The sequence below is a fragment of the Acidovorax radicis genome (assembly GCF_020510705.1).
In the GTDB taxonomy this organism is placed as follows: domain Bacteria; phylum Pseudomonadota; class Gammaproteobacteria; order Burkholderiales; family Burkholderiaceae_C; genus Acidovorax; species Acidovorax radicis_A.
In genome coordinates this window covers 516,135-571,363 of record NZ_CP075184.1, presented here as the reverse complement: position 1 = coordinate 571,363, position 55,229 = coordinate 516,135, and the positions used below count along the sequence as shown (strand labels likewise).

At 66.3% G+C, this 55,229-nt stretch carries 53 protein-coding genes and 1 pseudogene (2 of these 54 cut by a window edge); 23 read left to right on the top strand and 31 right to left on the bottom strand.

Going from position 1 to position 55,229, the window contains the following annotated elements:
- A protein-coding gene (gene phnH, locus KI609_RS02595; RefSeq protein ID WP_226446793.1) for a phosphonate C-P lyase system protein PhnH crosses the window boundary here: on the bottom strand, window positions 1-352 show its 5' portion. 299 nt of this gene lie to the left of the window's left edge; 352 of the gene's 651 nt are visible here — the first part of the coding sequence; its start codon is at window positions 350-352; the stop codon falls past the left edge of the window.
- Window positions 349-861 (bottom strand): phosphonate C-P lyase system protein PhnG, encoded by a 513-nt coding sequence (gene phnG / locus KI609_RS02590; protein WP_226446791.1) that lies wholly within the window; start codon window positions 859-861, stop codon window positions 349-351. Before phnG ends, phnH begins: the two co-directional genes overlap by 4 nt.
- A 75-nt stretch (window positions 862-936) precedes the next feature.
- Between phnG and phnF the strand changes: the two genes are divergently transcribed.
- From phnF to KI609_RS02565, 5 genes are read left to right on the top strand one after another with little or no spacing between them, the layout of a single operon-like run.
- Window positions 937-1,713 carry a phosphonate metabolism transcriptional regulator PhnF gene (gene phnF, locus KI609_RS02585; protein ID WP_226446789.1) on the top strand — a complete coding sequence of 259 codons (777 nt, stop codon included), beginning with the start codon at window positions 937-939 and terminating at the stop codon, window positions 1,711-1,713.
- Window positions 1,700-2,428 (top strand): DUF1045 domain-containing protein, encoded by a 729-nt coding sequence (locus KI609_RS02580; RefSeq protein ID WP_226446787.1) that lies wholly within the window; start codon window positions 1,700-1,702, stop codon window positions 2,426-2,428. Before phnF ends, KI609_RS02580 begins: the two co-directional genes overlap by 14 nt.
- The gene (gene phnN, locus KI609_RS02575; RefSeq protein ID WP_226446784.1) at window positions 2,425-3,030 is read left to right on the top strand and encodes a phosphonate metabolism protein/1,5-bisphosphokinase (PRPP-forming) PhnN; all 606 of its coding nucleotides are present in this window, start codon (window positions 2,425-2,427) and stop codon (window positions 3,028-3,030) included. The genes KI609_RS02580 and phnN overlap by 4 nt, the downstream gene beginning before the upstream one ends.
- Before the next feature lie 7 nt (window positions 3,031-3,037).
- The gene (gene arsC / locus KI609_RS02570) at window positions 3,038-3,460 is read left to right on the top strand and encodes an arsenate reductase (glutaredoxin) (protein WP_226446782.1); all 423 of its coding nucleotides are present in this window, start codon (window positions 3,038-3,040) and stop codon (window positions 3,458-3,460) included.
- A 39-nt stretch (window positions 3,461-3,499) separates the two neighbouring features.
- Window positions 3,500-4,699 (top strand): MFS transporter, encoded by a 1,200-nt coding sequence (locus tag KI609_RS02565; protein ID WP_226446780.1) that lies wholly within the window; start codon window positions 3,500-3,502, stop codon window positions 4,697-4,699.
- Here KI609_RS02565 and KI609_RS02560 read toward each other — a convergent pair whose 3' ends face one another.
- Window positions 4,700-5,383: a DNA-3-methyladenine glycosylase I gene (locus KI609_RS02560; protein ID WP_226446778.1), complete on the bottom strand. Its 684-nt coding sequence runs from the start codon at window positions 5,381-5,383 to the stop codon at window positions 4,700-4,702.
- A 73-nt stretch (window positions 5,384-5,456) separates the two neighbouring features.
- Here KI609_RS02560 and KI609_RS02555 point away from each other — a divergent pair, with 73 nt between their 5' ends.
- From KI609_RS02555 to KI609_RS02545, 3 genes are read left to right on the top strand one after another with little or no spacing between them, the layout of a single operon-like run.
- The gene (locus tag KI609_RS02555) at window positions 5,457-6,620 is read left to right on the top strand and encodes an aminopeptidase (RefSeq protein ID WP_226446776.1); all 1,164 of its coding nucleotides are present in this window, start codon (window positions 5,457-5,459) and stop codon (window positions 6,618-6,620) included.
- Window positions 6,613-7,026 carry a polyhydroxyalkanoic acid system family protein gene (locus KI609_RS02550; RefSeq protein ID WP_226446774.1) on the top strand — a complete coding sequence of 138 codons (414 nt, stop codon included), beginning with the start codon at window positions 6,613-6,615 and terminating at the stop codon, window positions 7,024-7,026. The genes KI609_RS02555 and KI609_RS02550 overlap by 8 nt, the downstream gene beginning before the upstream one ends.
- An 8-nt stretch (window positions 7,027-7,034) precedes the next feature.
- Complete coding sequence (locus KI609_RS02545) at window positions 7,035-7,754, top strand: nitroreductase (RefSeq protein ID WP_226446772.1); 720 nt, start codon at window positions 7,035-7,037, stop codon at window positions 7,752-7,754.
- Window positions 7,755-7,803: 49 nt separating this feature from the next.
- Here the strand turns inward: KI609_RS02545 and KI609_RS02540 are convergent, their stop codons facing one another.
- Window positions 7,804-8,865, bottom strand: a complete 1,062-nt coding sequence (locus tag KI609_RS02540) for an ornithine cyclodeaminase (protein WP_226446770.1) — start codon at window positions 8,863-8,865, stop codon at window positions 7,804-7,806.
- A gap of 288 nt (window positions 8,866-9,153) precedes the next feature.
- Here KI609_RS02540 and KI609_RS02535 point away from each other — a divergent pair, with 288 nt between their 5' ends.
- Window positions 9,154-10,086 carry a hydroxymethylglutaryl-CoA lyase gene (locus tag KI609_RS02535; protein WP_226446768.1) on the top strand — a complete coding sequence of 311 codons (933 nt, stop codon included), beginning with the start codon at window positions 9,154-9,156 and terminating at the stop codon, window positions 10,084-10,086.
- 115 nt (window positions 10,087-10,201) lie between these two features.
- Here KI609_RS02535 and KI609_RS02530 read toward each other — a convergent pair whose 3' ends face one another.
- The gene (locus KI609_RS02530; RefSeq protein WP_226446766.1) at window positions 10,202-10,456 is read right to left on the bottom strand and encodes an acyl-CoA-binding protein; all 255 of its coding nucleotides are present in this window, start codon (window positions 10,454-10,456) and stop codon (window positions 10,202-10,204) included.
- 160 nt (window positions 10,457-10,616) lie between these two features.
- On the opposite strand from KI609_RS02530, the gene KI609_RS02525 reads away from it, so the two are divergent.
- Together KI609_RS02525 and KI609_RS02520 are read left to right on the top strand one after the other, a co-directional pair.
- Window positions 10,617-12,233, top strand: coding sequence for a wax ester/triacylglycerol synthase family O-acyltransferase (locus KI609_RS02525; RefSeq protein ID WP_413463367.1), 1,617 nt, complete (start codon window positions 10,617-10,619; stop codon window positions 12,231-12,233).
- Window positions 12,221-12,823, top strand: a complete 603-nt coding sequence (locus KI609_RS02520; RefSeq protein WP_226446762.1) for a DUF922 domain-containing Zn-dependent protease — start codon at window positions 12,221-12,223, stop codon at window positions 12,821-12,823. Before KI609_RS02525 ends, KI609_RS02520 begins: the two co-directional genes overlap by 13 nt.
- Before the next feature lie 177 nt (window positions 12,824-13,000).
- Here KI609_RS02520 and KI609_RS02515 read toward each other — a convergent pair whose 3' ends face one another.
- On the bottom strand, window positions 13,001-13,963 hold the full coding sequence (locus KI609_RS02515) for a LysR family transcriptional regulator (RefSeq protein WP_226446750.1): 963 nt from the start codon (window positions 13,961-13,963) through the stop codon (window positions 13,001-13,003).
- Between the two features lie 123 nt (window positions 13,964-14,086).
- Here KI609_RS02515 and KI609_RS02510 point away from each other — a divergent pair, with 123 nt between their 5' ends.
- The 4 genes from KI609_RS02510 (at window position 14,087) to KI609_RS02495 (ending at window position 17,982) form a co-directional block, all read left to right on the top strand.
- A complete protein-coding gene (locus KI609_RS02510) occupies window positions 14,087-15,025 on the top strand; it encodes a dihydrodipicolinate synthase family protein (protein ID WP_226446748.1) in 939 nt (312 codons plus the stop codon).
- Between the two features lie 77 nt (window positions 15,026-15,102).
- Window positions 15,103-16,077 carry a Bug family tripartite tricarboxylate transporter substrate binding protein gene (locus KI609_RS02505; protein ID WP_226446746.1) on the top strand — a complete coding sequence of 325 codons (975 nt, stop codon included), beginning with the start codon at window positions 15,103-15,105 and terminating at the stop codon, window positions 16,075-16,077.
- The gene (locus tag KI609_RS02500; RefSeq protein ID WP_226446744.1) at window positions 16,067-16,765 is read left to right on the top strand and encodes an SDR family NAD(P)-dependent oxidoreductase; all 699 of its coding nucleotides are present in this window, start codon (window positions 16,067-16,069) and stop codon (window positions 16,763-16,765) included. Before KI609_RS02505 ends, KI609_RS02500 begins: the two co-directional genes overlap by 11 nt.
- Before the next feature lie 50 nt (window positions 16,766-16,815).
- Window positions 16,816-17,982, top strand: coding sequence for a mandelate racemase/muconate lactonizing enzyme family protein (locus tag KI609_RS02495; RefSeq protein WP_226446742.1), 1,167 nt, complete (start codon window positions 16,816-16,818; stop codon window positions 17,980-17,982).
- A 64-nt stretch (window positions 17,983-18,046) separates the two neighbouring features.
- Here the strand turns inward: KI609_RS02495 and KI609_RS02490 are convergent, their stop codons facing one another.
- From KI609_RS02490 to KI609_RS02475, 4 genes are all read right to left on the bottom strand, one after another.
- Window positions 18,047-19,717 carry a tannase/feruloyl esterase family alpha/beta hydrolase gene (locus KI609_RS02490; protein ID WP_226446740.1) on the bottom strand — a complete coding sequence of 557 codons (1,671 nt, stop codon included), beginning with the start codon at window positions 19,715-19,717 and terminating at the stop codon, window positions 18,047-18,049.
- Window positions 19,718-19,905: 188 nt separating this feature from the next.
- The gene (locus tag KI609_RS02485; protein WP_226446738.1) at window positions 19,906-20,949 is read right to left on the bottom strand and encodes a helix-turn-helix transcriptional regulator; all 1,044 of its coding nucleotides are present in this window, start codon (window positions 20,947-20,949) and stop codon (window positions 19,906-19,908) included.
- 303 nt (window positions 20,950-21,252) lie between these two features.
- Window positions 21,253-22,350, bottom strand: coding sequence for a M14 family metallopeptidase (locus tag KI609_RS02480; RefSeq protein ID WP_226446736.1), 1,098 nt, complete (start codon window positions 22,348-22,350; stop codon window positions 21,253-21,255).
- 125 nt (window positions 22,351-22,475) lie between these two features.
- Entirely contained in the window at window positions 22,476-23,687 is a 1,212-nt protein-coding gene (locus tag KI609_RS02475; RefSeq protein ID WP_226446734.1) for a M20 aminoacylase family protein, read from the bottom strand.
- A 77-nt stretch (window positions 23,688-23,764) separates the two neighbouring features.
- Between KI609_RS02475 and argE the strand changes: the two genes are divergently transcribed.
- Window positions 23,765-24,922, top strand: coding sequence for an acetylornithine deacetylase (argE, locus tag KI609_RS02470; RefSeq protein WP_226446732.1), 1,158 nt, complete (start codon window positions 23,765-23,767; stop codon window positions 24,920-24,922).
- A 153-nt stretch (window positions 24,923-25,075) separates the two neighbouring features.
- Here argE and KI609_RS02465 read toward each other — a convergent pair whose 3' ends face one another.
- Window positions 25,076-26,224, bottom strand: a complete 1,149-nt coding sequence (locus KI609_RS02465; protein ID WP_226446730.1) for an ABC transporter substrate-binding protein — start codon at window positions 26,222-26,224, stop codon at window positions 25,076-25,078.
- Window positions 26,225-26,385: 161 nt separating this feature from the next.
- Here KI609_RS02465 and KI609_RS02460 point away from each other — a divergent pair, with 161 nt between their 5' ends.
- Window positions 26,386-28,482 carry a molybdopterin-dependent oxidoreductase gene (locus tag KI609_RS02460; protein ID WP_226446727.1) on the top strand — a complete coding sequence of 699 codons (2,097 nt, stop codon included), beginning with the start codon at window positions 26,386-26,388 and terminating at the stop codon, window positions 28,480-28,482.
- 94 nt (window positions 28,483-28,576) lie between these two features.
- Here KI609_RS02460 and KI609_RS02455 read toward each other — a convergent pair whose 3' ends face one another.
- The 6 genes from KI609_RS02455 to KI609_RS02430 all read right to left on the bottom strand — a co-directional run bounded on the left by KI609_RS02455 (window position 28,577) and on the right by KI609_RS02430 (window position 34,983).
- Window positions 28,577-30,238, bottom strand: coding sequence for an MFS transporter (locus KI609_RS02455; protein WP_226446725.1), 1,662 nt, complete (start codon window positions 30,236-30,238; stop codon window positions 28,577-28,579).
- Window positions 30,231-30,635, bottom strand: a complete 405-nt coding sequence (locus tag KI609_RS02450; RefSeq protein ID WP_413463411.1) for a DoxX family protein — start codon at window positions 30,633-30,635, stop codon at window positions 30,231-30,233. The genes KI609_RS02455 and KI609_RS02450 overlap by 8 nt, the downstream gene beginning before the upstream one ends.
- A gap of 5 nt (window positions 30,636-30,640) precedes the next feature.
- Window positions 30,641-32,542: an amidohydrolase gene (locus tag KI609_RS02445; protein ID WP_226446723.1), complete on the bottom strand. Its 1,902-nt coding sequence runs from the start codon at window positions 32,540-32,542 to the stop codon at window positions 30,641-30,643.
- A gap of 4 nt (window positions 32,543-32,546) precedes the next feature.
- Window positions 32,547-33,383 (bottom strand): alpha/beta fold hydrolase, encoded by an 837-nt coding sequence (locus KI609_RS02440; RefSeq protein WP_226446721.1) that lies wholly within the window; start codon window positions 33,381-33,383, stop codon window positions 32,547-32,549.
- 71 nt (window positions 33,384-33,454) lie between these two features.
- Window positions 33,455-34,132 carry a hydrolase gene (locus KI609_RS02435; RefSeq protein WP_226446719.1) on the bottom strand — a complete coding sequence of 226 codons (678 nt, stop codon included), beginning with the start codon at window positions 34,130-34,132 and terminating at the stop codon, window positions 33,455-33,457.
- A 122-nt stretch (window positions 34,133-34,254) separates the two neighbouring features.
- Complete coding sequence (locus KI609_RS02430) at window positions 34,255-34,983, bottom strand: pirin family protein (RefSeq protein WP_226446717.1); 729 nt, start codon at window positions 34,981-34,983, stop codon at window positions 34,255-34,257.
- A gap of 180 nt (window positions 34,984-35,163) precedes the next feature.
- Here KI609_RS02430 and KI609_RS02425 point away from each other — a divergent pair, with 180 nt between their 5' ends.
- Window positions 35,164-36,066, top strand: coding sequence for a LysR family transcriptional regulator (locus KI609_RS02425; protein ID WP_121422074.1), 903 nt, complete (start codon window positions 35,164-35,166; stop codon window positions 36,064-36,066).
- Between the two features lie 178 nt (window positions 36,067-36,244).
- On the opposite strand, the gene KI609_RS02420 is transcribed toward KI609_RS02425, so the two are convergent.
- From KI609_RS02420 to KI609_RS02410, 3 genes are all read right to left on the bottom strand, one after another.
- Entirely contained in the window at window positions 36,245-36,925 is a 681-nt protein-coding gene (locus KI609_RS02420; protein WP_226450147.1) for a type 1 glutamine amidotransferase domain-containing protein, read from the bottom strand.
- Window positions 36,926-37,021: 96 nt separating this feature from the next.
- Window positions 37,022-38,185 (bottom strand): iron-containing alcohol dehydrogenase, encoded by a 1,164-nt coding sequence (locus KI609_RS02415; RefSeq protein WP_226446715.1) that lies wholly within the window; start codon window positions 38,183-38,185, stop codon window positions 37,022-37,024.
- 146 nt (window positions 38,186-38,331) lie between these two features.
- Complete coding sequence (locus KI609_RS02410) at window positions 38,332-38,985, bottom strand: TetR/AcrR family transcriptional regulator (protein WP_226446713.1); 654 nt, start codon at window positions 38,983-38,985, stop codon at window positions 38,332-38,334.
- A 141-nt stretch (window positions 38,986-39,126) separates the two neighbouring features.
- On the opposite strand from KI609_RS02410, the pseudogene KI609_RS02405 reads away from it, so the two are divergent.
- Window positions 39,127-39,813 (top strand): annotated as a pseudogene (locus KI609_RS02405) (zinc-binding alcohol dehydrogenase family protein); the annotation flags it as partial.
- A gap of 127 nt (window positions 39,814-39,940) precedes the next feature.
- Window positions 39,941-40,354 carry a VOC family protein gene (locus tag KI609_RS02400; protein WP_226446711.1) on the top strand — a complete coding sequence of 138 codons (414 nt, stop codon included), beginning with the start codon at window positions 39,941-39,943 and terminating at the stop codon, window positions 40,352-40,354.
- 84 nt (window positions 40,355-40,438) lie between these two features.
- Here the strand turns inward: KI609_RS02400 and KI609_RS02395 are convergent, their stop codons facing one another.
- The 3 genes from KI609_RS02395 to KI609_RS02385 all read right to left on the bottom strand — a co-directional run bounded on the left by KI609_RS02395 (window position 40,439) and on the right by KI609_RS02385 (window position 43,861).
- Entirely contained in the window at window positions 40,439-41,416 is a 978-nt protein-coding gene (locus KI609_RS02395; RefSeq protein ID WP_226446709.1) for a Bug family tripartite tricarboxylate transporter substrate binding protein, read from the bottom strand.
- Window positions 41,417-41,637: 221 nt separating this feature from the next.
- On the bottom strand, window positions 41,638-42,600 hold the full coding sequence (locus KI609_RS02390; protein WP_226450145.1) for an IS5 family transposase: 963 nt from the start codon (window positions 42,598-42,600) through the stop codon (window positions 41,638-41,640).
- Window positions 42,601-42,847: 247 nt separating this feature from the next.
- Window positions 42,848-43,861, bottom strand: coding sequence for a fumarylacetoacetate hydrolase family protein (locus KI609_RS02385; RefSeq protein WP_226446707.1), 1,014 nt, complete (start codon window positions 43,859-43,861; stop codon window positions 42,848-42,850).
- A gap of 115 nt (window positions 43,862-43,976) precedes the next feature.
- Between KI609_RS02385 and KI609_RS02380 the strand changes: the two genes are divergently transcribed.
- From KI609_RS02380 to KI609_RS02370, 3 genes are all read left to right on the top strand, one after another.
- Window positions 43,977-44,759, top strand: coding sequence for an IclR family transcriptional regulator (locus KI609_RS02380; protein ID WP_226446706.1), 783 nt, complete (start codon window positions 43,977-43,979; stop codon window positions 44,757-44,759).
- A gap of 22 nt (window positions 44,760-44,781) precedes the next feature.
- Window positions 44,782-46,002, top strand: a complete 1,221-nt coding sequence (locus KI609_RS02375) for a DUF3108 domain-containing protein (RefSeq protein ID WP_226446705.1) — start codon at window positions 44,782-44,784, stop codon at window positions 46,000-46,002.
- A 321-nt stretch (window positions 46,003-46,323) separates the two neighbouring features.
- The gene (locus tag KI609_RS02370; RefSeq protein ID WP_226446704.1) at window positions 46,324-46,623 is read left to right on the top strand and encodes a DUF3567 domain-containing protein; all 300 of its coding nucleotides are present in this window, start codon (window positions 46,324-46,326) and stop codon (window positions 46,621-46,623) included.
- A gap of 128 nt (window positions 46,624-46,751) precedes the next feature.
- On the opposite strand, the gene KI609_RS02365 is transcribed toward KI609_RS02370, so the two are convergent.
- From KI609_RS02365 to KI609_RS02330, 8 genes are all read right to left on the bottom strand, one after another.
- Window positions 46,752-47,816, bottom strand: coding sequence for an AbrB family transcriptional regulator (locus KI609_RS02365; protein WP_226446703.1), 1,065 nt, complete (start codon window positions 47,814-47,816; stop codon window positions 46,752-46,754).
- Between the two features lie 417 nt (window positions 47,817-48,233).
- Complete coding sequence (locus tag KI609_RS02360; RefSeq protein ID WP_413463410.1) at window positions 48,234-48,812, bottom strand: hemerythrin domain-containing protein; 579 nt, start codon at window positions 48,810-48,812, stop codon at window positions 48,234-48,236.
- A gap of 14 nt (window positions 48,813-48,826) precedes the next feature.
- On the bottom strand, window positions 48,827-49,240 hold the full coding sequence (locus KI609_RS02355) for a ribonucleotide reductase subunit alpha (RefSeq protein ID WP_226446702.1): 414 nt from the start codon (window positions 49,238-49,240) through the stop codon (window positions 48,827-48,829).
- Between the two features lie 26 nt (window positions 49,241-49,266).
- Window positions 49,267-49,962 (bottom strand): nitroreductase, encoded by a 696-nt coding sequence (locus tag KI609_RS02350; RefSeq protein WP_413463366.1) that lies wholly within the window; start codon window positions 49,960-49,962, stop codon window positions 49,267-49,269.
- A 24-nt stretch (window positions 49,963-49,986) separates the two neighbouring features.
- Entirely contained in the window at window positions 49,987-51,321 is a 1,335-nt protein-coding gene (locus KI609_RS02345) for an NnrS family protein (RefSeq protein ID WP_226446701.1), read from the bottom strand.
- Window positions 51,318-53,774 (bottom strand): adenosylcobalamin-dependent ribonucleoside-diphosphate reductase, encoded by a 2,457-nt coding sequence (locus KI609_RS02340; RefSeq protein WP_226446700.1) that lies wholly within the window; start codon window positions 53,772-53,774, stop codon window positions 51,318-51,320. Before KI609_RS02340 ends, KI609_RS02345 begins: the two co-directional genes overlap by 4 nt.
- 107 nt (window positions 53,775-53,881) lie before the next feature.
- On the bottom strand, window positions 53,882-54,562 hold the full coding sequence (locus KI609_RS02335) for a carbonic anhydrase (RefSeq protein ID WP_226446698.1): 681 nt from the start codon (window positions 54,560-54,562) through the stop codon (window positions 53,882-53,884).
- Window positions 54,563-54,611: 49 nt separating this feature from the next.
- Window positions 54,612-55,229: the 3' portion of a peptidylprolyl isomerase gene (locus KI609_RS02330; RefSeq protein WP_226446696.1), read on the bottom strand. It continues 336 nt past the right edge of the window; the window shows 618 of its 954 coding nt (coding positions 337-954); its start codon lies off the right edge, out of view; its stop codon occupies window positions 54,612-54,614.

Below are 55,229 nucleotides of genomic sequence, written 5' to 3'. Positions count from 1 at the left end.
CCTGCGCCAGGCTGTGCAGCGCAGGCAGCGCATCGCCCTGGGCCACCCACACAAACCGGGCCTTCGCAGAATCGCTCACCAGCGTGCAGCCGGTGTGAAACCGCAGCCAAGCACCCGCTTCGCTGGCCGCCAGGCGGGGCGACAGCCACAGCGTGCAGTCGCTGTCGAGCAGCGCCAGCAGCACGGCGGCCGATGCGGCGTGGCCCACCGTCGGGGTTTGTGCGTCATGCTCGACCGCCACGCAGCGGCCAGGGTGCGACAGTGCCTGCAGCACGGCGCGGAACACGGCCTGGCTGCCAAAGGCGTCGTTCACGAATCCGGCACCCAGGGATGCCAAAGTGGGTGCGCTCATTCCGTCTCCTCCTCGTTGTCAGAGCCGCTCTCGCGCGCCACGGTGAAGAAGTCCACCTTCGTGTTGGCAGCACGCGCCTGCCGCTCGGCCTGGGTGCTGCGCAGGTGGCGGCGAATCGGCTCCAGCAGGTGCGCGTTCAGCAAAGGTTGCTGGACCGGGTCCTGCAGCAAGGCATCGGCCAGGGCGGCCAGCCGCACTTGGCGGTGCGAGCGGCCCAGCACATAGGCGACGCCCACAGTGGCTTCGGTTGCATCAGAATCGGCCGCCACGCGCAATGCGCAACGGGTCACGGTGACTTCGCCCAGGTTGAAGCGCTCACCCGTGCCGCCTGCACGGCCCTGCACCATCATCAACCCGGTCTCTGGGGCACGCAGCCATCGCGCAGGGCGCTGGGCCTGCTCGTGCAGGGCAGATTCCAGCAGCCCCAGCGGCGCCCGCGCCAGCAGCGCCATCCAGTGCGCACGGCCCAGGGGCCGGCCAGGGCCGGGGTTGTCAAAGGCTTGAAACATGAAAGTGGTACTCTGAAAGTTGTATAGACAAATTGAACAACTGGCGCCAGCTTAGAGCGCGCGCATGTAGGTTTCATGACAACCAGCACCCTTTTCCCCAGTCCCGCGCAATCACCCGTTCCGCCACCGCGCCCGGCGCGCGACAGCTTCTGGACGCGCATCGCCACCGAGCTGGCAGGCGCCATCGGCAGCGGTGTCTATGCGCCAGGCGATCGCCTGCCCTCAGAGCACGCCCTGGCCGAGCAATTCGGCGTGAACCGCCACACCATCCGCCGGTCTCTGGCCAGCCTGTGCAGCCAGGGCCTGGTGCGCATCACGCAGGGCAGCGGCACCTATGTCGAAGACTTCGCCGTGGACCTGGCGCTGGGCAAACGCACCCGACACCAACAGGGGCTGGCGCAGGCCGGCCTGCGCGGCAGCCTGGTGGTGCTGGGTGAACAGACCGTGCGCTCCACCGCCGCCTTGGCCAAGGCACTGCAGGTGCCCGCCCGCAGCCCACTGCTGGCGCTGCGCGTGATGGGCGAGGCCGAAGGCCAGCCCCTGCACCTGAGCGAGCGTTACTTTCCCCTGCCCCGCTTTGAAAGCCTGGCGGCCGTGGTGCGCGAGACCGGCTCCATCACCGCCGGGTTTGCCGCCCATGGCGTGGCCGACTACACCCGGCGCGAAAGCCGCATCACCGCCGAGCTGCCCAGCGCCGAGGTGGCCGCGCAGCTGCGCCAGCCCGCCACACGCCCCGTGCTGCTGGTGGAAAGCCTGAACGTGGACCTCGCAGGCACGCCCATTGAATGGGCCCGCGCCTGGTTTGCGGGCGACCGCGTGAAACTGACCATTGACCACCATGAACAACACTGACGCCACCACCGCCCACCATCGCTATGCGGTGTATTTCGCCCCCAACCCCGGCAGCCTGGGCTGGCTGGCGGGTAGCCACTGGCTGGGCCGCTGCGCCGCGCTGCTGCAACCGCTGCAGCAGCTCGCCATCGAAGGCGTCGCCGCTGACGACTTGTACCGACTGACCGCCGCGCCCCGGCGCTATGGCTGGCACGCCACGCTGAAGGCGCCCTTTGCGCTGGCGCCCGGCACCGACTGGATCACGCTGCACCAGGCCGTGCAGGCCGTGGCGAGCAACCTGCAGCCCTTTGCGCTGCCGCCGCTGCAGGTGGAGCGCCTCGGCGACTTCCTGGCCCTGGTGCCCACACCATCGCATGCGGCCAACGCCAAGATCCACGAGGCGGCGGCTGCGTGCGTCACCGCGCTGCAACCCCTGGCCGCCCCGCTGTCCGATGCCGAACTGGCCCGCCGCCGCGCGGCCGGCCTCACGCCCCGGCAAGACGCATTGCTGCAGCGCTGGGGCTATCCATTTGTGCTGGAGGAATTCCGCTTCCATCTGTCCATCACCGGCAGCCTGGCGCAGGTGGACGCACAGACCCAGGCACTGGTGCTCGACGCCGCGCAGGAGTTTTTCTCTGACCTGCCCATGCTCAAGTTCAACAGCCTGGCACTGTTTGCCGAGCCCACGCCGGGCGCAGACTTTGTGCTGCTGGACCACCTGGAGATGGGTGAATGACAACAGCCCGGATGATCTACTGCATGGGCCCTTCGGGTGCGGGCAAGGACAGCCTGCTCGACTGGCTGCGCGCGCACCTGCCCACCCCTTGCCCCGTGCACTGGGCGCAGCGCACCGTCAGCCGCACAGCAGTGCCCGGCGGCGAAGCCCATGAAAGTGTTTCGCCTGAAGCATTTGCGGTGTTGCGCCATGAGCAGGCGTTTGCCCTGCACTGGGACGCCAATGGCCTGGGCTACGGCGTCCGGCATGCGCAACTGGCGCCCCTGGCCCAGGGCGAATGGGTGCTGCTCAATGGCTCGCGCGCCTACCTGCCCGACGCCCTTGTACGCTTCCCCGACCTGGTGGCCGTGCACATCACCGCCAGCCCGCAGGTGCTGCGCGAGCGGCTGCTGTCACGCGGCCGCGAAACCCCCGATCAGGTGGAGGCCCGGGTGCAGCGCGCGCTGGCCTATACACCGCCGCCAGGCGCTGCCAGCCTGGAGGTGCACAACAACGGCACGCTGAGCGACGCAGGCCAGCAGCTGTTGCACGCGCTGGCGCAACTACCGGGCTGGCCCGTGCGCAGTGGCAAACTTTCACCCCTTGCCCCCGTCCTTTTGTAACCCCACCATGACCGCCATCACCATTTATCACAACCCAAAATGCGGTACCTCCCGCAACACGCTGGCCATGATCCGCAACAGCGGCGTGGAGCCCGAGGTCATTGAATACCTCAAGACCCCACCCGACCGCGCCACGTTGGTGGCCTTGATCGCTGCCACGGGCGAGCCGGTGATCAACGCCGTGCGCACCAAGGAAGCGGTCTTCACCGAGCTGCAACTGGGCGCGCCGGGCGTCACCGATGCACAACTCGTTGACGCCATGCTGCAGCACCCCATCCTCATCAACCGCCCCATCGTGGTCACGCCGCTGGGCACACGGCTGTGCCGCCCCTCCGAGAAGGTGCTGGAGATCTTGCCCACGCCGCAGCAAGGCGCCTTCACCAAGGAAGATGGCGAGGCGGTGATGAATGCCCAGGGCCAACGTGCCTGAGGCCATTGCACGCACCCACGCCGCTGCGCCCTGCACGGCATGAGCGCCGCCTCACAGCGCTGGACCGTGGCCCGCCTGGGAACCGCCCAGACCCTGGCCTGGGCTTCGTCCTACTACCTGCCCGCCATGCTGGCCGTACCCATGGCGCGCGACCTGGGGGTGGCCACCCCCACCGTGTTCGCGGCGTTCTCGGTGGCACTCATCGTCTCGGCCCTGCTCGGGCCCCTGGCGGGTCGGACCATCGATCGCCATGGTGGCCGCCCGGTGCTGGTGGGCACGAACCTGCTGTTTGCGGCCGCTCTGGCGGGCATGGCGCTGGCGCAAGGCCCCGTGGGCCTGTTTGCCGCCTGGGTGCTGATGGGCGTGGCCATGGGGTCCGGCCTGTACGAAGCCGCCTTTGCCACCCTGGTGCGGCTGTATGGCCAGGGCGCACGCGGCGCCATCACCGGCATCACGCTGATTGCGGGTTTTGCCAGCACGGTGGGCTGGCCGCTGTCGGCCTGGATGGAGGTGCAGTGGGGCTGGCGCGGCGCGTGTGCGGGCTGGGCCGCATTGCACCTGCTGGTGGGGGTGCCGTTGAACGGCTGGTTGCCGCGCATCGCGCCCGAAGAGGATGGCCAGACCCCAGCAGCCGTTGCACCCTCCACCCCCGCCGCCACCACAACGACAGCCGCATCGCCGGCCCCAGACCACGCGCTGCGCACCACCGTGCTGCTGTCCTTCGTGTTTGCCGTCACCTGGTTCACCAGCACGGCCATGGCGGCCCATCTGCCGCGCCTGCTGCAGGCCAGTGGCACGTCACTGCAGGCAGCGGTGGCCATGGCGGCGCTGGTCGGCCCGGCCCAGGTAGCGGCGCGGCTGCTGGAGTTTGGCTTTCTGCGCCGCCTGCACCCGCTGCTGTCGGCGCAGCTGGCGGCGGCCGCACACCCGCTGGGCGCAGCCTTGTTGATGGTGGTGGGAGGGCCTGCGGCGGCGGTGTTCACCGTGCTGCATGGGGCGGGCAACGGCATCCTGACCATTGCCAAGGGCACGCTGCCGCTGGTGCTGTTTGGGCCGGCAGGCTACGGTGCCCGCCAAGGCCTCATGATGGTGCCCGCCCGCGTCGCACAGGCCTTTGCGCCGGTGCTGTTCGGCATGCTGCTCGATGGTGTGGGCGTGGCGGCCCTGTGGTCCACCACACTGCTGGGCCTGGCCGCACTGGGGGCTTTGTGGATGCTGCGGCCGCTGGCACAGCGCTGATCAACCGCGCGGCACCACAAACTCTGCGCGCGCCTGCAGCGCCGTGGCGCGCGCATGGCAGCCTTCCAGGTGGTCGTTGACCAGCCCCATGGCCTGCATGAAGGCGTACACCGTGGTGGGGCCCACAAAACTCCAGCCACGCTTTTTCAGGTCCTTGGACATGGCAATCGATGTGGGCGAAGTGGACAAGGTGCGCGCCACTTCGCGCGTGATGCGCTCAGGCCGGTCGGCAGCAACTGGCTCGTAGCGCCACGCGTAGTGCGCCAATGATCCAAACTCCCGCCGCAACTCCAGCACCCGGCGCGCGTTGTTGATGGTGGACTCGATCTTGCCCCGGTGGCGCACGATGGTCGCATCCTGCACCAAGCGCTCGACATCGGCAGGGCCGAAGGCAGCGACCTGTTCGGCATCGAAGTTCGCAAACGCGGCGCGAAAGCCCTCGCGCTTGTTCAGGATGGTCAGCCAGCTCAGGCCCGACTGGAAGCCCTCCAGGCACAGTTTTTCGAACAATCGCCGGTCATCCGCCACCGGGAACCCCCATTCATGGTCGTGGTACTGGCGGTAAAAGGGTGTGGCCTGGCACCAGGCGCAGCGCGGACAATCGGCCTCGTCGGCAAACAGGCCTGTAGGCAGTGCAGGCAACGGAGGCAGCTCGGGGGTGGGGTCAGCAGTCATGCGCCACATTCTAGAAACCGCTGCAGCCAGGCTGCTGACACCCCTGCCCGCGTCCCGCGCGATCTGCCCATAAACTGCCCGCATGCACCAGCCCTTTCACCGCCTGCGGGCCATGCCCACCCTGTTGTTCTGCCTTGCACTGGCCGGGTGCACCAGCACGACCGGGACGCTGGGCTACTACTGGCAATCGCTGCGCGGGCATCTGCAGCTCATGCAGGCGGCCGAGCCTATTGACCGCTGGATAGCGCGCCCCGACATCGCCCCCGCCCTGCGCGAGCGGCTGCAGCTGGCCCAGCGCGCCCGGGCTTTTGCCGTGGCCGAAATGGGCCTGCCCGACAACGCGAGCTACCGCCGTTACGCCGACCTCCAACGCAAAGCGGCCGTGTGGAACGTGGTGGCTGCGCCCCCCTATGCGCTGACGCTGCACACCTGGTGTTTTCCGGTCACAGGCTGCATTGGCTACCGGGGCTACTTCACCGAGGCCGATGCACAGGCCGAAGCCGCACAACTGGCCGCGCAGGGCCTTGAGGTGGAGGTGTATGGCGTGCCCGCCTATTCCACACTGGGCTATATGAACTGGGCGGGGGGCGACCCGCTGCTGTCCACCTTCATCGCCTGGCCCGAGGGCGAGTTTGTGCGCCTGCTGTTCCACGAGCTGGCGCACCAGGTGGTGTATGCCGAGGGCGACACCCTGTTCAACGAATCTTTTGCCACCGCGGTGGAGCGCATCGGCAGCGCAAGGTGGCTGGCCACAGAAGCCAGCCCCACAGCGCGCGAGGCATTCGCCACCAGCGAGGCGCGGCGCATCGCGTTTCGGGCGCTGACACGCGCCACCCGGACGCGGCTCGCAGACATTTATGAACAAAAAGAGGCTCTAGCGCTTACACAGCAATCGCTACCAGCTATCAAAAATGAAGCAATGAACAGGTTTCGCGCCGAATACGCGGCCCTGCGCGCGCACTGGCTCACGCCGGGCGGCGCGGGCCCGGTGGCAAGCACGGCGCAGGTGGCAGGCTATGACCGCTGGGTGGCCAAAGCCAACAACGCCAGCTTTGCCGCCCAGGCGGCCTATGACGAGCTGGTGCCAGCTTTTGAAGCCTTGTTTGAGCGCGAAGACCGGGACTGGCAACGCTTTTATGATGCGGTACGGCGGCTGAGCCAGCAGCCGCAAGCACAACGCCACGCGGCCCTGCAAGCCTTTGTACCCCGCCCCACAACATCCGCCAAGGAGACACCCGGTGCCTGACATCCATATCCATCGCGACCACCACCTGGGCTTTCTGGAAGCCCGCAAGATCGCCTTTGCCTGGGCCGAAAAGGCCGAAGAGAAGTTCGACATGGAATACACCTATGAAGAGGGCGACACGCAGGACACGCTGGTGTTCAGTCGCACCGGGGTCAAGGGCTTTTTGCTGGTGGATGCCCACCGGTTCGAGATGAAAGCACAGCTGGGCTTCTTGCTGGGCGCCTTCAAGGAGCGCATCGAATCCGAGATCGGTGATCAACTCGATGCCTTGCTCAAGGCGCCCCACCCAGGCGCCCAAAAGACGCCTGCGGCCGCCGCAGGCAAGGCCCACAAAGCTGCGGCAGCCACAGCCAAAAGACCTGCACCGGCCGCAGCCGCAGCCGCAAAAACCAAGAAAAAAGCGTGAGCGCGGCCATGGTCAGCACCCCACCACCCCCAGCAGCGAACAGCCACGCGGAATCTGATGCGTTCCACGCACTGTCGGCACTGCTGCACACCCGCTACAGCTGCCGCGCTTTTGTGCCCGACGCTTTGCCGCGCGCCGCCATCGAGCAGATTTTGGCCACGGCGCAGCGCACCGCCTCGTGGTGCAACGCACAACCGTGGCAGCTGACCATTGCCAGCGGTGCCACCCTCTCCCGCTTGCGCGACGCGTTGCAGACACACCTGGCGGCCGCCTCCTCCCCCAACCCCGACCTGCCCTGGCCCCGCGAATACCGGGGCGTGTACCAGGAGCGGCGGCGGGCATGTGGCTGGGGGCTTTATGACGCGCTGGGCATCGCCAAAAGCGACCGTGAGGCGTCGGCCCGCCAGGCGGCGCAAAACTTCACCATGTTTGGGGCACCGCATGTGGCCATCGTCACCAGTGACGAGGCGCTGGGTGTGTATGGCGCGGTGGATTGCGGCGCGTATGTGAGCAATTTCATGCTGGCCGCTCACAGCCTGGGCGTAGGCTCCATCGCGCAGGCCGCGCTGGCGTCTTACCCCGGCGTGCTGCGCGAGGTGCTGGGCATTGGCGCAGACCGTACCATCGTCTGTGGCATTTCGTTCGGCCATGCCGACCTGCAACACCCGGCCAACCAGTTCCGCACCACGCGTGCGCACCCTGGCGACAGCGTCATCTGGCGGGACTGAGCCACAGAGGGCAGCACCAGCACCTCAACACCAGGGTCGAGGTGTGGCGTCAGGCCACTACACGCAGTCGCGCACCGTGCGGGTGCAGCGCACCGAACAGGTCTTTCGGATCGTCCAGCGCAGGGATCAACGCAATGGGCTGGCCCACCCCTAGCGCGCGGGCCATGTCGCGCATGAACCGCAACGCAGAAAAGTCCTCGAGCGCAAAACCGACCGAATCAAACACCGTCACCTGCGCATCGCTGGCGCGCCCCCCACGCATGCCGGCCAGCACCTCCCACAGCTCGGTCACGGCAAAGTCCGCTGGCAGTTGCTGGATGTCGCCTTCGATGCGTGTTTGAGGGGCGTATTCGACGAACACGGCCGCCTGGCGCAGCACATCGGCATGCAGCTCGGTTTTGCCCGGGCAGTCCCCGCCCACCGCATTGATGTGCATGCCGGGCGCCAGCATGTCGGGGGTGAGGATGGTGGCGTTGGTCTTGTCGGCCGTCACCGTGGTGACGATGTCGGCGCCGCGTGCGGCATGGGCCGCACTGGTACAGACCACCGTGGTGAGCCCGGTTCCTTGCAGATTGGCTTGCAGCTTGGCGGTAGCGCCGGGGTCGCTGTCAAACAGGCGCAGCGTGTCGATGCCCAGCAGGTGGTGAAACGCCAGCGCCTGGAACTCGCTTTGTGCCCCGTTGCCCACCAGGGCCATGGTGCGGCAACCAGGGCGCGCCAGGGCGAGGGCGGCAACCGCCGACGTGGCGGCCGTGCGCAACGCGGTGGTGAGTGTCAGCTCGCTGAGCAGCACTGGCGCGCCGGTGGCCACATCGGCCAGCACGCCAAACGCCATCACCGTGGACAAGCCCAGACGGGTGTTGCGCGGATGGCCATTGACGTACTTGAACGCATAGGTCTGATCGTCGGCAATGGGCATGAGCTCAATCACGCCATCGGGTGAGTGGCTGGCCACGCGGGACGACTTGTCGAATGCATTCCACCTCAAATAATCGGCACGAACATACTCGGCCATGCCACGCAGGCAGGGGCCGATGCCCATGCGGCGCACCAGCTCGATGGCGTCTGGGGCGCTGAGATAGAGCGTCTGAATGGGATGTGGGGGCTTCATGGTGCTTGTCTCCTTGAACGGGGCGTACAAACAGTCTCCTGGAGCGCCGCGGCAATGTGAACCCACCAACTTGCGTCAAATCGTCAGGCTGCCTGGCGATATGCCACCGCCGATTGCCGCTTTGCGCTTTGTGTTGGGTGTTTCACCCTGCAAACGCACCGCATCTGCGCCAGGCTGGCTGCAGAACGTTTGTGGGCAAAATACCTTGGCGGCGCCCTGCCGTTCAACGCCCACCACCCGCCAGAGCAGCACATCCGCGCTCCCCAAATGCACCCATCGCCGCGACCCATGAACACCTTTGACATTCTCATCAGCGAAGTAGGCCCGCGTGACGGGCTGCAATCCGTCAACGCCACCATGGGCACCGCAGACAAGCTCCTCTGGATCAATGCGCTGGCGGCCGCTGGCCTGCGCGAGATTGAAGTGGGATCGTTCGTGCCCGCGCGGCTGCTGCCCCAGATGGCCGACGTGGCCGAGGTGGTGCGGCACGCGCTGACCCTGCCGGGCATCACGGTAATGGCGCTCGCCCCCAATCTGCGGGGGGCCGAGGCGGCGTTTGCAGCAGGCGTGCACAAGGTGACCTTGCCCGTGTCGGCCAGCGCCGCACATTCGCTGGCCAATGTGCGCAAGACACGCGAGGCGATGGTCGAAGAGGTGCGCGCGGTGGTGCACCTGCGTGACGAACAGGCGCCAGGAAAACGAGTCGAGGTGGGCCTGTCTACCGCTTTTGGCTGCACGCTGCAAGGTGCGGTGCCCGAAGACGAGGTGATCTGGCTCGCCGCCCAGTGTGCAGCGGCCGGGGTGGACGAGGTGGGGCTTTCTGACACCACCGGCATGGCCAACCCGGCCCAGGTGCGCCGCCTTTTCACGCGCCTGCGCGCCGAGCTGGGCGACAAGGCGGGCGCGGCCCACATGCACAACACGCGGGGCCTGGGGCTGGCCAACTGCCTGGCCGCTTATGACGTGGGGGTGCGCACGTTTGACGCGTCGATGGGAGGGCTGGGGGGCTGCCCCTACGCACCGGGGGCTTCGGGCAACGTGGTGACCGAAGACCTGGTTTTCATGTTCGAAGCCATGGGCCTCCGCACCGGGGTGGACATCAACCGCCTTCTCCAAGCACGCCAGCCATTGGCCGATGGCCTGCCCGGCGAGCCGCTGTATGGCATGACCCCGCAAGCCGGTCTACCCAAAGGCTGGGAGCAACCGCCCCCCCTGCGCTGACCTTGCTCGTGTAGTCCCACGGCAGGAGGCAGCGCCTGGGGCGCGCATCAAAAAAGGCGACCCAGGTCGCCTTTTTTTCGTTGGAGGCAGCCGCTTGGCGCCGCCGGCCCACCGGTCAGCTCAGTGAGGTGATCAGGTCGATGTACTGCTGCTTGGCGGCATCGGCTTCGGTGCCCTTGAGGTTGTTCCACGCATCCCACTTGGCGCGGCCCACCATGTCGGAGAAGCTGGGCTTCTTTTCGGCGTTGTCACCGGCGGTCGCCTGCTTGTACAGCGCATAGATCTTGAGCAGTGTGGCGTTGTCAGGGCGTTCGCTGAGGTTTTTGGAATTGGCCACAGCGGCTTCAAAAGTGGCATTCAGATCGGCCATGTTGGTTGCTCCTGGATGGAAAAAACGAAAGTGAAAGGGGAGGGAAAGAACGGTGTCGGCAAAGGATTGCTGCGTTGTATCTTACGGGCTGTGCGCCGTGACAGGCAGCGCAATCCGTAGAGGAAAAGCTCCAAAAACAACCACAACAGGTTTACATCTGATGGTGACCCGCACAACAGCAGCCCCAAGCCCCTCTCCCCGCCCGCGCCCAACGCCTGCCCTCCCGGCCCAGGGCTCGCCGAGTGCGCCACCGCTGCGCCCGGGAGCCCGCAAAGCCGCAACGATGGTGCAAAAAAACGTTCGCCGCGCCGCCACAGGCATGCTGGGCTTGTCCGGGGAGCGCATGAGCAAGGTCGACACGGCATGGCTGCGCATGGACTCGCCGCACAACCTGATGATGATCAACGGCGTATGGACACTCTCGCCCGGCATTGGATGGCAAGCTCTGTGCGAACGTGTGCAGCAGCGCTTGCTGCAGTACCCCCGCTTTCACCAGCGGGTGGTGGAGGACGCTGCGGGGGCCACCTGGGTCGAGGACCGCCACTTTGATATCACCGCCCATGTGGTGCGCGAGAAGCTCCCACACAAAAGGGGGCACAGCATGCAGCGCGCGCTGCAAGAGCGCGTGGGTGAACTCTCCATGCAGCCGCTGGACCCGCGTCGCGCCCTGTGGCAGATGCACCTGATCGAGGACTTTGTGGGCGACGACGGTCAGCCAGGCAGCGCACTCATCGTGCGCATCCATCACTGCATTGCCGACGGTATCGCATTGATATCCGTCACCATGTCGCTCGTGGACGGCGGCGCCGAGCCCCCCAAACGCCAGCGCAAGGCATCCAGGGAGGCCGCGTCCGCCGAAGACTGGATTGCCGACGCTTTGATACGGCCCCTCACGGGTCTGACCGTGAAGGCGCTGGACCTTGCCGGTCACGGAGCCGCCAAGTCACTGCAAATGCTGGGAGACCCGGAGAAGGCCATGCACCATGGCGTGGCGGGCACGATGGACATGGCGCGCGCGGCCTACCAGCTGGTAAGTGACGCGGCGGCCCTGGCGCTGATGCCCGACGACTCGCCCACGCGGCTGAAAGGCCAACCGGGCCGCGCCAAACGGGTGGCCTGGTGTCCACCTATTGCGCTGGACGATGTCAAGGCCATTGGCAAGGCGCTCAACTGCTCCATCAACGATGTGCTTTTGTCTTGCGTGGCGGGCGCCCTGGGCGGTTATCTGCGCAGCCAGGGTGACGATACGGTGGGCCAGGAGATCCGCGCCATGATTCCGGTGAACCTGCGGCCCATGGAGGAGTCCTGGAAACTCGGCAATCACTTTGGCCTGGTGCCGCTGGTACTGCCCATTGGTGTGGCCAACCCCGTCGAGCGCGTGTACGAAATACGCAAACGCATGAATGCGCTCAAGGGCAGCACCCAACCCGTCCTGGCATTTGCGATGCTGGCCGTGGCGGGCCTGATGATCAAGCCCGCGCAGGATGCCCTGCTCAACCTGTTTGGCCGCAAAACCACGGCCGTGATGACCAATGTGCCCGGGCCCAAGGAGCCGCTCACGCTCTGCGGCTCGCGCGTGACACAGTGCATGTTCTGGGTGCCGCAGTCGGGCGACATTGGTCTGGGCGTCTCCATCCTGAGCTATGGCGGGGGCGTGCAGTTTGGGGTGATCACCGACACGACGTTATGTCCCGAGCCACAGCAGATCATCGATGCCTTTGCGCCTGAGTTCGACCAGCTTTCGTTGCTCGCGCTGATGCTGCCATGGGGCGACTGATCGCATCCAAACCGTCGGTGCTCCGGTCGCCCACCCACCTGGCATGGATGGTGACCGTGTTTGTCTCCGCAGGGGCAGCGCACGCAGCGGTAGAGGAAGAGAGCATCCAGCGGCCCTACGTGGTGCATGCCCAGCCAGGCCAAACCCTGCGCCAGGCCCTCCGGGCCGCCACCCCCATCACCGTGGACGGGGAGCGCTTTCATGGCTACACCCGCTGGAACGTGCGCTGGACGTTCCGCTGGTGGCGCGAGGCCTCGGGCCGCTGTGCGATCACCGAGGTCACCACCCGGCTGCGCACCGAGGTGCAACTGCCCCAGCTACAAGGAGCCAGCCCGGCGCAGCAGGCAACGTTCGACCGGTATCTGCACGCCTTGTCCCACCACGAGCAAGGCCATGCGCAGTTCGGGCGCGATGCGGCGCACGCCATCGACCGGGGCATCGCAGAATCGCCCGCCGCGCCCGACTGCGCCACGCTGGAGCGCGAAGCCAACGCGCTGGGCCACCGCGTGTTGCGTGACTACATGGAACGCGAAAGACAGTATGACCAGCACACCGGCCACGGTGCCACGCAAGGGGCCAGGCTGGATTGACGCCCTCTGTGCCTGACGGCAGCACGCCATGCCAGCAACCTGCATCAAGGACCGGTCCATCCGGTCCGATGGCGGCCTCTTCTTCTGGCGCGTGGGCCGCCGACACGGCGAACCAGCGGGTACTGAGCAGCCCAGGGCGGTGAACCTGGGCCACTTCGATCTGCGTCTTTCGACGCGTTACACGACGGCCTGCCCTGCTTGAAGTATCGAAAGCGCCCACAATGACTCGGCCACAGGCGACATCTCGGCACGCTGCCGATACAGGCGGATCTGCACAGGCACATTCCAGCGGCCGTCTCCCGCCGCCACCAGCGTGCCCGCACGCAGCTCGTCGGCAATGAGGCTCTGCGGCAGCCACGCCACACCCCGGCCTTCTTGCGCCATGGTCTTGAGCAACACGGCGTGGTGCGCCGTGAACACCACGGCCACCCCGCCAGGCGCTGCCGAGTCGGCACCTTCCGCCAACACACCGCGCATGCGGGCCCGCATGATGCGCCCCAGGCCCGAGGCCTCGCTGTAGGTCAGCCCAGGGACAGCGCCTTGCTGCCCCAAAGCATGCAGCGGGGCACCTGCAGCGCCAGCCGGATCAGGCGCGCTGACGGGCAACAGCATGTCATCGGCCAGCCGCAGCATGGGGTACTGCGCTTCGTCCAGCCGCCCGGGCACATCGGCATGACCGTGGCACAGCACAAACTGCACGCGGCGCTGCAGCATGAGATCTTCACAGGCCTGTGAGCTGTCCGACATGGTCTGGATAGGCCCCAGCCTCAGCCGCGCTTCCATGCCCACCAGCCAGCGCGGAAAGAAGGTGAGCGACAACACATGCGTGGCCGCAAAACGCAGGCTGGCGGCTGCCAGGTCGTGCGCTGCGCGGGCCTTGATGCGTGCGGCCTCAAGATTGGCCAGCACGCCTTCCAGCAGCGGCAGGAACCGCAGTCCGGCGGGGGTGAGCGCCGCCGGGTGCGCGCTGCGGTCGAAAAGCTCCACACCCACCCAGTCTTCCAGCGCCCGGATGTGGCGGCTGAAGGCGGGTTGGGCGATGGCGCGGGCCTCGGCCGCACGCGAAAAATTGCCGGTCTCGGCCAGAGCGAGGAAATCCTCCAGCCATTCCAGGTCCAGGGGTCGGTTGCCGGGTCCCATGCGCTCCGTTCGGTTCAAGACCAGTTAGATAGATGTATGCGATTCGGGTATTGGACGGCAGGCGCCCCGCAGGAAATGATCCACCCCGTTGTTCAAACGCTCTTGCATCACGGAGACAAAAGCATGCCTGCCATCTCGAATTATCGCGGGATCATCCCCGCCATTTCCTGCCCCTTCACCCCCGACCACCGCATCGACGAGCCCGCGCTGCGCAAGCTCGCCGCCTGGCTGGCGGGCCACGAGGGCGTGGTCGCCATCATGACCAACGGCCACACGGGTGAAGTCTTCTCGCTTACACCGATCGAACGGGCCGAGGTTACGCGCATCGTGGCCGACGAGCTCAAGGGTCGCATGCCGGTGATTTCATCGATCGTCTGCGAAGGCCTGGCCGACGCGGCCGAGCACGCCCGTGCTGCTGTGGCGGCAGGGGCAGTGGCGCTGGATGTGATGCCGCCCCACCACTGGCTGCGCTTTGGCTTCACGCCTGGCCACGCGCTGCAGTATTTTGAAGCGATCCACCAAGCCGCGCCCAATGCCGACCTGGTGTGCCACGTCTACCCCGCGTGGACACGCGCCTCGTACTCTTCACAGTTGCTGGCCGACCTGGCCCGGTTGCCGTACCTGCAGGCCTTCAAGGTGGGCCAGCGCGACATGAACAAGTACGCCCGCGACATCCAGGCGATCCGCGAGGCCGATGCCTCCAAGGCCATCCTGACCTGCCACGACGAATACCTGCTCGCCTCCATGGTGCAGGGCGTGGACGGCGCGTTGGTGGGCTTTGCCACGTTCATTCCCCAACTCATCATCGACCTGTGGAACGCCGTCAAGGCGGGCGATCTGAAGAAATCCATGGCCGTGCAAGCCCTCATCACCCCACTGAAAGACGCGGTGTATGGCGGCGGCGAGCCCACCGGCGAGGCCCATGCCCGCATGAAGGGTGGCATGTACCTGGCTGGCGTGATCGACGACGCCACCGTGCGCCCACCCACCGAGGCGCCCAACGCCAAGGAAGTCGAGGCGCTGCGCGCGGCCGTCAAGCAGGCGGGGCTTCTCAAACGCTGAGCGGCGCGCACAAAGCGGGGTTTTGAGCCCCCCCGCGCCTGGAGTTCTCATAACAACCCGACAGGAGACAAGACACCATGCAACGCAAACATTTCATCCGCGCCGTCCTTCGCACCGCTTTCGGCGCCGCCACGCTCGCCATGGCGGCCAGCGGCTTTGCGCAGTCCTACCCCAGCAAGCCGGTGCGGGTCGTGATCCCCTTTCCCCCAGGTGGCACGCTGGACACCGTGGGCCGCATGCTGGCCCAGAAGCTGGGCGAGCAGATGGGGCAAAACTTCATTGTGGAGAACAAACCCGGCGGCAACGGGGTGATCGGCGGTGACACGGTGGCCAAGGCCCCGGCAGATGGCTACACGCTGCTGTTCAATGCCTCCACGTTCACGACAGCACCCATGACCATGAAGGCCGTGCCCTACAGCGTGAACAAGGATTTCGCGCCCGTCGCACTGGTAGCCAAAGCGCCGCTGTCGGTGGCCATCAACAAGAAACTGCCCGTTACCGATATCAAGTCGCTGCTGGCCTACGCCAAGGCCAACCCGGGCAAGATGACATTCGCCGTGGGCTCCATCGGCTCGGCCGGCCACCTTTCGACCGAACTCCTCAAACGCGCGGGCAACCTCGACTACCTCATCGTGCCGTACAAGGGCACGGCGCCGGCTTTTCAGGATCTGATCGGCGGGCAGATCGATGGGTTCATTGACCCCATCCTGGGCTCGTTGCAGTACCACAAGAGCGGCATGCTGCGCGTGGTGGCCGTCACCTCGGCCCAGCGCGCCGCCAGCCTGCCGGATGTGCCCACCGTGGCAGAAACGATCCCGGGCTACGAGTTCTATAGCTGGTACGGCCTGTGGGGCCCGGCCAAGCTGCCTGCAGACATCACGCAGCGCCTGAATACCGAGGTGAACAAGGCGTTGGCCGAGATGGGCCCCAAGCTCAAGGAACAAGGGCTGCTGACCACACCGGGCAGCGTGGAGGACTTTGCGAAGTTCCAGCACAGCGACATGGAGCGCTCGCAGAAGATCGTGACCGAAGGGAACATCCGTGTCGAGTGATGCCCGCCACGCCGTCGTTACCGGCAGCAGCAGCGGTATCGGCCGGGCGATTGCCGAGGCGCTGCTCGGCGCCGGCTGGCAGGTCAGCGGACTGGATGTGGCCCAGGCCTCCATCGTTCACCCGGCTTTCGCGCATGTGCCGGTGAACCTGGCCGATGGCGCTGACATTGCCCGCGTGGCTGACGCCTTGCCTGCCGTGGACGCCCTTGTGCATGCCGCCGGTGCCCTGCGCGTCGGGCCCTTGGGCCAGCTCGACCATGCGGGCGGCGAACTGATGTGGCGCCTGCATGTCGATGCCGCCACCCGTTTGGCCGATGCCATCGTGCCCGGCATGGCCCAGCGCGGCCAGGGGCGTGTGGTGTTCATCGGCAGCCGCGTGGCGCAGGGCATGGCGGGGCGCGGGCAGTATGCCGCGACCAAGGCCGCGCTGACCGCACTGGCACGCAGCTGGGCCGCCGAGGTGGCAGCGCAAGGCGTGACGGTGAATGTGGTCTCGCCCGCCGCCACCGCCACCGGCATGCTGAGCGACCCGGCCCGCCAGGGCAGCGCGCCGCGCCTGCCACCCATCGGCCGCCTGATCGAGCCCGCCGAGATTGCCGCGCTGGTGGGTTTTCTTTTGTCCGACCCTGCCGCCGCCATCACGGGGCAGGACATCGCCATCTGCGGGGGCTCTTCGCTCGCCCGCTGATATTTCCTTCTTCCGCCCTCTTCTCCTCTTTGCCAGAGAACGCGACCACCATGAAGATCGTCAACATCCTCGAATCGACCCGCCCGATCAAGTCGGACATCCGCAACGCCTACATCGACTTCTCGAAGATGACGCTGAGCCTCGTGGCCGTCGTCACCGACGTCATCCGGGACGGCAAGCCCGTGATCGGCTACGGCTTCAACTCCAACGGCCGCTACGGCCAGGGCGCACTGATGCGCGACCGCTTCATCCCGCGCGTGCTGGAAGCCGAGTCCGGCAGCCTGCTCGACGCCACCGGCGAGAACCTCGACCCGCACAAGGTCTGGGCGCGCATGATGATCAACGAGAAGCCCGGCGGCCATGGAGAGCGCTCGGTGGCCGTGGGCACCATTGACATGGCCGTGTGGGACGCCACTACCAAGATCGCAGGCAAGCCGCTGTTCCAGCTGCTGGCCGAGCGCTACGGCAACGGCACGCCCAACCCGCGCGTGTTCGTCTATGCCGCCGGCGGCTACTACTACCCTGGCAAGGGCTTGGATGGCCTCAAGAAGGAAATGGAAAGCTACCTGGCGCGCGGCTATTCGGTGGTCAAGATGAAGATCGGCGGCGCTACGCTGGCCGAGGACTGCGAGCGCATCGAGTCGGTGCTGAAGATCCTGGGCCCGGGCCAGCAGCTGGCGGTGGACGCCAACGGCCGGTTCGACCTGCACACCGCCATTGAGTACGGCAAGGCGCTGTCGCAGTACCCGCTGTTCTGGTACGAGGAGGCCGGCGACCCGCTGGACTATGAGCTGCAAGCCAAGCTCGGCGAGGTCTACAAGGGCCCGATGGCCACGGGCGAGAACCTGTTCTCGATGCAGGACGCGCGCAACCTGATCCGCCACGGCGGCATGCACAAGGACCGCGACTGGCTGCAGTTTGACTGCGCGCTGAGCTACGGCCTGGTGGAGTACCTGCGCACGCTCGACATGCTCAAGGAATACGGCTGGTCCCCCAGCCGCTGCATTCCGCACGGCGGCCACCAGATGTCGCTGGCCATTGCGGCGGGCCTGGGCCTGGGCGGCAACGAGAGCTACCCCGACCTGTTCCAGCCCTACGGTGGCTTCCCCGATGGCGTGAAGGTCGAGAACGGCTACGTCACGCTGCCGCCGCTGCCGGGCATCGGCTTTGAGGGCAAATCGGACCTGATCGCGGAGATGCGCGCGCTGGCATCCTGACGGACGACTGGACGCAAAAAAAAGGCACGCCCAGTGGCGTGCCTTTTTGCATCCAGCACCGCGCTCAGGTCGCAGAGCAGGTAAAGCTCTCGGCCTTGGCCGGATCGTCTGTGCCGTTGTAGCGCGGGAACTTGGGGTACTCGCACACCGGGCGCTGGGCCACGGGTGTGCTGGTGCCGGGGGCAAACTTCGTGGCCACCAGCTTGTCGGGCGCCGTGCCCTTTTCCACCCAGGCGTCCATGGCGGCCAGCAGGTCGATGGAGCGCGGCTCGGTGCCTGCGCCGTCCAGGTCATGCCCGTTGGAGGGCGAGGTGAGCATGCGCGCAAAGCCCTGCACCTTGCTGGCGCCCAGGCGCTGCTTGACGGTGTCGAAGTAGTCTGCCGTGCGGTACAGCGACACGCAGGTGTCGCCCAGGCCGTACCAGATCAGCAGCTTGCCGCCGTTGTCGGCAAAGGCGGAGAGGTCCGGGTCCGTGCCATCGATCATCTCGGCCAGCCGCGCGTACTGCGCCTGGTACTGCGTGGGGTCGTGGCTCAGGATGTTGGCGTTGGGGTTGCCCTCCACCAGGCGCGCGGCTTCCGTCACGGCCATGTGGTTGAACGAATCGGGGGCCTCAAAGCTGGTGCCGAACATGTACGACTGCCAGTCCGAGGTGGACGAGCCGCCCCGACCGTAGCGGGGGTAGCCCACGGCACCGCGCGACAGGGTCACGGGTGTCTTGTGGTCGCTGTAGATGAGGCGGATGGATTCGATCTGGCCAGCCTTGAGGCAGCTGTCGTTGTCCGCACCCTGGCACAGCAGCTCGGTGGACACGTAGTTGCACGCCTCGATGTTGCCGATGATGCCGTCCTTCAGGCCATCGAGGCCATCACACGCCGCCGTCTCGGCCTTGGCATACAGCGCGATCTTGGCGGGGCTGAGCCAGTTGTCGCGGCTCTTGAAGATGTGGCGCAGCACCGTGGGCCCCAGGTTGACCTGGTGCGCCTGCTGGCTGATGGCGGGCTCCATGGCCACCACGCCGTCGTAGTCCTTGGGATACTTCTGCGTGGAGATGAGCCCCGACCGCCCGCCATTGGAGTGGCCCATGTGGTAGCGCCGCATGGGGCGCTTGCCGTAGAACTCGGTGGCGATGGCGGTGCCGACCTCCAGCGCGAAATGGTTGGCGTCGAACGCATGGTTGCGCAGCGCCACATCGCTCTTGCCCCAGGCAAAGCCGCGCACCTGGTGGCCAGAGTCGGAGCTGATCTTCACGTACGGGTTGGCCGACGGGCCCACCAGCTGCTGGTACCACGGGTCGTCGGTGGGTATGAAGCCGTCGAAGCCGCCACCGCCAATGGTCAGCGTCTTGCCGTTCCACTGCGCCAGCGTGGGCAGCTCCACCGCCCAGTTGATGGTGGACTCGGGCGACGAGACGATCTGCCCGCGCACGATGCAGGCATCGGGCAGCGTGGCGTCGGCCTTGCGCAGCTCGGTGCGGGTGACCTTGGCGCCATGCGGCAGGGCACTGGAGGTGTAGGCGGCGCAGGCTTCGGCCAGGGGCTTGGCGGCCAGCGGCGGCGCGCTGCCATCGTTGCCGCCGCCACAGGCGGCGAGTGCCAGCGCGGTGCCCACACCCGCAAGGGGCCAGGCCCAGCGGCGCGGGCTGCAGATGATGAAGGGAGCGGGGGCCAAGGACGGGGCCCTGGAGGATCGTTCGGCTGCGCCCGGGTGGGCCAGGCTGCGGGTGGGGAACATGCGCAAGTCTCCTTGTTGTGAAAGTTCTTTGGGAGCCCGGTGGCTCCAGCCGGAACGATAGGAAAAGGAGACGCGTTAGCAGCCTCTGCAAATGCAGAGGGAGCGGGAAAGCACCAAGGGGCGGACCGCGTCGGTGTGCGGGAGGGGGCCAGACGCGCCAGCGCTGGCCGCCCGCATGGCGGGTGCCGTCAGGCGCGGCGCAGTGCCGCCACCAGCTCCAGCTTGTTGCTCACGCCGAGCGCCGCGTAGGCGGTGCGCAGGTACGTGCGCACCGTGGCGGGCGTGAGGCCCAGCGACGCGGCGATGTCCTTGTGGGAATGGCCGTGTGCGTACAGCATGGCGGCACTCAGCTCACGCGGTGCCAGGGTCGGCTTGTGCTGGCGCGATGCCATGCTGATGGCCACCAGCGGCCCGCAGGGTTCCAGCCGCAGCCGCACGGCCTTGCCCACCGCCAGGGTGCAGGGCGCACGCGTGATCGCCTGCGCCACAGCGGCAGGAAGGTGTGGACCGGCCCATCCGGGACAAGCGTCACCCAGAGCGAGGCTGATGCGCAGGCCGGCAAACAGCAGCTCGCCCGACGACTGGGCCAGTGCGAAGCCGTCCCATGGCCGGCTGGGCGAATCGCTTTGCAGCCGCTGCAGCAGGTGGTGCCAGTGCTGCAGCAGGTGCGCAACGAATTCGCCGAACAGCACGGTTTCGGCATCGCTGAACTCAGGGCGACTGCGCGGCCGGTAGATGGAGACAAAGAACAGCAAGCCGCTGTGCGGCAGTTCCGCCGTCAACGCCATGCAGTGGTGCAGGCCATGCCGCTCGGCAAATGCCACGATGCGCGGGTCTTCGGGCGGGCCGTCGATCACGTCGCGCTCGCGGATCACCTCACCCAGGCGATCCATGGACCGCCGTGCGAACTCATCGACAGCGGCCAGGGCGTTCCATTCCTTCGCAAAGTCCTGGCTCAGCCCGATGCTGCCGTGCAGCCAGTTGCGCGGGCCTGCCTGCACATCGCCCGCAGAGACCTCGCCCCACCACGCGGCATCGAAGGGCACCAGGCCTTGCAGCGCCACCAACGCCTGCTGCAGCAGATGCTGCGGCGGTGTGCCGTGCGCCAGGGCCGCCAGCTGGAGCAGGCCGCGGCTGAGGGTGCGCACAGGGTCTGCGGCGGGCACCGCGACGCCGCGCACGGGCATGGCAGCGCCAAGGGCCGCACGACGGGGCGCAGCGGTCATCGGCATGGGGGTTGCACCCGCATGCGCGCGCTGTTGGCAAAGGCCATGGTGTTGTCTCCTGATTTTTTGCGGATGGTAGCGGGCCGGCGGCCCGCGTGCAGGAGCGTCGTGCAAAAGCGTTGTGCAGGCGCGCTGCGCCACCCATCGCCGCAAAAACAAATCGGCCCGGCAACGCGAAGCTGGCGACTTCGCATGGGCCGGGCTCTGAAGGAGGGCGTCTCACCTGTACGGCGAAACGCTCAGATACTATGATTTTTATAGCTATCAGCGCTTTACATACAAGCGCCAGCGGCCTATTTCATTCAAAAATCAGGCAGCCAGACCATCCACCGCCTGGAACATCGACTGCCGTGCCTGGCTGATGATCTGGCCCTTCCATGCGTCCGTGTCGGTGTAGAAGGCCGCCAGCATTTGTGCCTTGATCTGCGCGGCCTTGTCAGCAGGCGAGTCCGGGTGCAGGTGGAGCCACTGCTCGGCACGGATGGCGTTCATCACATCGAGCACAGGCACGGTGCCGTACTCCATGGCGATGCCGGTGTACTCGGCATGGGGGCATTCGTCGTAGATCGAGGTCCACATCAGGCCGGTGAGAAAGGCCGAGGTGGACGAGCCGTCGTAGATGGAGGTGACCGGCGTGGCGCCGCCGCCGTCCCACCAGGCGCGCGCGCGGGCCACGGCCACGGCGTTGTCATTGCCCGCGTAGATGCGCTCCCCCAGCCCACTGGGGCCCAGGCCCGTGTGCAGGTCGATCCAGGCGATGTGGGACGCACCCGCGCCGTGCTGGCGCAGCACCTGGCGCAGCGTGCGGTTGCTCCAGGTGGGCTCGGTGCCGCCAAAGAACACGCCTTGCGGAAACTCGTGCTGGCCTTGCGAGATGGCGGCCTGCCACGCGGCCTCGCCCTTGGTAGCGATGTACTCCGCCACCGCTGCCTGGTTCTCGGGGCCGGGTGGCCACTGCTCGGGCAGCAGCAGGGGCTGCACCTCGCGGTAGGCGGTGTTCACGGGCAGGGGCTTGCTGAAGTCCTGGAAGTTGCGGTTCAGGTCCACGTTCTCGTGCGTGAAGCGGCGCACATGCGAGAAGCCATACGGGTTCAGTGCGTGGATGTAGAGCGTGGCTACACCGGCATCGTGCGCCTTGGCGCGCCACTCGGCATCGTGCAACGCAAACACCTGCACGCCGCTGCCGCAGTAGCCCTCGACGCCGTGACAGGCGCTGCTCACGATGAGCAGCTTCTTCGCATCCGCCGGGCCGTCTCGCACCACGTCCATGGCCAGGTCTTCGCCGTCGCGGCCTTTGAGCGGGTGGGCGTGCGATTCGATGGGCAGGCTCGCAGCCGCAGCCGCCTCCAGAAACTTCTTGCGGGCCTGCGCGTAGCTGGGCGAGAAGGCTTCAACGATTCCGGTCATGGGCGTGGCTTTCAGGAGTCAGTGGGGAAGACAAAAAGAAAACCCGGGCGCGCGCTCTGCACGCGCCCGGGTGGCGGTTGGGTCAATGCCGCTTCAAGCCGCGTCAGGACAGCTTCATGGCAGCTTCACGCCGCTTTGGCGGGCTGGGCCAGCCATTCCTCTGCCAGCTTGACCCAGTACGTTGCGCCCAGCGGGATCAGGTCGTCGTTGAAGTCGTAGCTGGGGTTGTGCAGCATGCAGGGGCCGCCGCCGTGGCCCATTTCGCGGTGGGCGCCGTCACCGTTGGCGATGAAGCAATAGGCACCGGGCTTGGCCTGCAGCATGTAGGCAAAGTCTTCAGCGCCCATGGTGGGTTCCTGAACCAGCACACGCTCTTCCCCCACGATGGTGGCCATGACCTTGCGCGCAAACTCCGCCTCGGCGGGCGAGTTGACGGTAGGCGGGTAGTTGCGCACGAACTCGAATTCGTAGGTGGCATCGTGTGCAGCGCAGGTGTGCTCGGCCACCTGGCGCATGCGTTTTTCAATCAGGTCCAGCACTTCCACGGTGAAGGTACGCACCGTGCCCTGCAGCTCGACGCTGTCGGGCACCACGTTGGTGGCCTCGCCCGCATGGATCATGGTGACCGAGATCACGCCCGCATCCACCGGCTTCTTGTTGCGGCTGATGATGGTCTGGAAGGTCTGCACCATGCCGCAGGCGATTGGCACCGGGTCGATGCCGGTGTGCGGCAGCGCCGCATGGCCGCCCTTGCCACGGATGGTGATCTTGAACTCGCTGGTCGATGCCATCACCGGGCCGGGGCTCACGGCAAAGGTGCCCACGGGCATGCCGGGCCAGTTGTGCATGCCGTACACGGCCTGCATGGGGAACTGCTCGAACAGACCGTCTTCGATCATCACGCGGGCACCGCCGCCGCCCTCTTCGGCGGGCTGGAAGATCAGGTACACGGTGCCGTCAAAGTTGCGGTGCTTGGCAAAGTGCTGCGCCGCCGCCAGCAGCATGGCCACGTGGCCGTCATGGCCGCAGGCGTGCATCTTGCCCTGGTGCTGGCTGGCGTGGGCGAAGGTGTTGAACTCCTGCATGGGCAGGGCGTCCATGTCAGCACGCAGGCCAATCGCGCGGCCGCTGGCGCCACCGTCGCGCCCCTTCACGATGCCCACCACCCCCGTCTTGCCCAGCCCCCGGTGGATGGGAATGCCCCACTCGGTGAGCTTTTGCGCCACCACGTCGGCGGTGCGCACCTCTTCGAAGCACAGCTCGGGGTGGGCGTGAATGTCCCGGCGCACCGCTGCAATACTGGCCGCCTGGGTGACGATGGAGTCAATAACGTTCATGATATGTGTCCTTACGATCTCACAGTCTAGTCCGACAGCAACTCACGTGCCAACCCGGGTTATTCGCTAGCCACCCCATGATTTCTGCCCACGCCCTCGAACTTGCGCAAACCCTGGTGCGCATGAACACCGTCAGCCACCACTCCAACCTGGAGCTGATCCATTTCATCCGCGACCACTTGGCCAAGCTGGGCGTCAAAAGCCGGTTGACCTTCAACGAGGACAAGACCAAGGCCAACCTGTTTGCCACGCTGGGCGAGAGCAAGCCCGCTGGCGTGATCCTCTCGGGCCACACCGACACGGTGCCGTGGGACGGGCAGGACTGGAGCATGGACCCGCTGAGCGCCCTTGTGAAAGACGGCAGGCTCTACGGGCGCGGCAGTGCCGACATGAAGGCCTTCATCGGCATCGCTGTCTCGCACGCAGAGCAGTTCCTGAACAGCGACGCGCCTTTTGCGGTCCATCTGGCATTCAGCTACGAGGAAGAGATTGGCTGCTTTGGCGTGAAGGAACTCATCGCCGACCTGCGCGACGCCAACATCCGCCCCCTGGCCTGCATCGTGGGCGAGCCCACCAGCATGATCCCGGCCATCGCGCACAAGGGTGTGTACCGCTACAAGTGCTGCGTGCGCGGCAAAGAGGCGCACTCGTCCCTCACGCCGCATTCGGTCAACGCCATCGAGATGGCCGCCCGCGTGGTGGGCCGGGTGCGCGACATGGCGGAAGACTTTGAAAAGAACGAGCCCCGCTTTGAGGGCTTTGACGTGCCCTTCTCCACCACCAGCGTGGGCCAGTTCCACGGCGGCATTGCCGACAACGTGGTGCCGCGCGACGCCGAGTTCCGCTACGAGTTCCGCGACCTGCCCACGGCCAACGCCGCGCAGATGCAGTCCGAGGTGGTGGCTTACGCCAAGTCGCTGGAGCCCGCCATGAAGAAGGTGGCGCCCGCAGCGGGCTTCGAGTTCGAGACGATTTGCGAGATCCCGAGCTTTCTGGGCAGCAAGGACGACCCGGTGACGCGGCTGGCGCAAGAGCTATCGGGCGAAAAAAGCACCACGCTGGTGGCCTTTGGCACCGAGGCGGGGCTGTTCAAGAACGCGGGCATCTCCACCGTGGTGTGCGGCCCGGGCAGCATCCAGCAGGCCCACCAGCCCGACGAGTACGTAAGCCTGGAACAGCTGGGCCGGTGCGAGGCGTTCATGCAGGGGCTGGCGCGCACCAAGTCGTTCGGCTGACTCACAGCAATCGTGTCAGAGCAACGCAAGGGGCGCGAGAACGGCACGGGGCGCGGCCCAGACCAGTGCCACCGTGGAACGGGCTTTGCCAGGCCACCGGGGCGCCCCCAGGGGAAGGCGCGAAGCGACTCAGGGGGTGGCTGACACGCTCGGTCAGGTCCTGACCCGCCCGTCCCCGGTCAGCATGGACATCTCGACAAACTTCGATGCCGCATGGTTGGTGGCGCTGAGTGCCACGGCAAACCCCGAGATGGCCTGGGTGCCGATGGATTCGGTGCCGGCAATCAAACTCTCGCGCGTGACCTTGCCGCTGGCGTGGGCCTGGCGCAGGCCTTCGACAAACAGGCGCGCGGCCACATAGCCTTCCATGCTGGAGTAGTTGGGTTGCACCTTGTCGCCGCCCTTCTTGATGGCCTCAAGAAACTCGCGCGTGATCTGGCGCGACGGCTGATAAGGCGAAGGCATCACCTGCGACACCACCACGCCCGCCCCGTCCTTGCCCAGCTCATCGGCCAGCGCCTGCGTGCCCACAAATGACACGTTATAGAACGTGCCGCCGTAGCCCGCTTTGCGCGCCGCGCGCACAAAGGCCGCGCTGGCCGCGTAGGCCGATATCTGCACCACCGCTTCGGGCTTCGCGGCCACCAGCTTGTCCACGGCCGCCTTCACGTCTGTGGAGTTGCGCTCCACCGTGGCCGTGGCCACTGGCACGAGCTTGAGGTCGGCAAGCGCCTTGGTCACGCCATCGAGCCCCGCCTTGCCGTAGGCATCGTTCTGATAGAACACGCCGATCTTCTTGAGCCCCAGGTTGGTGAGCTGCCGCACGATGAGCGCCGTCTCGTCGTAATAAGACGCGCGCGCATGAAAGATAAGGCGGTTAAACGGCTGGCGCAGGGCCTCTGCCCCGCTGAACGGTGCAAAAAATGGCACCTTGGCCTGGGTGAAGAGCGGCAGCGCTGCCAGGCTGGTGGGTGTGCCGATGTAACCGAACAACGCAAACACGTCATCGGCGATCAGCTTGCGGGTGTTCTCGGCACAACGGTCTGGCTCGTAGCCGTCGTCCATCGAGCGGATCTCGATCATCCGCCGGCCCACACCGCCCTGGGCATTGAGCTGATCAAAACACAGCTTGGCGCCCAGATTGAGTTGCCCCCCCAGTTGTGCGGCCAGGCCCGTGAGAGCCGCCGACTGGCCCAGCACGATGCGGCCTTCGCTTTGCGCGCGGGCGGTGTGAAAGCCCCCCAATGCCGCGGCGCCCAGCCCGATAGAAAACTGCCTGCGCCCCAATGCCATTTGCTTCATGGTGAAATCCCTGCTCTAGTCAAACACTGCGGGGTTGCTGCTGCCGGAGACTGCGGCCATGTGGCTCGCCAGAATACAGTGCAACGGAGTGCACGACAAAGTCACCTGTGCGACATATGCACGCCATTTCCAACCCCCTTGCAGTTTAACGAACCTGCCCCATGCCGATGACTTCAGCCGTTAATTCCCCTGCAACCGCGTCGATTCTGGTGCGTGGCGCCTGCCCGCACGACTGCCCGGACACCTGCGCCCTGCTCACCACGGTGGAGAACGGTGTGGCCACCCGCGTGCAAGGCAACTCCGACCATGGGCACACCGACGGCGTGCTGTGCGCCAAGGTGAGCAAGTACACCGAGCGCAGCTACCACGCAGAGCGTGTGCTCACCCCGCTCAAGCGCACCGGGGCCAAAGGCAGCGGACAGTTCACCCCGGTCAGTTGGGACGAAGCCCTGGCCGACATCGCGCAGCGCCTGCAATCCATCGCCGCGCGCGCGCCCGAGGCCATCCTGCCCTACAGCTACGCGGGCACCATGGGCATGGTGCAGGGCGAGAGCATGGACCGGCGCTTCTTCCACCAGCTCGGCGCCTCGCAGCTCGACCGCACCATCTGCGCCTCGGCCGGCGCCGAGGCCCTGACGCAAACACTGGGCGGCAAGGTGGGCATGAAGATGGAGTTCTTCGCCGAATCGCAGCTCATCCTGATCTGGGGCAGCAACTCCATCGGCAGCAACCTGCACTTCTGGCGCTATGCGCAGCAGGCCAAGAGGAACGGCGCCAGGCTGGTGTGCATCGACCCGCGCAAAACCGAAACCGCCGACAAGTGCCACGAGCACATCCAGCTGCGCCCCGGCACCGACGCCGCGCTGGCCCTGGCGCTGATGCACGAGCTGATCACCCACGATTGGCTGGACCACGACTACATCGCCCGCCACACGCTGGGCTGGGACCAGCTGCGCGAGCGCGCCCTGCAATGGCCGCCCGAGCGCGCGGCCGAGGTCTGCGGCATTCCGGTGGAGCAGATCCGCCAGCTGGCCAAGGACTACGGCACCACCCAGCCCGCCGCGATTCGCCTGAACTACGGCATGCAGCGCGTGCGCGGCGGCGGCAACGCGGTGCGCGCCGTGGCCTGCCTGCCTGCACTCACGGGCGCGTGGCGCCACCGCGCGGGCGGCGTGCTGCTGTCCAGCTCGGGCCAGTTCCCGGCGCAGCGCGCGGTGCTGCAGCGGCCCGACCTGATGCCCGCCAAGACACCGCGCACCATCAACATGGTCACCATTGGCGACGACCTGCTGCGCGAGACATCGCCCGGCTTCGGCCCCAAGGTGGAGGCCATCGTGGTCTACAACAGCAACCCCGTGGCCGTGGCGCCCGACTCCAGCAAGGTGGTGCAGGGCTTTGCGCGCGAGGATCTGTTCACCGTGGTGCTGGAGCACTTCAAGACCGACACGGCGGACTACGCCGACTACATCCTGCCCGCCACCACGCAGCTGGAGCACTGGGACGTGCACCTCTCCTACGGCCACACCGACGTGCTGCTCAACCGCCCCGCCATTGCGCCGCTGGGCGAGGCCCGCAGCAATGCGCAAATTTTTCGCGACCTGGCCGCGCGCATGGGCTTCACCGAGCCCTGCTTTGCCGACAGCGACGAAGCGCTGTGCCGCCAGGCTTTTGGCGACGCGGTGGACTACGCACTGCTGGAATCGCAAGGCTTTGCCACGCTGGCTTTGCCCGATGCGCCGTTTGCCGAGGGCAACTTCCCCACGCCATCAGGCCAATGCGAGTTCTACAGTGCCCGCCTGGCCGCGCAAGGCCTGGACGGACTGCCCGACCACCTGCCCAACCACGAGCTGCAGGGCACCGACGCACGCTACCCGCTGGCCATGATCTCCCCGCCCGCGCGCAACTTCCTCAATTCCACCTTCGTCAACGTGCAAAGCCTGCGCACCATCGAAGGCCGCCCGGTGCTGGAGATCCACCCCGACGACGCCGAGGCGCGCGGCATCGCCAACGACGCCGTGGTGCGCGTGTTCAACGACCGGGGCAGCTACCTGTGCCACGCCACCGTCTCGCGCCGCGCACGGCCCGGGGTTGTGAATGGCCTGGGCATCTGGTGGCGCAAGCTGGGGCTGGGCGGCACCAACGTGAACGAGGTCACCAGCCAGGCCCTCACGGACCTGGGCCGCGCGCCGACGTTTTATGACTGCCTGGTGGAGGTAGAAGCCAGCGCGGTGGAAACACCGACGCTGGCATCTGCCTGATCGCATTCACCCGCGCAACCAAGACGATATCAATTTGATAGCTGCTAGCGCTTATTCAATAAGCACCAGAGGCCAATTTCACTAAAAACACCCATCAGTGTGCGTACGAAGCCTTCGTTGACGGGGCTGCGCCCTCTTCGCCCGCATGCCCTGGCGTCAGTGCCAGAAAGTGGTACACCACCGGCCGCTCCGGCCCGACATGGAAACGCAGCGCCTCCGCTTGCAGGTCGGCATCGGCCTTGGACACGCGGTGGTGCTGGCGCAGATGCTCGGCCCACGATTCGACCAGGAACCACTCGATGACCCGGCCGGATTCATCCGTGTGCTCCGCCACGCCCCAGGCGTAGGCGCCATCGCGGCGCCGCTCTTGGGACAGGTGCTGCATGGCCTGCAGGAAGGCGGGCAGGTCGGGCTTGGCGATGCGGTATTCGATCTGCACCATCACCGGGCCTCGGTCGTGCGCCACGGGCTCGGCCAGCAGGGGCTCGGGCCAGTGGTTGGAGGGCTGCAGGTCGGCCTCGCCGGTGGGCAGCTTCACGCGGTGAAAGATGAGCGACGCCACCACCAGCCCGGCCGCGCCCATCAGCAGCGTGACCGGCAAGCCGGCCTGCCCTGCGATGAGGCCCCAGCCCAGGCTGCCGGCTGCCATCGCACCGTTGAAGACCATGAGGTAGATGGCCAGGCCCCGGCCGCGCACCCAGTTGGGTAGCACGGCCTGGGCCACGCCGTTGAGGGTGGTCAGCGCGATGATCCAGCCCAGGCCCAGCACCAGCATCAGCGCCACGGCGGCCCACTGGGGCGGGGCCACGGTCAGCACGCCCATGACGGCGGCGGTGAGCAGCGAGGCCAGCAGCACCAGCCCGTCGGTGTCGAGCCGCTGGCGCAAGCGGGGCAGCAGCACGGCGCCCAAAATGGCGCCCGCGCCCACGGCGCCCAGCATCACGCCGTAAAAGCCTGCCGAGCCGCCCAGCATGCGGCGCGCCACCAGCGGCAGCAGCGCCCAGACGGAGCTGGCGAACAGGAAGAACACGGCTGCGCGCAGCAGCACCACATGCAGCTCGCGGCTGGCACGGGCGTAGCGCACACCGGCACGGAAGGCGCCGAAGAACTGCTCGTTCAGGCCCGACGCCTCGGCCTTGGGGCGCTTCCACCACAGCAGCGCGGCGATCACGAACACATAGCTCAGCACGTCCAGGCCGTAGGCCATGGCCGCGCCGAAGCTGGCCAGCAGCAGGCCGCCCGCCGCCGGGCCGATGGCGCGTGCGATGTTGATGCCCAGCGAGTTGAGCGCCACGGCGCTCCTGAGCTCGCTGCGCGGCACCAGCTCGGGCACGATGGACTGCCAGGTGGGGCCCATGAGCGCGGCACCGATACCGCCCACAAAGGTCAGGGCCACCAGCCACTCCAGCGTCAGCGTGTGGGTGTTGGCCAGGATGAGCAGCGTTCCGCTGACGGCCGCCAGCAGCACCTGCACGCCGATGAGGAAGCGGCGGCGGTCCAGGATGTCCGACAGCACGCCCGCAGGGATGGCAAGCAGAAAGACCGGCAACGTGGCGGCGGTCTGGATCAGCGCGACCGCCGTGGGGCTGGACGAGAGCTCGGTCACCATCCAGGCGCTGGCCACGTCGCGCATGAAGCTGCCGATGTTGCCCAGCACCGTGGCGGCCCACAGCACCGCAAAGACGGGAATGGCCAGCGGCGCAAAGCTGCCCGGTACGGTGGTGGTGTCGGGTTCGGTTGGATTGTGATCAGACATGGTGGCCTCCGAGGTCGTGCCAGGCGACGAGCAGCATGCCGCCCACCAGGCCCCAATGTTCAAAAAATGCGTTGGCGCTGCGCTGTCGATCGGCGGGCGGCGCGGCCCAGAAGCGGTCTGCCAGCAAGGCGGCGAGCACAGTGAAGCCCGCCAGGGCCAGCGCCCCCAGCCAGCGGTACCAGCCCGACAGGATGAGCGCCGAGGCCGAAAGCTGCAGCACCAGCGTGGCGGCGGCGATGGGCGCCGCGGGCGCCAGGCCGAGCGAGCGCACCTCGGCCACGGCACCCGCAAAGTCGCGGGCCTTGCCGATGCCGCCCTGCAGGTAGGCGGCGCACAGGCACAGCAGCGCCAGCGTCTGCACCCAGGGAGCGGTGGCGGCGTTTTGCAATGCGTGCAACACCGTCACACCGCCCAGCAGGCGCAGCCGAGCGCACCCCAAAAGCCCTGCAGGTCGGACACGGGGAGCTTGCTGCTCCAGGCCGTGGCATGGGCGTGGCCGTGCAGGTTACAGTTGCTCGCACAGCCGCAGTTCGCCGCCGCGTTGCGCAGCACGGCCTGCAGCGGCGCGCCGTCCGCCCCTCCCTGGGCACCCCAGGCGCCGTAGCCGCCGAAGGTGCGCACGGGCGACCAGTCGGGCATGGCGGGCGGCGGGGCTGCGTCGTCAAAGCGCGCGAAGTCGCCCACGCCATAGACCACCTTGCCGCCCACCACGGTGAGCAGGGCCGTGGTGTCGGCGATGTCGGACTCGGGGCAGGCAAAGAAGTCGCGGTCAGGCACGACGAGGTCGGCCAGCTGGCCCGCCTCGATGCGGCCCTTCTTGCCCTGCTCGTTGCTGAACCAGGTAACGTTCTCGGTCCACATGCGCAGGGCCTGGTCGCGGGTGAGGCAGTTGCGTTGCGGCGTAAGCTGCAGGCCGCCCACCGTCTTGCCGGTGACGAGCCAGGACAGCGACACCCAGGGGTTGTAGCTGGCCACGCGGGTGGCGTCGGTGCCGGCGGACACATTGACGCCCTTTGCCAGCATGCGCTTGACCGGGGGCGTGGCCTCGGCCGCCGCAGCACCGTAGCGCTCGACGAAGTACTCGCCCTGGTAGGCCATGCGGTGCTGCACGGCCACGCCGCCGCCCAGGGCGGCGATGCGGTCGATGGACTTTTCCGAAATGGTCTCGGCGTGGTCGAAGAACCAGTTCAGGCCGGCCAGCGGTGTGTCCTGGTTGACCTTTTCAAACACGTTGAGCGCGCGCTCGATGGTCTCGTCGTAGGTGGCGTGCATGCGCCAGGGCCAGCGGTTCTGCGCGAGGATGCGCACCACCTCTTCCAGCTCGCCTTCCATGCCGGGCGCGAGCTCGGGCTGGGGCTGGCGGAAGTCCTCGAAGTCGGCGGCGGAGAACACCAGCATCTCGCCCGCGCCGTTGTGGCGAAAGTAGTCCGTGCCCTGCTTGTACTGCGAGGTGGCCGTCCAGTTCAGGAAGTCCTCCTTCTCGTGCTGGGGCTTTTGCGTGAACAGGTTGTAGGCCAGGCGAATGGTGAGCTGGTCGGCATCGGCCAGCTCCTGGATCACGTCGTAGTCATCCGGGTAGTTCTGCATGCCGCCGCCCGCGTCGATGGCGCCGGTCACGCCCAGGCGGTTGAGCTCGCGCATGAAGTGGCGCGTGGAGTTGACCTGGTAGTCGTGCGGCAGCTTGGGGCCCTTGGCCAGCGTGGCATACAGGATGGCCGCATTGGGCTTGGCCAGCAGCAGGCCCGTGGGGTTGCCCGCGCTGTCGCGCACGATCTCGCCGCCGGGCGGCGCGGGCGTGTCCTTGCCATAGCCCACGGCGCGCAGCGCGGCGCCGTTGAGCAGCGCGCGGTCGTACAAATGCAGGATGAACACGGGCGTGTCGGGCGCCACGGCGTTCAGCTCCGCCAGCGTGGGCAGGCGCTTTTCCGCAAACTGGTGTTCGGTGAAGCCGCCCACCACGCGCACCCACTGCGGCGCGGGCGTCACGGCTACCTGCGCTTTGAGCATGGCCATGGCGTCGGCCAGGCTGCGCACCCCGTCCCACCGCAGCTCCATATTGAAGTTGAGGCCGCCGCGGATGATGTGCAGATGGTTGTCGATGAGCCCCGGCAACACGCTGCGCCCGCCCAGGTCGATGACCCGCGTCTGTGGGCCGGCCAGCGCCATCACCTCACGGTCGCCACCGACTTTGGTAAAGCGCCCTTGCGCAATGGTGACCGCACTGGCCATGGGGTTGGCACGGCCCAGCGTGGTGAAGCGGCCGTTGTGCAGGATCAGGTCGGGGGTGGTGGGTGCAACGTGCATGGCGTCAGCCCTTGATGAAAGCCAGGATGTCGGCGTTCAGCTCGTCGGCATTCACCGTGAGCATGCCGTGCGAGTAGCCTTTGTACACCTTGAGCGTGCCGTTCTTGAGCAGCTTAACGGCCTTCAAGGCGGCATCGGCGATGGGCACGATCTGGTCGTCGTCACCATGCAGGACGAGCGTGGGCACGGTGATGGCCTTCAGGTCCTCGGTCTGGTCGGTTTCCGAGAACGCCTTGACGCCGTCGTAGTGCGCCTTGGCGCTGCCCATCATGCCCTGGCGCCACCAGTTCTGGATCACGCCCTGGTGCACGGTAACGCCCGGCCGGTTAAAGCCGTAGAACGGTCCAGCGGGCACGTCCAAGAACATTTGCGCCCGATTACCGGCCACGCCAGCGCGGAAGCCGTCGAACACTTCCATCGGCAAGCCTTCGGGGTTGCTCTCGGTCTTGAGCATCAGGGGCGGCACCGCTGCCACCAGCACCGCTTTGGCCACGCGGCCTGCAGGCTGGCCATGGCGGGCCACGTAGCGCGCCACCTCGCCGCCACCCGTGGAATGGCCCACATGCACCACATTGCGCAGGTCCAGGTGCTCGGCCACGGCGAAGGCGTCGGCTGCGTAGTGGTCCATGTCATGGCCTTCGCTGACCTGGGCTGAGCGCCCATGTCCGCGCCGGTCGTGGGCCACGACGCGGAAGCCGCGCTGCGCGAAGTACAGCATTTGTGCATCCCAATCGTCCGAAGACAACGGCCAGCCGTGGTGGAACATGATGGGTTGGCCGTCCTTGGGACCCCAGTCCTTGAAGAAAAGGGTGGTGCCGTCAGTGGTGGTGATGGTGCTCATGGTGTGTTTCCTTGGATGTGTTGGAGGGCGTAGGTTGGCGGGTGGAACGGGTCGGGATGGGTGGGGATCGATCAGCCTTCGTGGGCGTTGAACATGGTTTTGGCGTAGGTAATGCCCAGGCCATAGCCGCCGCCGAACTTCTTGGCGATGCCCGTCGTCATGTCATACGTCTCGCCGCGCGCCCAGTCGCGCTGCAGCTCCAGCAGGTACTGCAGCGATGTGATGGGCCGCGCACCGGCCTGCACCATGCGTTCCATGGCGCGGTGGTGGGCTTCTTCCGAGATGTCCCCGCTGGCGTCGGCGATCACATACACCTCGAAGCCCTGGTCCAGCGCCGACAGCGCCGGGCCCACGATGCAGACGCTTGTCCACAAACCGGCCAGCACGATGCGCGGCTTGCCGATGGCGTTGACCCGGGCGATCACGGCCTCGTCTTCCCAGGTGTTCATGGAGGTGCGGTCCAGCAGCGCCTGGCCGGGGAATGGTGCAGTCACTTCCTCGAACATGGGTCCGCTAAAGCTCTTTTCGGCCACGGTGGTGAGGATGGTGTCCACGCCAAACCCGGCGGCCGCGCTGGCCACCAGGCCCGCGTTGGAGCGCAGCGTGATTGCATCGATGGAGTGCGTGGCAAAGGCCATCTGCGACTGGAAGTCGATCATGACCAGGGTGTGGTCGTCGGCGTTGAGCAGCGTGGCGCCAGGCTTGGCGTAGGCGACGGGGCGGGCGGTGGTCGTGTTGGCGTTGGTCATGGTGAGCTCCCTGAAAGTTGAAATGGAGAAAAAAAGAAGGACAGAAAGTGGACGGGCCGGCCGCTCGGCAGGGGTGGGCGGCATCGCCCACCGCCTCCTTTCCCGCACGGCGCTTCGTTCGCTCAGTGCGGCATCGTGGGCAGCTCGTTGGGCCGCAGGTCGAACACCAGCACCTCGGCGCCTTCGCCGTTGGCAAAGCGCAGGGCCCCGGCGTCGCGGATGCGGGCGCCGTCGCCTTCGGACAGACGCTCGCCGTTCACCTCCAGGCTGCCGCGGGCCACGTGCACATACACGTTGCGGCCCGAGCCCACGTCCAGATCGGCCGACTCTTCGCTGCCGTCGAACAAGCCGGCATAGACCCGGGCGTCCTGGTGCACGGCCAGCGATCCGTCAGCCCCTTCAGGCGAAATGATCTGGCGCAGGCGGCCGCGCTTGTCGGCCTCGCTGAAGTGCACCTGCTGGTAGCGGGGCGCGGCGCCGCGCACACCGGGCACGATCCAGATCTGCAGGAAGTGCACGGGCTCGTCGCTGGAGTGGTTGAACTCGCTATGGCGCACGCCGGTGCCGGCGCTCATCATCTGCACGTCGCCGGGGCGGATGACCGAGCCCGTGCCCATGGAGTCCTTGTGCTCCAGCGCGCCTTCCAGCACGTACGAGAAGATTTCCATGTCGCGGTGCGGGTGGGTGCCAAAGCCCTTGCCCGGGGCCACGCGGTCGTCGTTGATGACCAGCAGGTCGGAGAAGCCTTGCTGGTTGGCGTCGTGGTAGTGGCCAAAGGAGAATGTGTGGCGCGAATGGAGCCAGCCGTGGTTGGCGTTGCCGCGGTGTTGGGCTTTGCGGATGTCGAGCATGGTGCAGGTCCTTTCTTCGTCGATGTGATTCACACTGGGAGGTTTTTGCCTCATCCCCCTATTCATCAAGGCTTCAGTGCTGCGGTGAAGAAAGTATCTCGCGCCGTTCCGGGGCATATGCTGAAAGGTTTTCCAACTCATCATCGATAATTTCGATGATGCAGATCAAGGAATTGGGCCATGTTGAAACTCACGCTGGAAGCCATTGAAACCATCGACGCCATTGCCCGCCACGGCTCGTTTGCAGGTGCCTCCGAGCGGCTGCACAAGGTGCCGTCCACCATCTCGTACGCCGTGAGCAAGCTGGAAGACCAGCTGGGCCTGGCCCTGTTCACCCGCAACGGCCCGCGCGTCACGCTCACCCCTGCCGGCCAAGAGATGCTCAAGGAGGGGCGCTGGCTGCTGGCCGCCGCGCAGCAGCTCGAATCGCGGATGCGGCAGATTGCCACGGGCTTCGAGTCCGAGCTGCGGCTGATGCACGACTCGCTCATCCCCACGCACGCGTTCAACCAGGACATCTGCGCGTTTGAAGACCTGCACTGCGGCACGCGCCTGCGCATCAGCAGCGAAGCCTTGACAGGCACCTGGGAGGCGCTGCGCGAAGGGCGCGCAGACATCGTCGTGGCCGCAGGCGAAGGCCCAGCGGGGGGTGGCTACAAGGCGGTGGCCGTGGGCAGCCTGGCCTTCGCTTTTTGCGTGACGGCCACACACCCGCTGGCCAAGCTGCAGCGGCCGCTCACGCGCAGCGACTTGCTGGAACACACGGCCGTGGTGGTGGGCGACGGGGCGCGCTCGCTGAACGACCGCACGGTGGGGTTACTGTCAGGCCAGCGCCGTATCACCGTGCCATCGATGCAGGCCAAAATCGCTTGCCAGGCCGCAGGTCTGGGCCACGGTTTTGTGCCCCGCGCCTGTGTGCGCGTGGAGTTGGAGACCGGTATTCTGGTGGAGTTGCAGGTGGAGGAGCCCCGCCCGGACGAAACCTTCTGGCTGGCCTGGCGACCCGAGCACATGGGCGAGGCACTCAAGTGGTGGCGCCACCGGCTTGACCGCCCGCTGTTGCCAGGCATCCTGCCGTATTGAATGAAGCGAGAGCGTTGCGTGGGCTGGCGACAGGCATCACCACACGATCACTTTCAATTTGATAGCTGCTTGCGCTGATGGATAAAGCGCTGGCTGCCCTTTTTGCTTCCAATGTGGAACACGGATAACCCGGTGCGTCCACCCGGCGCAAATATGGGGCCGAAGCCCCTTTTCCTCATCAACCCAATTGCTTGAGCAAGGCATGGGCGCCCTGCTCTGACGATGCCGGGTTTTGCCCCGTGATCAGCGTGCCATCGGTCAGCACATAGGGCGCCCAGTCGGGGCCCTTGGAATACACGCCGCCGTTGGCCTTGAGCATGTCTTCCACGAGGAAGGGCACGATGTGGGTCAGCTGCACCGCATCTTCTTCGGTGTTGGTGAAGCCCGTCACCTTCTTGCCCTTGACCAGCGGCGACCCATCGGGGGCCTTGGTGTGGCGCAGCACGCCCGGTGCGTGGCACACCAGGGCCAGCGGCTTGCCGGCGGCAAAGGTTTTTTCGATGAGCGCGATGGACTGCGCGTCTTCGGCCAGGTCCCACAGCGGGCCGTGGCCACCGGGGTAGAAGACGGCGTCGAAGTCGTCGACCTTCACGCCAGACAGCGCCACCGTGCTGGCCAGCTGCTTTTGCGCCTCGGCATCGGCCTTGAAGCGGCGCGTGGCGTCGGTCTGGGCGCTCTCGTCATCGCTTTTGGGGTCGAGCGGCGGCTGGCCACCGTGGGGAGATGCGAGCGTGATCTGCGCGCCTGCGTCCTTGAACACGTAGTAAGGGGCGGCGAACTCTTCCAGCCAGAAACCGGTCTTTTTGCCGGTGTCGCCCAGTTGGTCGTGGGACGTCAAAACCATGAGGATGCGTGCCATAAAAATCGCTTTCATTGAGGGGGTGAAGAGATAAAAACCACCGTACCAGCAATCCAGCGGCTACATGCTGCAGCCGCCGTGGATTGCGGCGTCGGCTTACAGCGCGGCTTCGAGAATGCGGCGGCTGACGGCGGGCGTGATCTCGCGCTGCTCGCCCAGTTGCACCATGCCGTGGGCTTCGAGCTGGGCGACCACGGTGTTCACCACCTCGGCGCCCAGGCCATAGCCCGACAGGCGCGTGGCGATGCCCATGCGCTCGAAGAAGTCGCGCGTGCGCTCGATGGCGGCGGTGATGCGTTCGTCGTCGGTGCCGGTGGTGATGCCCCACACACGCTCGCCGTACTGCAGCAGCTTGGCGCGCTTCGGGCCGCGGCGCTCGTTCAGCAGCGCGGGCAGCACGATGGCCAGCGTGCGCGCGTGGTCGATGCCATGCAGCGCCGTCAACTCGTGGCCGATCATGTGCGTGGCCCAGTCCTGCGGCACGCCTGCGCCGATCAGCCCGTTGAGCGCCATGGTAGCCGCCCACATGAGGTTGGCACGGTCGTCATACACGGGCTCGGGCGCTGTGAGCAGGCGCGGGCCGACTTCGATCAGCGTGTGCAGAATGCCTTCGGCAAAGCGGTCTTGCACGGGCGCGTTGACCGGGTAGGTCAGGTACTGCTCCACCGTGTGCACAAAGGCATCGACCACGCCGTTGGCCAGCTGCTGCGGTGGCAGGGTGTAGGTCTTGGTGGGGTCGAGCACTGAAAAAACCGGGTAGGTGTGCACGCTGCTGAAAGCCAGCTTGGCGCCCTTGGCACGGTGGGTGATGACGCCGCCGTTGTTCATCTCCGAGCCCGTGGCGGGCAGCGTGAGCACGGCGCCAAACGGCAGCGCACCCTTGACGTTGCGGCCGTGCTTTTCAAGGATTGCCCAGGGGTCATCACCCTCGAATTTCACAGCCGCAGCGATGAACTTGACCGCATCGATGACCGAGCCGCCGCCCACGGCCAACAGAAAGTCGAACCCGCCCTCGCGGATCTGCGCCACGGCCTTCATCGATGTCTCGTAGCTCGGGTTGGGCTCGATGCCGTTGAAGGTGGCGTGCTGGCGCTCGCCCAGCGCGGCGCGCACCTCGGCCAGGGTGCCGGTCTTCTCGGCACTGGCGCCGCCTACCAGGATCAGCACCTTGGCCGCAGCGGGCACCAGCTTGGCCAGGTCGGCAATGCGGCCCTGGCCGAAAACGATGTGGGTGGGGTTGTGGAAGTCAAAATTCAGCATGGCAGTCCTTCGTGGGTCAGTGAGGTCAGTGGATTCAGCGGGGTCAATGGGAGTGGGCGGGTAAATCAAGGCCGCGCTCCGGGCGGCCTGCGGGGCAGAAAGCGGCGGGCTTGAAGCGAGGGCTGGCGATGCGCATGGGCCCTCCGTCAGGCGGCTTGTGCGCCCAGCAATTGCCGGGTGCTTTGCAGTGCGTGCTCGAATGCTGAGCCGTCGCGCCGCAGCTTGGCCAGCAGGCTGGCGCCCAGCCACAGTTCATAGAGGGTGAGCGCCAGTGCTGCGGGGGCGGTATGCGCGGGCACCGACCCTTCGCTCTGGCATTCGTGCAGGCACGCGGCGATGCGCTGCACGATCTCATCGGTGCCATTGCGCAGCGCCAGGCGCATGGGTTCGGACATGTCGGCCACCTCGGCACTGAGCTTGACGATGAGGCACCGGGCGCCCGCAGCGGCCTGGGCGGCATCATCGACGCCCTCGGCACCCTCGTCCCCGGGCGCGATGCCACATTGCGATACGTTCCAGTACGACCAGTACCGCATCAACCGATCCAGCGCCGGTGTGCCCTGCGCATCGGGCGCCAGCAGCAGATCGAGCCGGGCCAGGTAGCGCTCCATGTACTGGGCCAGCAGGGCTTCGCCAAAGCGCTCCTTGCTGCCGAAGTAGTGATAGAACGAGCCTTTGGGCACGCCGGCCGCCGCCAGGATCTCGGCCAGGCCTACGCCAACGAAGCCCCGCGCAGCGATGAGACGCTCGCCACAACGCAGGATCTGGTGTTTGGTGGGGGGTTGCAGTTCGGTGGTCACGCAGCGTATTGTGCTGCTATTAGACCGGTCGTCTAGTCGCCAATCGAACAGCCCTGTCGAGAACAGGGCTTTGGGCACCGGGCCAGTCTGTGGCCCGGCGGGGTGGTCGAAGCGACGTCGCGCATGCGTATTAGGTATTAGGGGCACGCGCCAAGCTCGCTGGACTTTGCCGAAGCCGCCGCGCTGCCGCTGACCACTATCACCGCGTGGGAAATGCTGTTTGATCGCCTGGGCGTGGCGCCCGGCAAGCAGCCCACGAACAAGAGCCTGCTCATCATCGGCGCGAGCGGTGGTGTGGGCTCCATCCTCACGCAGCTGGCGGCGCGGCTCACCAGCCTCACGGTGATCAGCACCGCATCGCGCCCCGAAACGCAGCAATGGGTGCGCGAGCTGGGCGCCCACCACGTCATCGACCACAGCAAGCCGCTCACTGAGGAGCTGGCGCGCATCGGCCACCCCACGGTGGACATCATCGTGAGCCTCACGCAGACCGACGCGCACCTGAACCAGATCGTGGAGGCCATCGCGCCCCAAGGCCAGTTCGGCCTGATCGACGACCCGGTGTCGCTTGACGTGACCAAGTTCAAGCGCAAATCGGTGTCGGTGCACTGGGAGCTGATGTTCACCCGCGCGCTGTTTGGCACGGACGACATGATCGGCCAGCACCGCCTGCTGACCAAGGTGGCGCAGCTGGTGGACGCCGGGCTGATCCGCACCACGCTGGACCAGCGCTTTGGCACGATCAACGCCGACAACCTGAAGCGGGCGCATGCGCTTATCGAGAGCGGCAAGGCGCGGGGCATGCTGGTGCTCGAAGGGTGGGCCTGAAGAACTGCGGGCCACGCAGGGGACCAGCACTATCGGCGCGCTGGATTGTGTGTCGGGTTGAAAAATGCTGTATTTATAAACAGTTATTCGGGTATAAAACGGGGCTCACAACCCGAGGAGACCTCCCATGCTGGACCACATGACCTTCCGCGTCACCGACATCGCCCGCACCAAGGCGTTCTACACCGCCGCCCTCGCGCCTTTGGGCTACAGCCTGTGTTTTGAAGGCAACTATGGCTCGAACATGCTGGGCTTTGCCTACCCGGCCCCGTCCGAGCCCGACGGCAAGAAGGCCGACGTATGGTTCATCGACGGCCCCTCGCCCTACGGGGGCCCAGCAGTCACCACGGGCTGCCACCTGGCCTGGCGGGCCGCCACACGGGCCCAAGTCGATGCTTTCTACCGCGCCGCCATCGAAGCGGGGGGCAAAGACAACGGAGCCCCGGGCCTGCGACCCGACTACCACCCCCACTATTACGGCGCGTTTGTCATCGACCCCGAGGGCAATAACATCGAGGCGGTGTGCCACCTGCCTGAATAGACGGGCCTGCACGGCTGAGGAGTGGCGAGGCCCGGCAAGGCCAAGCCACCCGATGCACCACTCCATGCACCGAGGGCTGCGGGATCAGTCCAGCTTTACGCCTGCCGCCTTGATGATCTCGCCCCAGCGCTTGGACTCGGCACGCGCCATGGCGCGGAACTGCTCGGGCGTACCCGGCAGCGCCTCCATGCCAAAGTCGTTCATGCGCTTGACCACGGCGGGGTTGACCAGGGCCTTGTTCAGGTCGCTGTTCAGGCGTGTCGTGATGGCGGATGGCAGGCCTGCCGGAGCCAGGATGCCCTGGAATGCGAACACCTCGGTGTTGGGCACACCGGCTTCCGCCAGTGTGGGCACATTGGGCAACGCTGCCACGCGCTTGGCCGAGCCAATGGCCAGCGCCCGCACCTTGCCGGACTGGATGACGGGCAGGCCCGCCGCCAGGTCCAGGAACATGCAGGGCACCTGGCCACCCATCACGTCCTGCAGCGCGGGCGCCGCGCCCCGGTAAGGAATGTGCGTGAGGAAGGTCTTGGTGCGGTTCTTGAACATCTCCATCGCCAGGTTGTGCGGCGACCCGTTGCCGGGCGATGCGTAATTGAGCTTGCCGGGGTTGGCGCGCGCGTAGGCGAGGAATTCCTTCACCGTCTTGGCTTCAAACGCGGGGTTCACCACCAGCGCCAGCGGAAAACGGCTGATGCCGCCCACGTAGGTGAAGTCTTTCTCGGGGTTGAACGGCAGCTTGGTGAACAGGTGTTCGTTGAAGGCCAGCACGGCGTTGTCAGCCGACATGAAGGTGTTGCCGTCGGGCTTGGCCGTGGCAACCATCTGCGCGCCGATGTTGGTGGACGCGCCGGGGCGGTTGTCCACCACGATCTGCTGGCCCAGCGTCTGGCGCATGGCCTCTGCCACGGTGCGCGCCAGCACGTCGGTGCCGCCACCGGCTGGGTAAGGCACCACCCAGCGCAGGGGCTGGTCGGGCCAGGTGGATTGGGCCGCAGCCCAGGGCGCGGCGGTAGTGGCGCCTGCGGCGGCCAGGGCGGACAAGAGAGTACGGCGTTGCATGGGGTTGTCTCCTATGTGGAACTATTGAATTAATAGCTGCTAGCGCTTATCCCATAAGCGCTAGGGATGTTCTGAACAACTCGGTTTCGCGCGTGCTACGAGACTGAGTTTTTCAGCTGGCGCAATGGAGACCGTCTTTCCTGCGGTTCCGTCTTGTTTGGTGCCCCTTGTGGGGGCCGCTTGCGCAGCCGCTGCGGCTGCACGGCTGTTTGCGGACGCACTCATGCCTGCGCCCCCAGCAATTGGTGGCGCACCATCCACAGGTTGGACAGCGCAAACAGCGTCTTGAGCTGCAGTGTGTTCTTCTTCAATCCCCGGTAGCGCACCTTCACATATCCAAACTGCCGCTTGATCACCCTAAAGGGATGCTCCACCTTGGCCCGGATGCTTGCCTTGATCTTCTCCATCTGGTCTATGAGCGCGTCAACGAGGTTGTGCTCTTTGTCCAGCTCTTTGCGCTTGCCCGGGCGCATCGCTATGTGCCACGTCACGCCCGCCCTGGCATCCGGGCGCTTGTGAACGCCTTGATAGCCCGCGTCACCAAACCCGTCTTTTTCTTGCCCGTGCAGCAAGCTGTTGCCTTCTACAACGTCGGCCACGTTGCCCGAGGTTCCGATGACGGTGTGCACCAGTCCTGAGTCCGCGTCCACGCCAATGTGGGCCTTCATGCCAAAGTGCCATTCATTGCCCTTTTGGCTTGAGTGCATCTCTGGATCGCGCTTTCTGTCCTTGTTCTTGGTAGAGCTGGGCGCTGCGATCAACGTGGCGTCTACCGCAGTGCCCGCCTTGAGCAGCAAGCCCTGCGCTGCCAGCAGTTCGTTGACGGTGGCCAGAATCTGCTCGGCCAGCTTGTGCTTCTCCAGCCGGTGGCGAAACCTCAAAATGGTGCTCTCGTCAGGCATTCGTCCATGGGCATCAAGCCCTGCAAAATCCCGGTAGATCGGGGTGTCAAAGAGGGCTTCCTCCATCGCCAGATCCGACAAGGTAAACCACTGCTGCATGCAGTGGATGCGCAGCATGGTCTCCAGGGCAAAGGGTGGGCGGCCGTTCTTGCCCTCGGGGTAATACGGGGCAATGACATCGAGCAATGCAGCCCAGGGAACCACCCGATCCATCTGGGCCAGCAGTTCCTGTTTGCGGGTCTTCTTGGTGCTCAGGTTCAGGTCAAGGCTGCTTTGCTTCATGGCTTGCGAGGATGCCATGACTGGCCGGGGTCTATCAGACTGACCACGAGGTTTTGCAGGATTTCCCTAGAGCCTGTTTTTGCTTGTATTTTTACTGTCCATGCGCCTTCACGCGTGGTGCCAGCCGAAGCCCGCGCCCCTGCAGCGCCCAGACTTCGACGGGCTCAGCCCGAACGGGTGGGAAGGAGTGGGCAGGTTTTATGGCGGGCGGCCTCCGCACGGCTCAGGCTCAGCGACCCGGCAAGGCTCAGGCTTCGGGTGCTGCAATCGCTTGATCGATGGCGCCAAAGATGCTCGCGCCGTCCTTGCCCTTGACCTCGATGCGGATGGTGTCGCCAAACTTCATGAAGTCCGTGCTGGGTTTGCCGTCCTGGATGGTTTCGATGCAGCGCTTTTCGGCAATGCAGCTATAGCCCTTGGGCCATTCGGTGCGGCCGTTGGCATCGGTGATGCCCTTGTTGCTGACCGTGCCGCTGCCGATGATGGAACCGGCGCGCAGGTTGCGCGTCTTGGCCACGTGGGCGATGAGCTGGCCAAAGTGAAAGGTCATCTCGGGGCCCGCGTCGCACATGCCGACCTTGCGGCCGTTCCAGGTGGACTGCACGGTGAGGTTGACGCGGCCATGGTCCCAGGCGTCGCCCAGCTCGTCCAGCGTCACAGCCACGGGGCCGAAGGCTGTGGCGGGCTTAGCTTGGAAGAAACCAAAGCCCTTGGCCAGCTCGGCGGGGATCAGGTTGCGCAGACTCACGTCGTTGGCAATCATCACCAGGCGAATGCCGTCCAGCGCCTGGTCGGCGTTGGTGCCCATCTTCACGTCGCCGGTGATGACGGCGATTTCGGCCTCGAAGTCGATGCCCATGGATTCGCTAGGCACCACCACGTCGTCGCAGGGGCCAATGAAGTCATCGCTGCCACCCTGGTACATCAGCGGGTCGGTGTAAAAGCTCTCGGGCACCTCGGAGTTGCGCGCTTTTCGCACCAGTTCGACGTGGTTGATGTAGGCGGAGCCATCAGCCCACTGGTAGGCGCGCGGCAGCGGGGCCATGCACTGGGCAGGGTCAAACGGGAAAGCATGGCGCGCGCGGCCGCTGTTGAGCTGGTCGTACAGGTCCTGCAGCTGGGGCGAGAGGAAGCCCCAGTCGTCCAGCACCTGCTGCAGCTTGCTGGCAATGCCGGTCGCATAATGGGCCGTGCCCAAGTCGCGAGAAACAACAACGAGTTGGCCGTCGCGCGAGCCGTCTTTGTAGGTAGCGAGTTTCATGGTGGCAGGACCTTTGTCTCCGGTGTGATGGGGAATAAGGGAAGGGGCACCCTTAGTGGAAATTACGCTTTGGTAAATTGATTTAACTAAACAAAACTGCAGAATTTTAGTGCACATGGACAAAGAACGTGCGGGTATCCAGTCCGTGGAGGTCGGGTTTGCCTTGCTGGAGGGGCTGACCCGCGCACGCGGCCCGCTGATGCTCAAGGATGTGGCTGCGTCGGCCGGCATGAGCGCCGCCAAGGCACACCGGTATCTGGTGAGTTTTCAGCGCCTGGGCCTGGTCACACAAGACCCGCGCACGGCACGCTACGACCTGGGGCCCGCCGCGCTCAAGCTGGGGCTGGCGTCGCTAGCGCGGCTCGATGCCATGCGCCTGGCGCGCGAGCGCATGCCCGCGCTGATGGAGGCCATCGGCCACACCCTGGCGCTGGCGGTGTGGGGCAACCACGGCCCTACCATCGTGCACTGGGAGGAATCGACCCAGGCCGTCACCGCCAACCTGCGGCTGGGCGACGTGATGCCGTTGCTGTCATCCGCCACGGGGCGCTGTTTTGCCGCGCACATGGCGCCTGACGTGGTGGCGCCACTGCTCAAGGACGAGCTGGCCCGCGCCGTCAAGATGCGGCGCACCGACCTGCCCGCCACCCTGACCGAGGTGAACGCCCTGCTGGCCGATGTGCGCAAGCGTGGCGCGGCCCGTGTGGTCGACACCCTGCTGCCGGGCATCGTGGCGTTCTGCGCGCCCGTGTTCGATGCGGACGGCCACCTGGTGCTGGGCATCACCACGCTGGGCTCGATCGCCACGTTCGACCCCGAGTGGAACGGCGCCATCGACGCCCCGTTGCGCGCTGCCGCCGCCCAGCTGTCGAGCGACCTGGGCGCGGGCAGCCCATGACCACAACCCGCGGGAGGCATTGATGCCCCGGCGCGCCCTGTTCTTCATCACCGCGCTGGTGCTGGCCCTGCACTGGCTGGTGCTGCACGGCGTGCCCCTGGCGTGGGACACGCCGCGCTCGCCGAGCGCCACCCGGGCATTCAGCACCCGCAGCATCCCTCCCCCGTCGCCACCCGCACCGGTGGGCACGGCGCCCGCGCCCCCAGACAAGGCCACACCGCCCGCCGCCCGCGCGCCCAAACCCAAGCCCAAGGGCCCCGCACGCAAAGCCCCCCGGCCCCAGAACCCTGCCGAGGTCGCGCAGCCATCGCCCCCCACGGCAGAGCCCCCGCCCGAGCCTGCCATCGACCAGGCCAGGGCCACGGACCAGCCCGCCGACGCCACAAGCCCCCCCGGCAACGGCAACACGGAGGTCGCCGATGCAACCACGGCGGGATCGCCGAGCGCGCCCGGCGACACCGGCACGTTGCCTGCGGCAGCGCCCGCATCGGCACCAGCCAACGCGCCCCCCGACGACACCCCCACCGGGGCAGGCGTGGACATCAGCCCGCCCGGCGCAGCCAGCGCCCACGCGGGCCAGGGCGCCAGCACCACACCGCCACCCGTGCGCCTTCCTGCACCCACGCGGCTGGCGTATGACGTGAGTGGGCAGGCCAAAAAGCTCAGCTACAGCGCCCGGGCCGAGCTGCTGTGGCAACACGACGGCAGCCACTACGAGGCCCGCCAGGAAGTCAGCCTGTTCTTGCTGGGATCGCGCAGCCAAAAAAGCGTGGGCCAGATCACCCCCCAAGGCCTGGCGCCCGAGCGCTTCTCAGACCGTGCGCGCAGCGAGCAGGCCGCGCATTTCGACCAGGCCAAGGGCCGCGTCACCTTCAGCGCCAACACCCCCGAGGCCGCCGTGGGCCCAGGCGCACAAGACCGCCTGAGCATCTTCATCCAGCTGGGCGCCTTGCTGGCCGGCGACCCCGAGCGGTTTACGCCGGGCACCCAGATCACGCTGACCACGGTGAGTGCCCGCAGCGCCGACCGCTGGACCTTTACCGTCGAAGGCCCCGAAACGCTGGAATTGCCAGCGGGCAGCACGCCCACCCTCAAGCTGCAGCGCCTGCCCCGGCGCGACTACGACCAAAAGGCCGAGCTGTGGGTGGCCCCCGCACTGGGCTACCTGCCGGTGCGCATCAAACTCACCCAGGCCAATGGAGACTTTGCCGACCTGCGCCTGCGCGGCAGCAGCGCGCCCTAAAACCTGTTCTTTCTAAGTCGCGGAGCGGCTTCCATGGCTTTGGCTGGTTTCGATGGCGTTCCATGCCATCCAGGCGCTTTCTTTATTGCCGCCTGGGCGTACTTGCAGGCAGGACGCCACCCAAAAGGCCACCGTGCTCACCGGTTCGCATCCATGTGGCGCCAACGCACCGCCTGGGCAAAAAAGCCCTTGCAACCCGGCGCCCCTGGTTTTTCGTGAAATACTGCAATGCAGCAGAGTCATCACCCGGTGCCCGTCACTCGGGTCTTGAACTCTGTCCACCCGCTGTCATCTGACATCTATATCGACAAGGGGAACACGATGCACATGCTCTACGACTCAGAATCTTTCGTGGTGGTCCACATGCTGCCCGACGCCGTGGAGAAAAAAAGCACCCAGGCGCTGAACGACATGGCGCCTGCCATCCCCCAGCTTGCGCGCCACGGTTTTGAAATCGTGGACAAACGATCGGGCAAAGAGGTGTATCTGGACGGCTCATGGGCCGAGATGTTCCAGGAGCAGATCCTGGCCTGGCAGCGCGACACCCCGACCCAGGAAGAAGTGGAAGACGCGCTCGACCGCTATGCGGGCCTGGCACAAAACCCGGTGGTGGTGCATTAACAACCCCCTGAGGCGCTGCGCGCCTCCCCCCAGGGGGACGACGACCTCGCTGCGGGGCGGCCCTTGCTTGTTCTTGCTTGTTGTCACTCGCCCCGGGCGCGCCAGTTGCAGCGTGCAGCGGTCTCTATTTACGCTGGCGGCGGGTAGATTTTGCGGTACAGCGGGCCCACCAGCATCAGCACGGCAATCAACCGGCACACCTGAAACGCCGTGACGACCGGCACCCCCAGCTGCAGCACCTTGGCCGTGATGGCCATCTCGGTAATGCCGCCAGGTGATGTGCCCAGCAGCAGCGTGACCCAGGGCAGGCCCGTGGCCCAGGCCAGCAACGCGGCGAACAGCGCGCAGATGGCCATCAGGCCCAACGTGCCCACGGCCACCGACGCCAGCCAGCGCGGCGCGGTGTGCAAGAACTCCTTGCGAAAGCGCACGCCCAGGCTCACGCCGATCACCAGCTGCGCGGCATTGACCAGGGCCTGGGGCACGGCGGACAGGCTGTAGCCCGCCATGGTGATGCCCATGGACACCAGCATGGCGCCCATGAACCAGGGATTGGCGCGGCCCAGCCGGTCCATCAGCAACGCGCCGGCACCGGCGAGCAGCACCATCAGCGCCAGCCCAGGCCAGTTCACCACCCGCAGCGTGGGCGGCAAAATGTCCAGCCCATGCAGGCCGCTCCACTGCAGCGCAAACGGGATGGTCACTGTGACGATGAGCAAGCGCAGGCTGTGGCTGGCAGCCACCAGGTCGGTGCGGGCGTTCTCGCGCTCTGACAACAAGGTCATCTCGGACGCGGCACCGATGGCCCCCGCAAAGTAGCTGGTCGCACGCATCATGGGCGCAGGCACACCATGCATGCGCGGGGCATGCACCCGGTACAGCCAGGCGCCAAACAGCCAGCCCAGCAGCAGCGCCCACACAATGCCCAGCACGATGGCCCACCACAGGCCGCCAATCAGCCCGACCACCTGGGGCGTGAAGTACAGGCCCAGCGCGGCTCCAATGGTCAACTGCCCTGCGTTGCGCAGCGGGCCCCAGTTCTCGGTGGGGCCGCCCGCTATCGACACCAGCGACGTGGCCAGCAGCGGGCCGATCATCCAGGGCAAGGGGGTTTTCAATGCCACACAGGTGGCGGCAGCCGCCCAGGCCAGGGCCAGTGTGGCGACGGTGCGAAGGGCGAAGGTCAGGCGCATGCGCTGTGAAGCGGGAACAGGGGTCAACAAAGAAGCCGCAGGGCAGAGGCCGGCAAAACGGGCCCGCCAAGTATCGCGCCCTTGCTGCCCGGCCACTGTGGGCCGGTCTTGGCGGGCCTTGCCCAGGCGGCATGGCAGACATCGCCAGAGGGAAGCGGCTGCGGCGCCACGGGCAAGCGCGTACGCGCAATACCCCCAGCATCATCCTTCAACGGCAAACACCGCAGCGGCTGCAAAACACAAGCCAAATTGCCTGATTAGTGACTGGCCTCAGATACCACTCCAACCACTCCACCCGTTCGGGCTGAGCCCGAACGGGTGGGGAAGAGAGGGCGTCTAAGGCAGGTCGATAATCAGGCCAAATTGACCTCTAGCGCTTATCCATAATGCGCAAGCAGCTATCTTATCAATAGCACACTAACCCACCACCCGCCGCGCAGCCATCTCGCGCCCCATCGCCGCCAGGGTGGCGGGTGGCAGCAACCGCATTGCTGCCGGGTAGGCCATACCCTCCTCTGCAGCGATGTGGTCGCCGTAGCGGGAGACAAAGCGGTCCAGCGCTGCGTCGTCCTGCGGGCCAAAGCGAAACAGCGGCGTGGCGCCATCCGCATCCTGTCCATGCTCCACCAGCGCCTGCAGCGGTGCGCGTGCTGCGGCCCAGTCGGCGGTCATGCAGACATGGTCTTGCTGCAGCCGCAACACCAGCGCCCGCACATCGGCAGACGCATCGGCCTGCAGCAACGGAAACACATGCAGTTCTTCGTCCTGGTGGTGCAGCGGCGCTGCGATGTCGAAATAGCGCAGCACGTCGCGCGCGGCCTGGCGGGCATCGTCGTCGGCCCCGTGCTGCAGCACATGCGCGCGCAACCGGGCCAGCAAGGCCAGGGTGCGCAGCACCCGCTCGTGACAGGCCTGCAACATGGCGAACGGGTCTTCAAAACCCACGCTGGGCGCGTTGAAACCAGGGATATGGCGGGCGGAGCCGGTGGTTGCCACTGCCACGGCCTGCCTCACCCAAACCGCACGGGCTGGCCCTGGCGGTCGAACGGGATGTAGGCACCATGCGCCCCGCCCTTGATGGAATCGACCATGCGCTGCAGGGGGCCTTCAGCGTCGGTGCTGGTGGGGGCCTTGTTCAGCGTGCCTGACATCGCGGCAGCAAACACCATGGCCCAGTCGTGGCCGGGCGCGGTGAACTGGAGGGCCTCTTTGACCAGCGCGTCAAACGACTGCAGCTCTTGCGGGGTTTTGTCCACACACATCAGCGGCACCAGCGCCCCGCCCTGCCCGGCGGCAAAACGCGCGCGCTGCTCGGCGGTGGCGTCGTCGGGCAACTCCACGGCCGCAAATACAAACAACAGGCGCTGGGGTTCAGGCTGCGAACGCGCGGCCTGCAGCAGGTCGTCAAAACTGGTGATTTCCATAACAAAAACCCGTTAAAAAATAATCGTCAAAAACCAGGGACCACGCCCTGCCCCGCATCCAGCGTGCTGACATACGCTTGGGCAGCGGGCCGCGCGCGCACCGATTTGCGGGACTTTACGGTGCCGATACTGATAAAACACAGCGCCTGCTCGGATGCCGCCAACGCAAACAGCGCACGCAGGCCGCTCGCCTTGAGGGCCTTGCCGCTGGTCAGCGACGAACCATACCCCAGCGCCGTGGCCATGAGCAGCATGTTTTGCACGGCACAACCGGCAGAAACAGTGCGCTCGGCCAGATCGATCTCGGCATCTCCGCGCAACGCGTCCACCACAGCAAGCATCAGCACGGGCGAGCGGTAGGCTTTTTCACGCGCTTGCTCCATTTGCTCGGGCGTGGCTGCGGCGTCGCGCTCCTGCAGCGCCTGCGCAAAGACATCGGCGAGCGGCTTGCGTGCCGCCTCTGTCACCAGCACAAAACGCCAGGGCAACAGCTGGCCATGGTCGGGCGCGTGGGCCGCCGCACCCAGGATCTGGGCCAATTGGGCGGCCGTGGGGCCCGGCTCGCCCAGGCGCTTGGGCAAGATGGTCTGGCGCGACTGGATCAGCGCCGCAGCCATGTGGGCCACATCGTCGGCCGACTGCGACGCCGCGCGGGCACAAGGCTGCGCCGGGGCCACCTCGGGCTTGACGACGGGACGCAACGGCCAGGGGATGACGGTCATGGTAGTCCTTGAAGAAGCGGTGGTTCAGCCCGGCCGACCATCGGCCCGCAGGCAACCATACCACCGGCCCAGTCGCGCACCCCACACACCCACGGTGCCCGCCCACAGCGCTGCCGCCGCCAGCAACAGCCATGGCAGCACAGCACCCGGAACACCGGGCACCGCAGCGGCAATGCGCAGCACGGTGGCCGCCTGCAGCACCCAGAAAAGCGACCACGCAATGCGGTCGGCCACCAGCGCACGGCCGCTGTGCCCACAAGACACGCGGGTGACCATGGCCAGCATCAACGAGGCCAGGCACCCCATGGTGAGCGCATGCAACGCACCGAGCCCCAGCGCGCCAACACCCAGCCCCCACACCAGCCACTGCGATACGCCACCGATGACAAAGGCAAGCCCCAGCCACAAAAACCCGATGTGCAGCATGGCGAGCAACTTGTTCTTGAGGCTTTGCACCAGCCCCCACACGCAGGCAAGCCATATCAGCACGCCACCCACCACCAGTTGCAGCGTGCCATGCACGAGCGTCCACGCGGGGCCTGCCGCACTGGCCGGCACCCCGGCCCAGTCCAGCCATGCGGCCAGCACCTGCATCAACGCGGCCCCCCACATCAGCCACAACACCCAGAAGGGCCTCCAGGAATGCACCATGGGCATGGCGCTGGAGGTAAAAAACGGAATCATGCGGTGAGCCACCGAGACATACACCACGACCACAAAGCCCCATAGCCCGGTGAACACCCAGACCCGCGCCAGCGCATGGGCCCCCGCCAACAGACTGATCCAGAGCCCCGCAAGGCTGATGCAACCCACCAGACAGGCACAGCCGATGGTACGGGCGTGCAACTGGTCTTCGGCCTGGCTAAGGCGCACACGCCCCCAGAACTGCGCCGTCATCCACACCATCCCGACACACACCAGTGCCAACCCCGCCAGCGCCACGCCCGCATGGATATACGCGCCAGCAAGCCACAGCAGCCAGCCTGCTGCCTGAGCGAACAGTGGGGGGCGCAACACCGGCACGGGCAACGGGTCCACCCCCAGCCACTTGGGGCCTGCGGTAAACAGAAAACCCGAAAAAAACAGCGGAATAAAACCAAACGCCATCACTGTCGAATGCACCACGCTGGGCGGCATCACTGGCGACAGGCCCAGCCAGGCGGTGGCCCGATCGAACTGCACCAGCGCCCACCAGGCGCCCGAGCACACCAGGACCATCATGGCGAGCAAGAACCCCACCCGATGGGGCGCCAGCATCACGTACCGCCAGCGCCAGCTTTTGTCCATCTTCGCCAACGCTTCAGCCGACGGCTTGCCAGATGCCACACGCAGGGGAATGGTGCGGCCGGGGTCACTCATCCGCAGCTTCCCATGTGCCCACACTGCGTGCAATAGTCGCAGCCGTCCTTGCGAATCACGGCATGGGCGCCACACTCGCTGCACTTTTTGCCGGCCATGGCCTGTGGCACGGCGACAGGCGGCGGGGCAGGCTCGTCCAGCGGCAGTTGCTGCTGCACGGGGTCGGCCACGCGGCGGGCCAGAATGTTCTGGATGGCAAAGGCCATCGCCGCCACCTCCGAGTCATGCCACATGGGCACGAGGGTGCCGTCGTCCTTGCGGTGGGTGCCCAGACGCACCGGGCCACGGTCCCAGGCCACCTTGCGCATGTCGGACAAGGCGCGCTCCAGAAAGCCCCCCCGCGCTGCAAGCGACAACATGCGCATGCTGGACGTGATCCACTGCTGCGACTCGCCACTTTGCCCCACGGGCATGAAAAACTCGATGGCACGGTCAACGGTGCCATGGCCCACGCCGGTAGGAACGGGCAAGAACGAGACGATGAGATACAGCGTCTTGTGCCCCTCTTGGGTCCAATATTCGAGCTTTTCAGCCACGGCAGAAAGACCGCCCTGGGGACGGCTTTCAATCACTGTGCGCATGGGGTCCACCGGCGGCGCTGTCGGCGCTGCGGCGGCGGTTACAGGGGCAGAGGCCGTCGTGCTGGCCGGTTCGGCATGCGTTTCCAGCACCGAGCCCAAAATGGCGTTGGGCCGGTAGGTGGCCAAGCCCTTGAGCCTGGCGCGCCAGGCCTGCAGGTACAAGTCCTTGAAGCCTTCGTACGGGTAGTCAGCCGGGATGTTCACCGTCTTGGAAATGGCCGTGTCCACAAACGGCTGCACGGCTTCCATCATGGCGATGTGGCCCCCGGCGGGCATGGCCAGGGCCGAGACGAAATAATCAGGCAAGGCGTTCACATCGCCGCCAAGCTCGCGGTAAAGGCGCCAGGCATGGTCTTCAACAGCGTATTCGGTCGTGCTGCCGTCGGCCTCGCGCTTCTTGCGCTTGTACATCCACGAAAACGGAGGCTCGATGCCGTTGGATGCGTTGTCGGCAAAAGCCAGGCTCACGGTGCCCGTGGGGGCGATGGACAACAGGTGGCTGTTGCGGATGCCATGCTGGCGAATGGCCGCCTTGAGCGAGTCCGGAAGCCGGCTGGCGAACGTGCCCTCAGCCAGATAGGGTTCGGCCAAGAATTTGGGGAACACGCCTTTCTCGCGCGCCAGATCGACCGAAGCGGCGTAGGCGGCATCGCGCATGCACTCGGCAATGCGGGCGGCCGTGGCCCGGCCCTCCGGCAAGTCATACCGCACACACAGCATGGCCAGCGTGTTGCCCATGCCGGTAAAACCCACGCCAATGCGGCGCTTGGCCATGGCCTCTTCGCGCTGCTGGGGCAAAGGCCAGAAAGTGACATCCAGCACGTTGTCGAGCGCGCGCACCTGCAGCGCCACCGCTTTGGTGAACGCATCAAAGTCAAAGGCCGCCACGCCCCCAAACCCAAACGGATGGCGCACAAACCGCGTGAGGATGATGGGACCGAGGTCGCAACAGCCATAGGACGGGAGGGGTTGCTCACCGCACGGGTTGGTCGCTGCGATGTCTTCGCAGTAATGCAGGTTGTTGTCTTCGTTGATGCGGCCCAGAAAAAGAATGCCCGGCTCCGCAAAATCGTAGGCCGACTTCATGATCGTGTCCCACAGTGCACGCGCCTGCACCGTGGTGTAAATCCAAAGGCCGTCAGCGCGCTGGCGCGCCCCCTGCTCCATCACGGCCGCGCCCGGGGCGGCCTTGTGCACCAGATCCCAGGGTTGGTCGTTCTGCACGGCCTCGATGAACGCGTCCGACACCCCCACCGACACGTTGAAATTGTTCCACCGGCCCGGCGTGCGCTTGGCCGTGATGAACTCATGGACATCGGGGTGGTCGATGCGCAGCACACCCATCTGTGCGCCACGGCGTGCCCCCGCGCTCTCCACGGTCGAGCAAGACTGGTCAAACACGTTCATGTAGCTGCAGGGCCCCGACGCCATGGAGGCCGTGCCCTTGACATACGCGCCCTTGGGCCGGATGCGTGAGAAGTCATAGCCCACCCCCCCGCCGCGCCGCATGGTTTCGGCGGCTTCGCGCAGGGCTTCGTAGATGCCCGGGAACCCCTCGTCGTCCATGCCCTGGATGCAATCACCCACGGGCTGCACAAAACAGTTGATGAGCGTGGCCTGGATGTCGGTGCCCGCAGCGCTCATGATGCGGCCCGCGCCAATCGCCCCGGCCTTCAGGTTCGCCAGGAAAAGTGCTTCGTATTTGTCACGCAGCGCGGGCGCCTCCACCGACGCGAGGGCCCGCGCCACGCGCTGGTAAAGCGCTTCGACCGAGGTTTCGCCAGGTTTGAGGTATTTCTCGCGCAACACATCCAGGCTGATGGGTTGCAAAGACAGAGAGACAGGATGAGTGGGCTGGGGTTCGCGTTTCATGGAGGCCGATGGTTGGGGGTTCACGCCGATAGGGTCTTGCGTTCCATCAAGAAGGACTGAATCCTTCGCGGACCGCTGGCTGTGGGTGGCGCGTCGCCCACACTCGGTCACGGTTCGTCGAGCAGCACCTGGCCATCATGCTCCACATAGGGGTGATAGGGCCCCGTCCCGCTGTGGTCCGCACGCGATGCAGGCACAAAGCCGCCCGTCTGGACATCGAACACATGGACCTCTCCTTCCTCGATCACAAAGTGCCAGCCATGCAGGCTGATCTGCCCCGACTGCACGCGGCTGCGCACCATGGGGTACTCCATGAGGCGTTCGAGCTGCAACACCACCGCGCGCTGCTCGGTGCGCCGCAATACTTCGGGGCCGGACTGCATGGGCAACAGGGCTTCCCGGCCCAGATCAAGCCACCGGTTCAGGTTGGGTGCTTCGGGCGAAACGTCACCATACATCGCCTTGATAGCCCCACAGTGACTGTGGCCGCACACGATGATGCGGCGCACATTCAGGTTCAGCACCGCGAATTCAATGGCTGCGGTCGTACCGTGGTGGCCATAAGACCCGTCGTAAGGCGGTATGAAGGCACCCACGTTGCGCACGATGAACAGCTCACCCGGCCCTGCGCCGGTCAGCAGGTAGGGAACCAGCCGCGAGTCGGAGCACCCCACAAACAAGGTGGTGGGGTGCTGGCCCTCGTCCACCAGCGACTGGAACTGCTCGCGGTATTGAGGGAAGGCGTCAACGTGAAAACGTCGCAAGCGCTCTAGCAGCTCATCGGGCATAAGCGTTGTGGCGTTGTGGCGTTGTATGTGCTGCTCTGTGCCGGCTGCGTTATTGCACCAGCGGCGAGTTGGCCGCGTCAAGGGCGATGCCCTCCACCACCGCATCGCCCGCCAGCAATTGCAGGTACTGCCGCAACGCATTCACCCACGCTTGCTGACGCAAAGTGAGGGCAATGGCCTGGCGCACCTCTTCAAAAGACGGCTGTTGCCCCGGGTCTCGCGCGATCACCTCCACCACGTGAAGGCCGAAGCGGCTGTGTACCAGGCGTGCGAGCACCCCAATTTCGGCGTTGCCAAACACCTCACGGGCAAACTCGGGGGCGCAATCTGCGCGGGTCAGCCAGCCCAGGTCGCCGCCTTGCTGGCCGCTGGGGCAGTTGGACCACTGCGCAGCCGCCTCGCCAAACTTCACCCCGCCATCGTCTGCGCACCGCAGATCGATCAGCATGGCCTCGGCACGCAGGCGCAGCAGCTTGACATCCACACCGGGCGTCACGGCAAACAGCACATGGCGCAGTTGTGCACGTTCGCCCTGCGCATGTGCGGCGGGATGGGCGTCGTGGTAACGGCGGCAGGCTTCTTCCGAGGGGTCGGGGATAACGAGCTCACGGTCCAGCAATTGCTCGATGGCATTGGAGGCCTCCGCGCTGATGGCGCCCTCCACGCC

Excerpts from the sequence above, each read along its gene's own strand:
- KI609_RS02400 (WP_226446711.1), top strand. The coding sequence starts at position 39,941 with ATGCTGGACCACATGACCTTCCGCGTCACCGACATCGCCCGCACCAAG.
- KI609_RS02535 (WP_226446768.1), top strand. The coding sequence starts at position 9,154 with ATGAACACCTTTGACATTCTCATCAGCGAAGTAGGCCCGCGTGACGGG.
- KI609_RS02465 (WP_226446730.1), bottom strand. The coding sequence starts at position 26,224 with ATGAAGCAAATGGCATTGGGGCGCAGGCAGTTTTCTATCGGGCTGGGC.
- KI609_RS02355 (WP_226446702.1), bottom strand. The coding sequence starts at position 49,240 with ATGGAAATCACCAGTTTTGACGACCTGCTGCAGGCCGCGCGTTCGCAG.
- KI609_RS02425 (WP_121422074.1), top strand. The coding sequence starts at position 35,164 with ATGTTGAAACTCACGCTGGAAGCCATTGAAACCATCGACGCCATTGCC.
- KI609_RS02545 (WP_226446772.1), top strand. The coding sequence starts at position 7,035 with ATGGTCAGCACCCCACCACCCCCAGCAGCGAACAGCCACGCGGAATCT.
- KI609_RS02375 (WP_226446705.1), top strand. The coding sequence starts at position 44,782 with ATGCCCCGGCGCGCCCTGTTCTTCATCACCGCGCTGGTGCTGGCCCTG.
- KI609_RS02510 (WP_226446748.1), top strand. The coding sequence starts at position 14,087 with ATGCCTGCCATCTCGAATTATCGCGGGATCATCCCCGCCATTTCCTGC.
- KI609_RS02555 (WP_226446776.1), top strand. The coding sequence starts at position 5,457 with ATGCACCAGCCCTTTCACCGCCTGCGGGCCATGCCCACCCTGTTGTTC.
- KI609_RS02445 (WP_226446723.1), bottom strand. The coding sequence starts at position 32,542 with ATGCACGTTGCACCCACCACCCCCGACCTGATCCTGCACAACGGCCGC.
- KI609_RS02505 (WP_226446746.1), top strand. The coding sequence starts at position 15,103 with ATGCAACGCAAACATTTCATCCGCGCCGTCCTTCGCACCGCTTTCGGC.
- KI609_RS02435 (WP_226446719.1), bottom strand. The coding sequence starts at position 34,132 with ATGACCAACGCCAACACGACCACCGCCCGCCCCGTCGCCTACGCCAAG.
- KI609_RS02565 (WP_226446780.1), top strand. The coding sequence starts at position 3,500 with ATGAGCGCCGCCTCACAGCGCTGGACCGTGGCCCGCCTGGGAACCGCC.
- KI609_RS02530 (WP_226446766.1), bottom strand. The coding sequence starts at position 10,456 with ATGGCCGATCTGAATGCCACTTTTGAAGCCGCTGTGGCCAATTCCAAA.
- KI609_RS02420 (WP_226450147.1), bottom strand. The coding sequence starts at position 36,925 with ATGGCACGCATCCTCATGGTTTTGACGTCCCACGACCAACTGGGCGAC.
- argE (WP_226446732.1), top strand. The coding sequence starts at position 23,765 with ATGATTTCTGCCCACGCCCTCGAACTTGCGCAAACCCTGGTGCGCATG.
- KI609_RS02335 (WP_226446698.1), bottom strand. The coding sequence starts at position 54,562 with ATGCCCGATGAGCTGCTAGAGCGCTTGCGACGTTTTCACGTTGACGCC.
- KI609_RS02460 (WP_226446727.1), top strand. The coding sequence starts at position 26,386 with ATGCCGATGACTTCAGCCGTTAATTCCCCTGCAACCGCGTCGATTCTG.
- KI609_RS02370 (WP_226446704.1), top strand. The coding sequence starts at position 46,324 with ATGCACATGCTCTACGACTCAGAATCTTTCGTGGTGGTCCACATGCTG.
- arsC (WP_226446782.1), top strand. The coding sequence starts at position 3,038 with ATGACCGCCATCACCATTTATCACAACCCAAAATGCGGTACCTCCCGC.
- phnF (WP_226446789.1), top strand. The coding sequence starts at position 937 with ATGACAACCAGCACCCTTTTCCCCAGTCCCGCGCAATCACCCGTTCCG.
- KI609_RS02455 (WP_226446725.1), bottom strand. The coding sequence starts at position 30,238 with ATGTCTGATCACAATCCAACCGAACCCGACACCACCACCGTACCGGGC.
- KI609_RS02515 (WP_226446750.1), bottom strand. The coding sequence starts at position 13,963 with ATGGGACCCGGCAACCGACCCCTGGACCTGGAATGGCTGGAGGATTTC.
- KI609_RS02340 (WP_226446700.1), bottom strand. The coding sequence starts at position 53,774 with ATGAAACGCGAACCCCAGCCCACTCATCCTGTCTCTCTGTCTTTGCAA.
- KI609_RS02490 (WP_226446740.1), bottom strand. The coding sequence starts at position 19,717 with ATGTTCCCCACCCGCAGCCTGGCCCACCCGGGCGCAGCCGAACGATCC.
- KI609_RS02525 (WP_413463367.1), top strand. The coding sequence starts at position 10,617 with ATGGTGACCCGCACAACAGCAGCCCCAAGCCCCTCTCCCCGCCCGCGC.
- KI609_RS02415 (WP_226446715.1), bottom strand. The coding sequence starts at position 38,185 with ATGCTGAATTTTGACTTCCACAACCCCACCCACATCGTTTTCGGCCAG.
- KI609_RS02365 (WP_226446703.1), bottom strand. The coding sequence starts at position 47,816 with ATGCGCCTGACCTTCGCCCTTCGCACCGTCGCCACACTGGCCCTGGCC.
- KI609_RS02475 (WP_226446734.1), bottom strand. The coding sequence starts at position 23,687 with ATGAACGTTATTGACTCCATCGTCACCCAGGCGGCCAGTATTGCAGCG.
- KI609_RS02345 (WP_226446701.1), bottom strand. The coding sequence starts at position 51,321 with ATGAGTGACCCCGGCCGCACCATTCCCCTGCGTGTGGCATCTGGCAAG.
- KI609_RS02485 (WP_226446738.1), bottom strand. The coding sequence starts at position 20,949 with ATGCCGATGACCGCTGCGCCCCGTCGTGCGGCCCTTGGCGCTGCCATG.
- KI609_RS02380 (WP_226446706.1), top strand. The coding sequence starts at position 43,977 with ATGGACAAAGAACGTGCGGGTATCCAGTCCGTGGAGGTCGGGTTTGCC.
- phnG (WP_226446791.1), bottom strand. The coding sequence starts at position 861 with ATGTTTCAAGCCTTTGACAACCCCGGCCCTGGCCGGCCCCTGGGCCGT.
- KI609_RS02395 (WP_226446709.1), bottom strand. The coding sequence starts at position 41,416 with ATGCAACGCCGTACTCTCTTGTCCGCCCTGGCCGCCGCAGGCGCCACT.
- KI609_RS02580 (WP_226446787.1), top strand. The coding sequence starts at position 1,700 with ATGAACAACACTGACGCCACCACCGCCCACCATCGCTATGCGGTGTAT.
- phnN (WP_226446784.1), top strand. The coding sequence starts at position 2,425 with ATGACAACAGCCCGGATGATCTACTGCATGGGCCCTTCGGGTGCGGGC.
- KI609_RS02390 (WP_226450145.1), bottom strand. The coding sequence starts at position 42,600 with ATGAAGCAAAGCAGCCTTGACCTGAACCTGAGCACCAAGAAGACCCGC.
- KI609_RS02430 (WP_226446717.1), bottom strand. The coding sequence starts at position 34,983 with ATGCTCGACATCCGCAAAGCCCAACACCGCGGCAACGCCAACCACGGC.
- KI609_RS02350 (WP_413463366.1), bottom strand. The coding sequence starts at position 49,962 with ATGACCGTCATCCCCTGGCCGTTGCGTCCCGTCGTCAAGCCCGAGGTG.
- KI609_RS02540 (WP_226446770.1), bottom strand. The coding sequence starts at position 8,865 with ATGAAGCCCCCACATCCCATTCAGACGCTCTATCTCAGCGCCCCAGAC.
- KI609_RS02560 (WP_226446778.1), bottom strand. The coding sequence starts at position 5,383 with ATGTGGCGCATGACTGCTGACCCCACCCCCGAGCTGCCTCCGTTGCCT.
- KI609_RS02495 (WP_226446742.1), top strand. The coding sequence starts at position 16,816 with ATGAAGATCGTCAACATCCTCGAATCGACCCGCCCGATCAAGTCGGAC.
- KI609_RS02440 (WP_226446721.1), bottom strand. The coding sequence starts at position 33,383 with ATGAGCACCATCACCACCACTGACGGCACCACCCTTTTCTTCAAGGAC.
- KI609_RS02385 (WP_226446707.1), bottom strand. The coding sequence starts at position 43,861 with ATGAAACTCGCTACCTACAAAGACGGCTCGCGCGACGGCCAACTCGTT.
- KI609_RS02520 (WP_226446762.1), top strand. The coding sequence starts at position 12,221 with ATGGGGCGACTGATCGCATCCAAACCGTCGGTGCTCCGGTCGCCCACC.
- KI609_RS02480 (WP_226446736.1), bottom strand. The coding sequence starts at position 22,350 with ATGACCGGAATCGTTGAAGCCTTCTCGCCCAGCTACGCGCAGGCCCGC.